Genomic DNA, 57,671 nt, shown 5'->3' with positions numbered 1-57,671 from the left:
CCCACCGGCATCCTGACGTGGCGTGAAGGCGTCATCGTCACCGCCGCGCCGGACATCTTTTTCATTTCGCCGGATGGCACGAAGAAAGTGCTCTACACCGGCTTCAGCACCGGCAATCAGCAGCTCCGCGTGAACGGCCTGCGCTGGGGCATGGACGGCTGGGTGTATTGCGCGGCGGGCGCGCATCACGGCGGCTACAACAAAGGCACGCAGATCGAGTGCAAGCTCACCGGCGAGAAGATCGACCTCGGCAGCCGCGATTTCCGCTTCAAGCCGGACACCGGCGAGTTTGATCCGCAGAGCGGCCCCTCGCAGTTCGGTCGCGCCCGCGACGACTGGGGCCACTGGTTCGGCGTGCAGAACAGTTCCCCGCTCTGGCACTACGTCTTGCAGGATCACTACCTGCGCCGCAATCCGCACGTCATCCCGCCGGACCCGATCCAGCAGCTTTTCCCGCGAAATCCGCCCGTGTATCCCGCCAGCAGCATGGAGAAGCGCTTTCACAGCTTCGATCAAGCCGGACGCTTCACCAGCGCCTGCGGCATTGAGGTCTATCGCGATGTAGTGCTCTTCAACGACGGCAAAACGCACGCCTTCACCTGCGAGCCGTTTCACAACGTCGTGCAGCATCACATCCTCGAAGATGATGGCGTCACCTTCAAAGCCGTGCGCGATCCCGCCGAGTCAAAGATGGACTTCCTCGCCAGCGAAGACCGCTGGTGCCGCCCGGTTATGGTGCGCACTGGGCCAGATGGCGCACTGTGGGTCGCAGATATGTATCGTTATATGATCGAGCACCCGCAGTGGTTGCCTCAGAACGGCAAAGAGGAGCTTCTGCCGCATTACCGCGAAGGGGACGACAAGGGGCGGATTTGGCGGGTCGTGAAAAGTAGCCATCTCGCTCCGCGAGATGAGCACACGGCGTCCAAAAGCGAGAAAACGTCCGGTAAAGGGAGTGTCCCGTTCATCTCGACGGAGCGAGATGACTACTTTGCTTCGCCGAATGGCTGGCTGAGGGACAAAGCGCAGATGATGGCGATGTGGAGCGGTGAGTTTGCACTGAAAGGCTTTTTTGAGCGCCCGAAGGGCATTGCTCTGGCGCAAGCTTCCTGGACTTTGGGGCTATTGAACAAAGATCATGAGGGGGAATGGCAGGATCTCATTCAAGACACAAACCCACGCGTTCGCGAGCAAGGTTTGAAGATGCTGGAGCAGTTTAAATGGAAGGGCGACGACTCGTCGCCACTCCAAAAGGCTCTGGCGAAGCTCGTGAACGACAAGGATGACAAAGTGCGCCTTCAACTAGCCTGCACGCTTGGTGAGCTGAAGTTTGAGTGGGCGGGAGATTTGCTGGCGGAGTTGTTGGACGCAGCTCCGGCAGGTTCACCGCTTCAAGGCGCTGCCATGAGTTCGGTGCTGCCGCACTTGGAGCGAGTTTGCGCATTGTTTCCTGAAGGTGGCGAACCAGAGAACAACAAAGCAATTGGAATGCTCTTCCGCTGCGCTTTGGCGACCAAGAACGAAAAAGCCATTTCTGCATTGCTCTCACAAGTAGAGGCCAAAATTCATTTCGAGGAACTCCTAGCCGTGTTGGACGAGAAAAACCTCTCGCTGACGGATTTCGCGAAGCAGGTCACGGACGCGAAGGCGAGGGCGGCGGTCGATCAAATGGCGGCGAAGCTGCAACAGGCCGCCGAATCGCTGAAAACGTCTCCGACGATGGAATCGCTGGCTTTGCTGGCGACGGATCGCGGGCATCGCGAGACGGTGAAAGGCATGCTGCCGGAGCTTTGGGCCAAAACGGGCGGCGCGGAGGTGCTGCGGCTCGTCGCGAAGCTGCAACCGAAGGGTGGCGAGCAGTTTTTGCTCGAAGGCTGGGACCAGCGCACGCCGGCGCTGCGGACGCAGATCCTCGAAACGCTGCTCTCGAATGACGATTGGGCTCTGGCGCTGCTGAAACGGCCGGAGGCGAAGGCTTGTGACGCGGCGACGCGGGCGCGGCTGATGAAGCATCCGAAGAAAAACATCGCCAACTTGGCGGAGAAGGTCTGCGCGGAGTCGGTGAGTGCGACGCGGGCGGCGGTGGTGGAGAAGTTTAAACCGGCGCTGGGGATGAAGGGCGATGCGGCACGCGGGAAGACGGTTTTCGCGAGTGTGTGCATCAGTTGTCACAAGCTGGATGGTGTGGGGCTGGAGCTGGGGCCAGACCTTCGCAGCGTGGCGCAGCATGATGCGGAGAAGCTGCTCAACTCGATTTTGGACCCGAGTGCGATCATTGAACCCGGTTTCATGGCCTACCACTGCACGCTGAAGAGCGGCGAGCAGCTTTATGGGGTGATCGCGACGGAGACGAGTGCGAGCCTGACGCTAAAGATGGCGGGGAATGTGACGAAGTCGGTGCTGCGGAGTGACATTGCGGCTTTGAAGAGCACGGGCACGTCGCTGATGCCGGAGGGGCTGGAGGCGGCACTGACTCCGCAGGCGTTGGCGGATTTGATCGCGTATTTGAAGGCAAAGAGGTGACGGCTGGTGTCTTGCTCGTCATCTTGCTCTCAATCTGCTGCCTGTGAGTAAGAGTAAGATGGAGAGCAAGAGCGAGATGGAGAGAGAGGCGTTGCAGGGTGGATGGGGCCGTTTATGGGCTTGGGCAACATGATCGAGATCGAAGACCTGACGATGCACTACGGCGAGCTGAGGGCGCTGGATGGCCTGACGCTGAAAATTCCGGCGGGGGAGCTATTTGCCTTTCTGGGGCCGAACGGGGCTGGGAAGACGACGGCGATCAAGCTGCTGGCGGGGCTGATGAAGCCGCTGAAGGGCCGTGTGGCGATCTGCGGGCATGATATGACGACGGAGCCGCTGAAGGCGAAGGCGCTGCTGGGCTATGTGCCTGATGTGGCGACGTTTTATGAGAAACTGACGCCGGTGGAGTTCATGCGCTTCATCGGTGAGTTGTTTGAGATGCCTCGTGATCGTGCGGCGGCGCAGACGGGGCTGCTTTTTGAAAAATTCGCTCTGCATGAGCATGCGGGGAACCGGATCGAGAATCTGAGCCACGGGACGCGACAGCGGCTGGGGATCGCGAGTGCGCTGCTGCATGATCCGAAGGTGTTTATCATCGATGAGCCGATGGTGGGCCTGGACCCGATCCATAGCCGCACGGTGAAGCAGGAGCTGAAGGAGCGCAGCAGGGCAGGGATGACGATCCTGATGAGCACACACCTGCTAAATATCGCGGAGGAGCTGGCGGACCGCATCGGGATCATTCACCGGGGCAAGCTGGTGGAGCTGGGGACGCTGGCGGAGCTGCGCTCACGGCATGAGCACAAGGGAGAGCGGCTGGAGGATATTTTCCTGGGGATGGTGGAGGGAACGCCGGGCGTGGGGCAATAAGCCTGCGTATCTCCCGCTATGGCTTGAAGAAGTGCTCAGTGTTAAGTGCTGAGTGCTCAGAATCCGCACCGGATACGCTGAAGTGTGGAGGAGAGAGGAGGTGTGGGAACCTGCTCGGGGCTCGGTTACTCGAAGCGGAGGATGAACTCGCCTTCTTTTTGGCGGTTCAGGCGATCGCGGGCCATGAGCTCTAGGTAGGCGTCGTCTTTTTCGATCCAGTCTTTGCGGCGGAGGAGCTTGTCACGCTCGGCGCGGAGAGCATCACGCTGGAGGGCGAGGCTCTCGATGTTTTGGCGCATGGCGGTCTGCTCGTTGAGAGGATTTTTGAAGAAAAGGAGGATGGCGGGGACGATGAGGCAGAGCAGGACAAATTTCGCCACCCGCAGTAAGACACGCGCCCAGTGCTCCAGACGGCTCTGGGGCAGATCGGCGCGTGTCTCACGGTAGGTCATATCGGGCGGGTATTAGGCTTTCACTTTCATGCGGCCGCCGTAGATGGCGGTGTCGCCCAGTTCCTGCTCGATGCGGAGGAGCTGGTTGTACTTCGCGATACGGTCGCTGCGGCTCATGGAGCCGGTCTTGATCTGGCCGCAGTTGGTAGCGACGGCGAGGTCGGCGATGGTGTAGTCTTCCGTTTCACCGGAGCGGTGGCTCATGACGGCGGTGTAGCCGTTGCGGTGGGCGAGATCGACGGCGTCGAGTGTCTCGGTGAGGGAACCGATCTGGTTGACCTTCACGAGGATGGAGTTCGCGGTCTTTTGGTCGATGCCTTTCTGGAGGAACTTCACGTTGGTGACGAAGAGATCGTCGCCGACGAGCTGGGTGGTGGCTCCGAGCTTGTCGGTGAGCACTTTCCAGCCTGCCCAGTCGTTTTCGGCGCAGCCGTCTTCGATGGAGATGATGGGGTATTTCTTTTTGAGGCCGGCGTAGTAGTCCACGAGCTCGGCGGAGGTGAGCTCACGCTTGTCGCTCTTTTTGAAGACGTATTTGCCCTTCTTTTTGTCGAAGAACTCGCTGGAGGCGACGTCGAGGGCGAAGGCGATGTCTTTGCCGAGCTTGTAACCGGCTTTGGTGACGGCCTGGGAGATGACTTCGAGGGCGTGGTCGGCGCTTTTCAGCGTAGGAGCAAAGCCACCTTCGTCACCGACGGCGGTGTTCAGGCCCATGTCGTGCAGGATTTTCTTCAGGGAGTGGAAGACCTCTGCGCCGTAGCGAAGGGCTTCGCTGAAGGTCGGAGCACCGACGGGCATGATCATAAACTCTTGGAAGTCGATCGGGGCATCGGAGTGAGCGCCGCCGTTGATGATGTTCATCATTGGCACGGGGAGCACTTTGGCGTTCGGGCCACCGACGTATTTGTAAAGGGGCTGGCCGGTCTGGGTGGCGGCGGCTTTGGCGATGGCGAGTGAGGCACCGAGGATGGCATTGGCTCCGAGCTTGGACTTGGTGGCGGTGCCGTCGATGGCGAGCATTGCATTGTCGAGGCCGACCTGGTCGGAGGCGTCGCAGCCGATGAGGGCATCTGCGATGGCTCCATTGACGGCGGCGACGGCTTTGCGCACGCCTTTGCCGCCGAAGCGCTTCTTGTCGCCGTCGCGGAGTTCGAGAGCTTCGTGTTCGCCAGTGGAGGCGCCGGAGGGCACAGCAGCGCGGCCGAGTGCGCCGCCTTCGAGGAGTACATCCACTTCGACAGTGGGATTGCCGCGGGAGTCGATGATTTCGCGCCCGATGACGGCGGCGATGATGAGGTCTTGCATGACGATGGGATTATTTAAGGTTTGCTAATAAACGGGGCTTTTTCAAGGAGGGATTCAGGAAATTCCACCTGGAGGGCGGCGCTTATACACGGCTGCAAGTGCGGCGCAAGGCATGGAAAGGCGGCAGTGGTAGCGGCGGGGAGCATTTGTCCGGGCTGCCTTGACGCCGTGGAGGTTCCTAGCGATGAAGAGGGCTGCCCATGAATCGTATTGCCCGCCTGATCTTTGACCCGACTGCTCTGATGCGGACGATGCTGCCTATGCTGACCGCACTGGGCCTGCTGGGCACCGGGTGCAATCTCGCGCCGAAGTATTTTGCGCCGGAGCCGGATCTGCCGGTCACTTTTAAAACACAGGGACCGTGGCGCACGGCCAAGCCGAGCGATGCGGCAACGCGCGGTGAGTGGTGGCGTGTCTTTGGCGATGCACGGCTGGGCAAGCTGCTGCGTGAGGCGGATGCGGCGAGCCCGACGCTGGAGCTGGCGCGGCAGCGTGTGCTGGAGGCGCGGGCGCTAGCACGGGCGGATCGTGCGGGGCTCTTTCCCACGATGGCTGTGAGGAGTGTAACGCAGCGGGACCGGAACTCGGGGCTGATGCAGTTTCAGTTCGCGGGCGGGAGATCGCGCACGAGCATGACGCAGTCGTTTGATTTCGACTATGAGGTGGATTTGTGGGGTAGGCTGAAGAATCAGAGTAGCGCAGGACTCGCGCGGGCTGATGCGGCCGATGCGGATGCGGAAAATGTCCGCCTGGGGCTGCTGACGGAGCTGGCGATGAACTACTATGCACTGCGGACTCAGGATGCGCAGATCGCGCTGCTGCGGCGCACGGTGGCGGTGAGGCAACGCACGGTGGACATCGCGAAAAAGCGCTTTGAGCAGGGTGATATCGCCCAAATCGATGTGGCGCAGGCGGAGACGGATCTGGCGGAGACGCAGGCGGAGTCCATCGGCCTAGAGCGGCGGCGTGCAGAGCTGGAGCACGCCATCGCGCTCCTAGTGGGGCGGACGCCGACGGAGTTCACGCTCGCGGCATCGCCGCTGGATGGCACGCCTCCATCCCTACCACGCAGTGTGCCGAGTGATCTGCTGGAGCGGCGGCCAGACATCGCTGCGGCAGAGAGGCAGATGGCGGCGCAAAATGCGGAGATCGGCGTGGCCCGTGCGGCTTATTTCCCGAGCGTGAGCCTGGGTCTGAGTGGTGGATCACAGACGAGCTTCTCGAACCGTGTGTTCGACTCCCGCAGTCGCATTTGGGGCCTAGGGCCCGCAGCGGTGAACTGGCCGCTGCTCACCGGCGGCGCGGTCAAAGCGAACCACCAGGCCGCGCAGGCACGCTACGAGCAGGCCGCAGCCACCTATCGCCAGAGCGTGCTGGCTGCCGTGCGTGATGTAGAGGACTCACTTAGCGCCATCGATGTGCTACGACGCCAGAGTGCTGCGCAGGCGGCCACCATCGCCGCAGCCTCGCGGGCGGAGGAATTGGCCCAAAAACGCTACGATGCGGGTCTAGTGGCCTACTATGAGGTGCTCGATGCGCAGCGCACCCGTCTCCGAGCGGAGCGCGAGGCCACCCGCGTGCGTGGTGAGCACTTCGTGGCCACTGTGATGCTGGTGAAGGCCCTGGGTGGTGGCTGGTGAGCCATTGTTGAAAATGCATATTGACCGAAGTGCATTCGTTTCCTAGCCTGCGAGCCTATGGGTATCATCTCTTGGATCATATTAGGCCTCATTGCAGGCGCACTCGGCAAGTTCATCATGCCAGGCAAAGACGGCGGCGGCTGCCTCGTCACTTGCATTCTCGGTATCGTCGGCGCTTTGCTCGGCGGTTATCTCGGCTCTCAATTCCTCGGTATCGGGGACGTGACGGGGGCATTCAACATCAAGAGCATCGGCCTCGCCACGGGCGGCTCCTTCCTGGTGCTGCTGATCTATCGCCTCGTGCTCAAGAAGAAGGCGTAAATCGCCTTTATCAGTTCTCTGGCGGCGTGGGTGCTCCCCGCGCCGCTTTTTTCTGCCTGCGTATGCCATTTTGATGATGGACAGCCGGGCACGTATTCGATTAAACCGCGCATCTGAATTTCCTCCAACTCATCACCCACACGAATCACCCACCTTCCCATGAAAAAAGTCCCCTACACCTCCCGCCGTCGCTTCTTGACGCAGACAGCCGCCGCTATCGGTTTCCCCAGCATCGTGCCCTCCAGCGTTTTTGGCCAAAATGCGCCGTCCAATAAGATCACCATGGCCGTGCTCGGCTGGGGCATGATGGGGCCAGGAAATACCCGCAGCTTCCTCAATGAGCAGGACTGCCAGATCGTCGCCGCATGCGACATCGACAAAGGCAATCTCCAAAAGGCACTCGATACCATCAACGGAGCCTACAAGAACAAGGACTGCAAAGGCTACCACGACTACCGCGAGGTCATGGCCCGCAAAGACATCGACACCGTCATGCTCGCCCTGCCAGACAACTGGCACGCCCTCACCTCGATCGAGGCCGCAAAGAACGGCAAAGACATCTACGGTGAAAAACCCCTCGCACGCACCATCGCCGAGCAGCAGGCCATCGTCCGCGCCGTGCAGAAACATGGCCGCATCTGGCAAACAGGCTCCTGGCAGCGCAGCAACGCAAACTTCCGCATCGGAGCCGAAATCGTGCGCAACGGCCTCATCGGCAAACTCCAGCGTGTCGAGGTCGGATTGCCCGCCGGGCACAATGATTTCGCCAAAACTGGTGACAAACGTAGCATCACGCCGCCACCAGCGGAATTGGATTATGAAATGTGGATCGGCCCTGCCACCATGCAGGACTACATCGAATGCCGCGTGCATAAAAACTGGCGCTGGGACTACAACATCGGCGGTGGTCAGCTCCTCGACTGGATCGGTCACCACTGCGACATCGCCCACTGGGGCATGGACATGGACCGCAGCGGCCCCAGTGAAATCAATCCCGTCCAGTTCGATATGCCACCCCGCACCGACATCTGGAACACCGCCACCAAATACCGCGCAGAGGCAAAATACGCCGGAGACATCACCATGGTCATCGCCGGTGGTCATGGCGACATCCAGATGGGCACCAAATGGATCGGCACCGATGGCTGGATCTACGTCAATCGCGGAGCCTACGATGCCTCCAAGCCCGAGCTCAAACGTATGGTCAAAAAGCGCAAAAACGACAAAGACCCCAACAGCGAAGTCATCGAGTCCCCCACCGAGCCCAAACTCGGCGACGACATCATCAAAACACGCCTCTACGCCACCCCCGGTCATCACAGGAACTTCCTCGACTGCGTCAAGAGCCGCCAGCCCACCGTCACCCCGGTCGAAACGGCCCACCGCAGCGCCACACCGGGCCACCTCGCCCTCATCTCCTTCCTCGTGAATCGCCCCATCAAGTGGGACCCTGTGAAGGAAGAAATCATCGGCGATCCAGAGGCCAGCAAGCTCCTCACCCGCGAATACCGCGGCCCCTGGAAGCTCGAAGCGTGAGCCCCAGCCCACACGCACAGCAGCCTCCACATATCATGGAAACCAGCACCACTCCAGCCAGCTCACCACCGCCGCCCGCCACACCGCGCGGCGTCAGTGGCTGCTGGAAGTGGGGCTGCATCTCCATCTTCATCCTCGCCACAGGAGCAGGCTTGCTGGTGTGGCGCATGATCGATCAGGGCTATGATTTTGCCAAACACGGCATCGACTGGCTCGCCACCAAGCTCTCCGACCAGCGCATCACAGAGACATTTCGCCAAGAAGTCACCAAAATCGTTTCCACCGATGGCGACGTGCTCGAACTCGCCACTCTGGAGACTTCCGAGACCGTCACCAAGTCCGACACGAAGACCCTCTTTGATAACCTCATCTACCTCGGCACCACCGAAAGCGAAATCCGCGTCCCCGTCGTCTATCGCTACCATTTGAAGCTCTCCGATCCGTGGAAGCTCCACGTCAAAGAAGGACGCTGCATTGTCATCGCTCCACCTGTGCGCCCCACCCTGCCACCAGCCATCCGCACCGAAGGCATGGAGAAAAAAACCGCCTCCGGCTGGCTGCGTTTCAACGCTGCTGAAAACCTCACAGAGCTGGAAAAAAGCCTCACACCCCGACTGGAGAAAAAAGCCGGCGCCAACAGCCAGATCCCAGGCGTGCGTGAATCCTGCCGCAGCAGCGTCGCGAAATTCGTCCAGCGCTGGATCTTGCGTGAACAAGACGGCAACGGCAGCATCCGTGACATCATCGTCATCTTCCCAGACGAAGCAGCCATGAAAGACCCCTTCGCTGCCAGCAATATCCCCGTCTATCCCCTGCAAAACAGCGGGGTCATCCCGTAATACGCTGCGCTCGCAGAACAGACTCATGTCCGACCTGCCCCCTGCTGCATACCCTGCAACCACACGCCGCATGCTGGAAAGCGCAGGCTATGAATGCACACGCTGGGCCGCAGCCTACCGCACGCTCATTGCACGGCATGCCAAAGGCCGCCTACCAGCATGGTTTGATCCGTGGATCACCCACGCACCACAGATGCATGAGGAGGCCATCACCACGCTCCAGTTTGACGCAGACTCCGCTGGCCGCTGGTGGCTACGCAGCGGTCCCGCAGCCTCCACGCATGCTCGCGCCATGCTCCATCTGCCCATCTTGCGCCCTTTTTGGCAGCAAGAGCTACGACAAGCCCACTTCGACTCCCTACGCGGCCTCGTCGCACCAGCATGGCTGCTCGATGACACGCCGCTCCCACACGGCAGCATCATTGCCGGTCTAGGGATCACCTCCTGGGCCGACTTCCGCCTCAAACACCATCCACAGCACTTTGCGCTGGTGGATGAAAAAAATGTCCCACGAGCCTGCGAAGCAGAAAAATTGCCCGCATTGGCCACTGAGAAAAAGTGGCTACTCACCGCCCACCCCCAGGCGCAAAACAGCCTCATCGCCCGCTACCAAACAGATGCATCAGGACGCATCACGCTCACAGATTACCAAGCCATGCCTTGACGTGCTGCCGTGCCGCGTGCGATGGTCCATACACCTTTGAAAAACCTCATGGCACGCGGCTCCAACGTCACCCTCTGCTCCTTCTGCGGCAAAAGCCACGCAGAGGTGCGCAAGCTCATCGCCGGACCTGGAGTCTATATTTGTGACAACTGCATCCACGTCTGCAAAAGCATCCTCGAACGCGAAGACACCAAGGAAACCCAACAAGGCACCGCCAGTGGCCTCCTCGTCCCACGGCCAGCAGACATCATGGCCCTGCTCGACCAGCACGTCATCGGTCAATCCCAGGCGAAAAAAGTGCTCAGCGTAGCCGTGCACAACCACTACAAGCGCATCCTGCACGTCCAGCAGCTCGCAGCCAAAAATGGCGGCTTAAAACCCGGCACCCCAGGCAGTAAAATCGCAGGCACACTCACCCCCGTCGATGTCGAGATCGAAAAGAGCAACGTCCTCCTCATCGGCCCCACAGGTTGCGGCAAAACCCTCCTCGCCAAAACCCTCGCCCGCATCCTCAACGTCCCCTTCAGCATCGCAGATGCCACCACCCTCACAGAGGCTCGCTACGTCGGCGAAGACGTCGAAAACATCATCCTCCGACTCCTCCAGTCCGCAGATTACGACGTCGCCCGTGCAGAGGTAGGCATCGTTTACATCGACGAAATCGACAAAATCGGCCGCAAGACCGAAAACGTCAGCATCACCCGCGACGTCTCCGGCGAAGGCGTCCAACAAGCCCTCCTCAAAATCATCGAAGGCACTGTCTGCAACGTCCCCCCTCAGGGCGGGCGCAAACACCCGCAGCAGGAATACATACAGGTAAACACCGAAAACATCCTCTTCATCTGTGGCGGTGCCTTTGTCGGACTAGAGCAGATGATGAAACGCCGCAGGGGGGCCAAAGTCATGGGCTTCAACGCCATCGACACCGCCAAAGCTGCCGCCGAATCCACCGAGCAAAAAAAACCGCTCGAAATCGAGCCCCAGGACCTCCTCGGCTACGGCATGATCCCCGAGTTCATCGGCCGCCTCCCCGTCGTCTGCCAGATCGAATCCCTCAACGAAGCCGAGCTCATCCGCGTGCTCACCGAGCCCAAAAACGCCCTCACCAAGCAATTTGCCAAACTCCTCGGCATGGACGGTGTCGAACTCTCCATCACCCGTGATGCCATGCACGCCATGGCCAAAGAAGCCGTCGCCCGCGGCACTGGTGCACGCGGCCTCCGCAGCATCTTTGAGCGCATCATGCTCGATGTCATGTACGACGTCCCAAGTCGCATGGACGTCCGCTCCGTCACCATCAACGAAGGAGTCGTGCGCGGCGAGCGCAGCCCCCTCCTGCGCAAACGACTACCCGAGCGCAAAGCAGCCTAATCCGTCGCACCTGCGCCTCACAGTGGATGTGTGGCCGGAGGTGCTGCTTCAGGCGGGATCGCTGATGATCTCTAGCTCGACCTGGAGGCTGCTGGTGGCATTGGCTGGGCCATCAAAGGTGCCAGTGAGAGGTGCTGCATCTGCATAGTCGCGACAGGTGGCGATTTTTGCGTGGCGCTCATCTGCGAGGGTGTTGTTCGTGGGATCGAGCCCGAACCAGCCGTGGGCAGGGATATGGACCTCACACCACGCATGGGAGGCCTGGGCACCACGGAGGCTGTCTGCGGGGCCATTATAGAGATAGCCGCTGACGTAGCGTGTGGGGATGCCTAGAGCACGACAGAGGCCGATCATGACATGGGCGAAGTCTTGGCAGACTCCACGCCGCTGCGTCATGACTTCACGCATGTGGGTGGAGGCATGGGTGGTGCCGGGCATGTAGAGCCACTGCGTGTGTACATGGCGCATGATAGCCTGTGCAGCCTCAAAGATGCCTTCGCTGCCGTGGCTCACGTCGATGGCTTCTTTCCACACAGCACGGTCGATATCGACATAGGTGCTGCTTTTGGTGAAGATGCGGATGGAGTCATCTCGCATCTCCTGGAGGGCTGAAAACGGAACTTGGAGTGGGAAGCCCGCCGCATACTGACTGGAGGTATTCAGCGTGATCTGTGCCTCGATGCTGAGTGAGGTGTGTGGCTCATTGATGTCGAACCAGTGGACATAATTGAACCACGGATCACGGAAATGCCGCATGCGAGTGGCCGGCTGGACATTGAGGAGGAAGAACTCTAACCGCGAGGCATCATCCGTGGCGGGGCGTAGTCGCACCTCGTTATGACTGTCACGCACAGGTGCGCGATATTGGTAGCGGGTGCGGTGGAAAATGCGGAGTCGCATTGGATAGTGAAAAACGAGTGACGAGCGGGATGGGCTATTTTGCGGGGAGGATGTACTTTTTATGAGGAACTCGGCATCTCTTTTTCAGTCAAATTATTGCTGCTGCTGCTGCATCTGGGCCTCGTTGTCGAGGATTTGATGCCACGCCCCGCCAGGGAGACCGGGCGTGAGCTGCTGCGGGGAGAGGATGTCAGCATAGAGGACAAAGGTTTCAAAGATGCTCTGACCAATTTCGTTGAGCTTTGACTGAAGAGCGTCGATGTACTCGTGCAGGCCGGTGTTCAGGACTTCTGGCATGGTGATGTAGGCGATGTCGGCGTGGAGACGGCCAGCGGCCCGCACGGGGCTCTTCATCTCATTGAGCCGACCTGTGCCACACAGCGCGGAAAGGGTGCTGTGGAGCTGATCGACGCACCAGGCGACGCTACGGGGAAAAGTCTCATCCAGGAGGAGGTACTCGATGATTTTGACGGGATCGAGTTTGTTGCTGCTCCAGGACTGAAAGGCATGCCAGGCGGAGCAGGAGCGCAGTAGTGCCGCCCAGCGAAGAGGGCGTGCCCGTGGGCTGGGTGGCATGTCGAGAGAGAGCGCGGAGCAGGTGTCGATGAGGCGGCTCGTCTTGTCAGCTCGCTCTAGGCAGAGCCCCAAGCGCAGAAAGTGCCAGCTTTCATCCCGTGGCGTGGTGCTGGCCGCGATCCCCTGGAATTGATAGGATGCGAGCAGCACTTTTTCATAAAAAGCAGCTCGCTGCTGCTGGTGCATGGATCGGGCATCTGGAGATTCAAGGAAGAGCCGCAGACCATTGATGCAAGCCCATAGCTCGTCGCTGATCTGGTCACGGATCGTGCGCGCATTCTCACGAGCAGCGCGGACGCAGTTGAGTAGCGAGTTGGGATTATCGAGGCTGAGGGCGAGGAATTCTGCGGCAGCCTCGCCATCGATTTGAGTGTGTTTGGCGAGGTAGAGTTCATCATCGCCCGTGGCCATTAACAGAGGCTGCCAGAACTGTGTCTCATCCGCAGCCTCTGCCCCAGCATCGAGTAGGAGATCCTGCGTCGAAAGAAGTAGGCGTGCGAGGTTTTCTGCCCGCTCCATGTAGCGGGCCATCCAGTAAATACTATCCGCGACACGACTTAGCATGAAATGGGGGCGTTGGTGGTTGTAGGAGATAGCCCATGATGAGTGCTCGAAGCAGGAACTCGAAAGGAGAGTCGAGTAAAGCTGGCGTCATGTGGCGAGTGGGGGTTCATTCGGGTTTTGGGCTACTTACATCATGCGCAGGCTCATTCATCATCCCACAGCACCCAGGTGTCTTTGCTGCCGCCGCCTTGGCTTGAATTGACCACCAGAGAGCCTTTTTTGAGTGCTACCCGCGTGAGTCCACCCGGCACGACGCGGATGCGGTCCCCATAGAGCACATAGGGTCGGAGGTCGATGTGACGTCCCTCAAAATGATCCCCCTGGAAGACAGGATGACGACTGAGCTGGAGAACAGGTTGAGCGACGTAGTTCCGTGGATTGGCCGCGATGCGCTTGGCGAACTCGCTCTGTTGCTCCTTGGTGGAGTGTGGCCCCATCAGCATGCCATAGCCCCCGGATTCGTTCACCGCTTTGACGACGAGGTTGTCGAGATTGGCCAGAATGTGATCGCACTCCTTTGGGTCAATACCCAGATAAGTAGGTACATTTGGGAGGATGGGATCCTGGTCGAGGTAGTATTTGATCATCTTTGGCACCAGCGCATACACGGCTTTGTCGTCCGCGACGCCAGTGCCGATGCTGTTCGCGAGGGCCACATGCCCCTGCTGATAAGCGCTGACGAGACCAGGCACTCCCAAGAGTGAATCCTTCCTGAAAACGAGTGGATCGAGAAAGTCGTCATCAATCCTGCGGTAAATGACATGTACTTGCTGGAGCCCATGAGTGGTGCGCATAAAGACGCGGCCATTTTTAAGGATCAAATCACGTCCTTCGACAATGGGGACGCCCATCTGCTTCGCCAAGTAACAGTGCTCAAAGTAGGCGCTGTTATACACCCCCGGTGTTAGCACGACGATGTTCGGATCAATCACGCCTGGAGGTGCCAGGTGGGCTAGGGTCTCGCGCAGCATCGATCCATAGGCATCCACGGGCCGCACAGGCAGACTTTGGAGCAAGCCTGGGAAAGTACGCTTCATAGCATTGCGATTCTCCAGCATGTAGCTGGCTCCAGAAGGGCAGCGGCCATTGTCCTCCAGCACGAAGTATTCACCCCGATCATCACGCACCAAATCCGTGCCACAAATGTGGATGTAGATGCCGTGTGGCACTTTCACGCCTTTAAACTCTGGCCGGAAGTGACTGGCAGAGAGTACCAGATCCAGCGGCACGACCTTATCGGTCAAAATGTGCTGCTCATGATAGACGTCATTGAGGAAGAGATTCAACGCCGTGATGCGCTGGATGAGCCCTGCCTCCACACGCTCCCACTCACGCCTGGGGATGATGCGGGGCATCAGATCAAAGGGGAAAATGCGCTCGGTGCCCTGTTGGTCGCCGTAAACGGTGAACGTTACGCCCTGGCTCAGGAAGACTGCATCCGCCGTTCGCTGCCGTGCAGCGTATTCTGCCGGAGTGAGGGTGCCGATGCTGTCTGTGATGCCGGAGTAATGTTCACGCACGCGGTTTGGCGTGGCGAACATTTCGTCAAAGTAGTGGTCTGGTAGATAGTCCTGAAAGAGGGACATGAGTCATATAACTAGCAGGCTGCGTGCCAGAAACGTGTTCCAAGCATGCAAAGGCACAACAAACAAGAGAGAACTGCGAAGAGTCGTGGCTCTCGCGGTGTCCGAATTGGCTTGGTTTTGATGTGGTAATTTCTAGCACCATCCTGGATGGCGCTATGGTCCGCTCGGATGCTTAGACTCCTTCTTTGCGCCTCACCATCCGCTACGCACGTTCCATATCTCGACGAGGTCTGGCGGTAGCTCGGTCAAGAAACGGCTCGGGCTCATCATCATATCACCATCGCCAGCGCGGTGATTGATGACGGGGTAGAGGAGGTAGAGCTCATCCTTTGCACGCGTGACGGTGACGTAGAAAAGCCTGCGCTCTTCCTCCAGCGCAGTCTCGCCACCATCGTCGATCGCTCGTTTGTGCGGGAACATGCCGTCCGCTAGCCAGATGGCGAAGACGGCACGCCACTCCAGACCTTTGGCCTGATGGCCCGTGGTCAGAGTCACGGCGTCTTTTGGTTCATCTTTATCCTCGGGCTTATTATCGGTATCCACGCCGCTGAGCAGGCTGAGTTGGCTCAGAAACTCCAGCGTGTCCTGGTAGCGATCACTGAAGTCACTGAGCTGCTCCAGATCCTGCTGGCGCTGCTCGAAGTTTTTGAACTTCACCTTCATGTAGTCTTCGTACACGCCTTCGACGATGCTGCGGATCATGAGTGAGGGAGGGAGCGGGTTTCCTTCAGCATCCAGCAGCTCATCGAGGGTGTAGGCGAACTGTTCCCACGCCTCTTTGGCTTTTTTCGGTATTTTGAGGGTTAAAAGCACTTCGGAGAAGTCGCCGGTCATCTTCTCGGCTTTTGCCGCATCGGTTTTTTGCCAGTCGTGCCAGAGTTTGCCCGCACTGGCATTGCCCACGCCGGGGATCAGTCGGACCATGCGCATGAAGCTCACTTCATCCTGCCGGTTCACGACGAATTTCATGAATGCCGCTACGTCTTTCACATGCGCTTGCTCGAAGAATCGCAGCCCGCTGGTGATCTTGAATGGAATGCCGCGCTGGGTCAGCTCCATCTGGATGTCCATGCTGTGAAAATGTGCACGGTAGAGGATCGCGATGTCATTGAGCTGGTAATCGCCTTCATCCTGGAGCTCCTGGATACGCTGGGCGACAAAGGATGCCTGCGCAGAGCCGTTATCGAGTGCGACCAGCGCTGGTAGCATGCCGAGTGATTCACGGGCAGGCTGGAGGTTCTTCGGGATTTGGCCGCGATTCATGGCGATCGTGGCATTGGCCAGATTGAGCACCTCTGGCACACTGCGGTAGTTCACCTCGATTTTGTGCGTGCGGCTTTTTGGCCAATGCTCATCAAAGTGGAGGATATTGGTCACATCTGCACCGCGCCAGGAGTAGATCGACTGTGCATCATCTCCGACGACCATCAGATTACCATCTTTACCGGTCAGCATCTCAATGAACCGGCACTGGAGGCTGTTCGTATCCTGATACTCATCGACGAGGATGAACTGAAACTGCCGCCGGTAGCGCTCGAGCAGGTCGGCGTTTTGCTCCAGCAGTGCCACGGTCTGCGTCAGCAGGTCATCGAAGTCCATGCAGTTGGTTTCGAGCTTCTTTTTCTGATAAAGGCTGCGCAGCTTGAGGATGCCATCTGTCGCGAGCTCGAAGTAGGGATAGCGGGTGTCTAGGATCTCCTGCAGATCGCAGAGGGTGTTATCTGCCAGGGAAAAGATGTCTCCGAGCACCTCTGCCTTTGGGAAACGGTAAGTCGTGGTGTCGATGCCGCTTTCCGTGATCACGGTCTCCATCAAATCTTTTTGATCTTCACGATCCATGATGGAGAAGCCCTTACGGTAGCCCAGTCGCTCTGCGTTGTAGCGGAGGAGTCGGTTTCCGATGCTGTGAAAGGTGCCGCCCCAGATGCGGCTGGCATCCAGCGATACGAGCGACTGCACACGCTCTAGCATCTCCCGTGCGGCCTTGTTGGTAAAGGTCAGAAGCAGGATCGACTCTGGCTGGATGCCATTATCCAGCAGCCAGGCTACGCGATAGGTCAGTGTGCGGGTCTTGCCACTGCCAGCTCCCGCGATCACGAGTGCCTGCCCCGGTGGGCTCACGACGGCCTCGTACTGCTGCGGATTGAGTTCCGCTTTGTAGTCGATGCGGTGAGTGGGTGTGGGGGCTGGTGCGTGATGCAGCGTGTATTCGCGGGGCATTCGGGCTCTTATGCGTTCGTCGATCAAAGTTCAAGCCTCTGCATGAATGGCGAGGGCTTCTACGCACGTAGGTTTCACGCATACTTAGCTACCCAACCTCCTGCCTCCCCCGTGAAAGCCTCCTTTTTCATCGCACTGCTCCTCACCACGCCAATGCCAGCGGCAGATCTGGATTTCTATCGAGACGTCTATCCCTTTCTCAAGACGAACTGCATCTCCTGCCACAACAAGACGACCACAAAGGCGGATCTCAATATGGAGACACCTGAGCTCATGATCCGTGGCGGGGAGTCTGGTGCCTCTATCGTGCCGGGAAAAAGCGCAGAGAGCCTAGTCGTCGCCGCGTCTCTGCACACGCAGGACATGGAGATGCCACCACCGAATAACAAATCTGGCGCGGTGAACCTCACCCCCGCAGAAATAGCCATTTTGCGGCAATGGATCGACCAGGGGGCGAAAAGCTCACGCCAGGAGCAGCGCAATGTCGTGCTGAAGTCCATCTCCGCCAGCGTGGACCCGATCTACAGTATCGCCATAAGTCCCGATGGCCGCTTTGCCGCCTGTGGTCGCTCAAATGACATCTTCATCTACGATCTAGCTACACGCACGCTCGCCATGCGTCTCGACGATGCCCATCGGGCACTCGTGCATTCGCTGGCCTTCAGCCCGGATGGTGCCAGGCTCGCCAGCGGCAGCTTTCGGGAGGTAAAGCTGTGGCGCATGCAGCCCGCAAAAGCTGCCAATCCGGCGATTCCATCTCCAGCCCCCAAAAGCGCTGATGCGGCTCTTTTGCAAAAAATCTCCGCAGCCGCGAAAATCACGATTTTGAGCCATGCACTCTCTGCGGATGCCAAAACAGCCCTCATCGGCTGCTCAGATGGCTCAGTGCGGCTTTTCGACATCGGTAGCATGAAGCTCCTCCGTGAACTCCGCGGCTCAATGGCCACACAGGAGCAAATCGCCACTCTCGAGCGCACGATCGCCGTGCAGACACTCGAACAGGCCTTCCAGAAAAGTGAGATCACACGCATTGAGGCGCAGGATAAGGCGCTCGATGTGCTCCTAGGTAAAGCAAAGGATGCCATCACGGCCATGCAGAAAGTCCTGCCCGAAAAACAAAAGCTGGTGAAGCCCAGCAGTGATGCGCTCTCCGCCGCGCAGAAGGTCGTGGACGATCTCAGTGCCAAACTCGCTGCGGCTAAGGACACGACTGTCGAAAAAGACCTCAAAGCCGCTCAGGATAAACTGATCACTGCCAAAATGAGCGAGACCTCTGCTCTCGCCGCCGTATCCGCCGCAGAGAGCAATGTGAAAGATGCCGAGGATGATCTGAAGCGCATCACGGCCTCCAAGGCACAGAACGCCAAAGCCATCCAGGCTGCCACAGCGGCTATCTCCAGTGCCAAGGCAGCGCAGGATAAGGCCAGTGCAGTGCTCACGGCGCTCAAACAACCTGCCACCGCGAAAACCATTCTAAAAGCCACTGCCGTGAGTTTTTCTGCGGAGGCAGGAAAAGCGGCTGCTCTATTTGAGGACGGCACCTTGCGTGTGTGGGGCACCGCAACGGGGAAAATCATCGCAGAGAGTAGGACCGCTACACCCACCACGACATTGGCCCCAAACACCGATGGCTCCTTCGCCGCAACACAGGCAGTCTCCATTCGCACGGCGGCCGCACCTCAGTGGTCGCTGGAGCGGACTCTCGATGAAAAAGGCCTGTTCGCAGATCGAGTGAATGCAGTTTGCTTCAGCCCAGATGGCAAAACTCTCGCCACAGGCAGTGGTGAGCTCTCACGCTCGGGCGACATCGCCTTTTTTGACCTCGTCACTGGCAAAGTCACTCGCACTTGGAAGGAGAAACACAGCGACAGTGTCCTCTGCATCGACTTCTCGCCTGATGGACGTCATCTAGCCTCTGGCGCAGCGGACAAGACCGTGAAAGTCACCGAAATTGCCTCGGGGAAACAAGTGCACCTCTTTGAAGGTCATACGCATCACATCACCAGCGTCTGTTACCGCTCCGATGGCCGGGTGCTCGCCAGCGCAGGTGCTGACGGCGTAGTAAGCACCTGGGATCTCATTATCGGCGAGCGAAAAAAGAAAATCGAAGGCTGGACCAAAGAAGTCACCTCACTCCGCTACATGGGAGCTACCAATCAGATCGTCACCAGCTCAGGAGACAATAAGATCCGCATCATCACCGATGATGGCGGTGATATTCGCAGCATCGCAGACCTGCCGGATTTCATGCAGGCGGCCACTAGCACGCCAGATGGCGCCACCCTCCTTGCTGGAGGTGAAGACAGCATTCTACGCCTCTGGGACAGCTCCAATGGCAAGGAGCTGATCACCTTCGGCAAATAGACCTCCATTCATTTGGGGCGTAAAATGACCGGTCATAGACTTTGTCCCGGCCTCAAAACGTCTGGGGTAAAAGGGTAGGCTAACAAGAGGATTCTGGCCTCACGGATGAAGAAGGGGGATGGATAGGGGACCTGTACTCTCGTCCCTGAATGGGCTTTTTCGAGAGTTGGGCTCCCACTGACAGATCCTCCAATAAGGTGAGGAAAGCAGTTAATAGGAGTTAATGGTCATAAATTATGAAAAAACTAGAAAATACTGATATATTTATGTAAAACTGTGAATATTTTATTCCATACAGCTAAAAATTTTGTAAATCATGAGATTGGCAATTGCCATAAATATTAAAAATGCCTCGTGGGGGCTAATCTGCCTTTTGACGATGGCGGTAGAGCCCTCCTTGTGTGCGACGACGATTCAGTGGGGCAGTGGGTACAATGATTATCTCTACGATTCTAACGGGACTGCATTGGACGGGAATTACATGATGCAGGCCGGGGTGTTCCTGACCAGCTTTACACCCACATCGTCAAATTTAAGTCTATGGGAGGCCAACTGGCGTGTTTTTGACGGAGTGTCCGAAGGACAAGGCTGGTCATCAGCAGACCAAGAGTTTCTCGGGACGGCATCATTATTAGCAGGCGGCTTTTCGGACTCCTCATCATCTACGCCAGGGTATTCTTTTGTCGCTGGGCAGCAGGTGTACTTTTGGATTTATAATTCAAAATCTCTGACCAACGGCACCGAGTGGGCACTACTCACGGATAACAGCACGGTAGGGAATTTGGGCAACGAATGGACGATGCCGCCACCCGCGACAGGTAATACCTACCAATGGCTACTCCTAGATGCCGATACACCGGTTTATGGTGGAGTGAACAACATCATAGGTGGGGGCACTCCAGCTAGCGTCGTGCCAGCAGCTTATAGCCTACAGACTTACTCAGTCGTGGCTGTGCCAGAGCCGAGCGCGGCGCTGCTTATTGGCGCTGCTGGAATGCTTTGGATCAGGCATCGGCATCAGCGCCCGAGGATCGTGTGAGAATGTAGCCCAAACGCTAAAGCGAACTTCGAAGGAATGAATTTGAATTACCCAACCACCAACCAACGCGACCAAAGAACGATGTGCGCCAAAAAGAAATGGCGTGCTCTGCTGGTCATGGTGTGGGTGATTGCCATGGCGCTGATGCCGGTGAACAGCTGGGCCAGCAATGGGAATGTCACAGATCCAGGCTCAATAGCCTGGGACCCCACGGCAAATAAAATCATCAGTCTAGCGCATGCATCGGGCGGAGATACGACCATGTCGATCGAGTATTATTGGTGGATATCAACCGCGTCGGGAGGGACTGCGGGATCTACTGGTGGTGAGTCCTATTCAAATCCTATACCGGGCTATACCTATGCACGCTGTGCAAGGCGTGGCCTCTGCCCCTACCGTGAATCGAATGCCATTACGATAACAAGTAATCCTGAATCAGGTGAATGCCCCTCCATCACCATCACAAATGCCACGTTGCCAATCGGTCAGTGGGGAGCATTCTACTCACATACTTTTGGAGCTACTGGAGGGACTGGAACGAATTCTTGGGATATTCATAGCGGCTCTCTTCCAAGTGGCTTGACTCTCTCAAGTGCGGGTGCCCTTACAGGCACCCCGAACACGACCTTTGGCCACTTTAACTTCATCATCCGTGCGACTGATGAAAAAGGCTGCAAAGCGATACATGCCGTTTCGGTCTATATCAGCAACAACCTAGCAAGCATCGGTGACAGGCTCTGGCATGACACAGATCAAGATGGCATTCAAGATGTAGGAGAGTTTGGGGTAGGGTCTGGTTCGACCATTAGTCTGCAAAATAGTAGTGGCACGACGCTCGCAACAACAACGACCGATAGCGGTGGGCAATTTAGTTTTAACAATCTATCGGCTGGCACTAATCGACTCGCATACACTCGCCCTGCTCAATGGCTTTGGTCTCCTGGAAACGTCGGTGGGGCAACGGAGCAAAATGACAGCGACGTCACCAGCAGCCCTACTGCAAATACAGGCTATACAGATTACGTGACTGTAGCATCTGGGCAGCAGTACCGAGACTTGGACATCGGCATTTATGATGCCTACGATTATGGAGATCTTGTTGCTGGAACCAATTATCATGTGATCGGAGCCACTGCGGCCCATCACAAGGTGGATAGCACGGCGATACGACTCGGGGCGACTGTTGACGTGGAGCCAGATGGTTTGCCAACAGCTGGAGCGACTGGGGATGATATGAGCAACACCAGCTCTCCTGATGATGAGGATGGGATAGCTGCATTTCCCGCATTTGTAGCAGATTCGCAGTCTGCCGTGAGTATATCCGTGCTCAATTCGTCAGGTGGTAGTGCTTACATCCATGCATTCTTTGATTGGAATAAAGATGGAGACTTTTTAGATGCGTCCGAGGTGATTCATTCTGCGGCAATCCCGCATGGGACCAATGGCAGTGTGCTGCTCAATGTGCGAGTGCCTAGAGATGCCGCAGGCGGCTCTACAGCAGCACGGTTTCGTTTATCAAACCTATCCGATCTAGGTCCAGATGGCTGGGGGAGTATCGGCGAAGTGGAGGACTACTATGTGGATGTCAGCAGCAATGAGAAATTTAAAGTGGGTAATCTGGTCTTTTATGATCGCGATAAAAATGGAGTCCGTGATGCCAACGAGCCGGGGATACCAAACATCGACATCGAGCTATGGTCTCCAGGGCCGGATGGGCGAGTGTTTACGAGTGATGACGTGGCCGTTACGGGTGGGCGTGCCTCTGCTTTAAGCTCTGGCGGTATGATGACCACTGGTAGCGCGGGGGGGATTAAAGGTGGCTATAGTACTTTGACCGCTACGACCGACTGGAATGGAAACTATGAGTTCGCCGATCTAAGCGCTGGCATTTACTACTTACGGGTCAATCCAGCTAGTAAACGGACTTTTAGCAGCCAATTCGGCAGTGGAACGATCACTTATAATGTGAATCTAGACTACCCCATCGTGAGCCCGGTCACGAATTTCGCGGATGATGGTTTGGACGATGATAATAATGGCTTTCAGTCTGCGACCGGATTTTCTGGAGCCTCGGATGCCGTGGCAGGAGGTGTAGGTGCAGATATTTTTACGGCTGCATTCACACTATCCGCAGGAGCCGAGCCTGGTGCTAAAATGAAAGGGAATGAGGAATTCAGCATCGACATTGGATTGATTCCATGCCCATCCATAATGATCGAGCCAGTGACTCTGCCTTCTGCGACAAATGGCGTTGCTTACACGCATTCTTTGGCCGCAAGTGGTGGCACTGCGCCTTATAGCTACACGATTGTGAGTGGCTCTCTGCCATCAACCATGTCGATGAATGGTGCGGGTGTGATCACCGGAACGAGTGGGACAAATGGCAGCTATAACTTCACTGTGCGTGCGACGGATGCGCAGGGCTGCCAAGGCACTGCGACGTTGCGGCTGGCGGTGTGTCCACCTTTTAATATTACCACGGCTTCACCCCTTCCTGCAGGCACACAAGATGTTGTCTATTCGAGCGTCACACTGGCCGCTAGTGGAGGAACTCCGCCGTATAGCAACTGGCGTATCTACAGTGGTAATTTTCCTCCAGGGCTTGGATTGACTTCGGGCGGTGTGATCAGTGGCACTCCCACTGCCTCTGGCACATACACTTTCCAAATCGCGGTAGATGATAGTGGTGTCACCGGAAACACTGTAACAGTGAATAACCCCTCCTTTGAATCGCAGAACTGGAATGGAGTTCCATTTGTTCCTCAGAGTGCAATTACAGGCTGGAATTACGGGAACCCGACACTCGCAGGAACGGGCACAAATTCACAGATCTACGGAATACATAACAATATCGCCCTCTACGGTAACACGAGCAATGGATTGCAGTTTGTGGCATCGCCTTTCGTGCCGAGTTGGCTGTCTCAAACGATCAGCGGGTTGAGCATTGGCGCACAATACAAAGTACGCTTCAAATACGCTCTGCGGGATGCATTCCCCGATCCGCCTCCACCGCAGCCACCGCCGCCCTTCATGGGTGATCCCGTCAGTATCGCTACTTACACCAGTCCGGGCCTTCAGCCTGTGTTTAGCTCGATCCGCTATACCACTCCGCCCCCACAGACACAAAATTTTGATACCTGGACGCAGCTCGAGTTTAGCTTTATCCCGCCCACTAGTGCGATGGTATTCTCCTTCGATATGGAAGGCGGTGCTATAGATATGATCGAGGTCATTCCCGTGCCGACACCGACTTGCACTGCGGTGAAAACCTTCTCGATCACGATTAACCCAGGTGCGGCGGGTAATGACCGTGGCGACTGGGTACACGCGACGAATCCTGCTGGCGCACAGACAACCACGACTTTCACCATCATCAGTAGTAATCTGAAACTCGGGGCTCTCGTGGACGCCGAAACATCTGTCACTGGCAACACCGTGGCTACGGTGGATGACACTACGGGGGCATCAGATGATGACGATGCCTTTGTCATCCAGCCAAGTCGCATAACGGAAGGTCAAGTAGAGTCATTGAGCGTCCAGTTGCTCAATAGTACCGGTGCGAATGCCTATCTCAATCTATGGATCGATTACAATCATGATGGGGCATTTAATGCGGCCATCTATCACCCTGCTACGGCTCCAAATGGAGAGCGAGTCACTGCCCCGATCACTATCGCTAGCAGTGCCACTGCGCAGACGGTAGGGATCACCTTTCCCGTGCCCACCACGACATTGCCGGGGGCGCATCGCGGCATGCGCATGACACTCACCAGCTCAGCGGTGGTAGATCCCACGGGCAATTTAGGGGCAGGGGAGATCGAGGACCACACCATCTCCATTTGTCCAAGTGACCTGATCCAACCAGAAACGCTCCCGGGAGGCTCAGTCGGTGCATTTTGGTCACAGACCTTTTCAGCACCAATGGGCACGGCACCTTTAAGCTGGTCCTATTCAGGCAGTGTGCCGGGGCTGAGCTTTAGCGGAAGCACTCTCTCTGGTACTCCTATCACAGCGGGGAGTTACACAATCACATTGAAGTTAAACGATGCGGCTGGTTGCGAGGATATGAATTCCTACACTCTCACCATTAATCCGGCGGCAGGCGGAATCGTTTGCCCAGATCCGAATGCGGAGACTTTGGGGGCAAGTGGTCGGCGATGGGGTTATTCCAGCTCTTCACCGCCCATAGAGCCAGGCCTCTCGGTGAAGAAGCCGTGGAGTGACTACGGTGTGCTTGCCGGCACCTCATTACGGCTTCAGGGGGCATCAACGGGCGGATACAGCGGCATTAGCTACACGGCATCCTGTATCGCATCAGCAAATAGATCGCATCCGAGCTGGGGCGGGTCAGGCAGACTTTTCCGCGATACGGGAGCAGGTGTGAGTAATGGTCCGGTCACTTTTGCAGACACGGAAACCTCTGCCAACTCATGCTGGCTGCCTGATACAGATGGGAATTACACCTTTACGCTTCAGGTAACGCCCAGCGTCACGGTAACACCAGATGGGATCTATTGGGAAAGCCTCTACAACAACATCACCTACCTCGCTGTAAAAGTGAATGGCTCAATCATCGCCAGTAATGTCGGGCCGGCGGCCTCAGCGGTGGTGCAGAGCGATGGGGGAACGATCGATCTATATTACTACTTTGTTCCATTTACTTCATCGCTAACAGCGAGTGCGTCGTATAGCATTCAAATCGTCGCAGGTGGTGGTATTGATCCACTCATCGGCGATATTGCGTTGTTAGGCTGTTGTCCGGCCGCTACGCCTCCTCCGCTCATCGAGTGGAAAATGGAAGATGGCTTTCCCGCACCCAATGGGAGCATTTCAGAGCCCAGTTACGTGAATCCGTGCATCTTTGCCAATAATGGACTCAATAGCGGCGATGACGGCACCATCCTCACGCATAGCAGTGTTAGCATCAACGGACCTAAACTTCCTGGTGTCAATGCACGTAGCACGGTGGGCTGGGATCATACAGATCAGCTCACACTACCATGGCCAGATGGCAGTTTTAATCATCGCGTCATAAACTGTGGTTTTGCCTTTGAAAACCTGACCTCACTAAGCTGGGGAAACTTCTGCATGGACATCCGACGTCCTTTAGCCACAGCGCCACGGAAATTCCGCGCCGTCTTGATGTGGCTGGAGGGTAGTTATCCAGCTTTAGGAGGTGTACAGCCACCTGCTTCTGCGGTGCGGACTGCTTGGACCAATACGTATTCTTTTGATGCTGTCGGCACATGGGCGACGATGAATATGCCATTCGTCAATGGCACTGCGTTACCCGCTGCTGCGGAGGTGTCTGGAGAGAAAATGGTGATCATCATCCATGCATGGGAGTCTGGGAGCGGCAGTGGACCCACCACCGCTCTTCAATATGACAACGTCATCCTTGGCGGGACGGCCACTTGTGCGCCTTCGTCGAATCTTTTGAGTCTGGGAGACAAAGTGTGGAATGATGCCAATCAAAATGGAGTTTTCGATAATGGCATTGAGAGTGGCATTTCGGGCCTCACCGTCGAGCTACTCAATGGTGCCGGTGTATCGTTTGTGCCAAGTGTGACGACGCAGACCACTGCGGATGGCAATTACAGCTTCGATAACCTGCCATCGGGCACGTATCGTGTTCGGGTCACTCCAAATGCGGCCTTTCCCGTGGCGACCACGGCAGTGAATCTCGATAACGGTATGCCCAATGATAGCAACGGCATTCAAAGCGCCGCTGGCCAGCCTGCGACGAGCCCAGTCATTACTCTCAGTCTCAATACTGAGCCTGGTAGTGGTGGTAGTGGCAATGCAGAAAACACGGTGGACTTCGGATTCCACTGTCAGGCGCAACCCTGCGCCGGAACCGCAACCCGTGTGAAAAATCCATGACGAATTCCGCCCAGATCCAATTCTCAGCCTCACGTTCCGTTGCCATTGGTAGCCGCGTGTGGATTTGGCTATTGTGGTTTTGCTGCTCGATAGGATTCCTGACTCAAGCCGCAGCGGTGAATAACGTCACCAACGCAGGTCAAATCTGGTGGAATAGTACCACGGCTACTATTGAGAGCATCGCTCCGGCTTCTGGGGGCGACAGCAGTGCCCTTATATACATTTGGCTTCGGTATGACACGAATTATAGCAATTGGGTGGGTGTAGATGGATCTGGCCCAACACTCACTCCATCTCCTGTTGTTGTTGGTGCAAAATACAGGCGTTGTGCCATTCGCGAATCATGCTTGAACAATGGGGTTGGTCCACTGGAGACGAATGATGTTATTCTAACGGCTCCCACTTGTCCTGCCTTCACTTACACCTTCTCAGGCTCTAGCACAGGGACTGTGAATCAATTTTACGGCTGGCATCCGATAACGGCATCTGGCGGATTTGGTGGTGTATGGATCCAGCGCATTTCTGGCACCTTGCCCTACAGCGATGGCACCTCATTTGGCTATGGTTACGATGGCAATGGTGATCTACAGGTCGGGGGCACTCCCACCACGGCAGGTACTTATACCCTTGTTGTCCGAGCACATGATGTCACAGGATACTGCACTGACGATGAGACCTTTACAATTATCGTTGATCCAGCCGGGGGGCGTGATCGCGGCGATAAGCAGGGTTTTCCTGCCGTGGATTCATGGGCCGGAACCACCCTCTACATCGGAAATATTGCAGCAGATGGAGATGCCACTGCGCAGCTCAATACGACAGCTAGCGCAGATGACACGGATGCTGATGGAGACGACGAAGACCTTCCGCTTCCTGCGAGTCTCACCGAACAGCAGTCGTACTCGCTGCAAGTTCCCGTCCACAATTCCACGGGTAATAACAACGCGAAACTCGGTGTCTGGATTGACTGGAATGGGGACAACGATTTTACCGACCCAGGAGAGATCATCACCAACAGCACCATCGCCTCAAATGGAACAAAAACGATAAGCATTACGCCACCTGCTGGCAGTGTCGGAACGCGTTACATGCGTGTTCGTGTGCTCGCTACGACATCAGCGACTGTGCAGAATTTTGGCTCTGCAGCCAGTGTGGGTGAAATCGAGGATCACGCCATCCAGATCCAATCTGGAGTCACCACTGATTGGGGCGATTACAGTGGTTTCGCCGGTGCAGGTAATACAATATCCACGGCATTATACCTCGGTAACTCCACTCCCACGGATGCAGAAAGTGGAACAACCGGTTTGTTGGCTAATCAGGATGATAACACTGGTGATGATGAAACCATTACTATCCCCGCTTTCACGGAAGGCGTGCCATCGACTATCTCGATCAATACTTATCGTGACAGCACACAGATTAGTGCTGCACGAGTCGGCGTATGGGTGCGCTGGTTTGGCGGATCGACGACTTTGGTTAGTGATAGTCTGGTGGTCGCTGCGAACAATGGGACAGTCAATGTGTCGCTCACCCCACCTGCTGGTGCCAGCGGAGGCTCCGCCTACATTCGTGTCCGTTTGATCGAAGGAACGACTCCTGTGAGCATAAGTGGAAATCTCAGCCCACTGCGCGGTGAAGTGGAGGATCACCGATTCTCTGTCGCGGCTCCCATTAACTATGATTTCGGCGATTTTTCTGCTTTTGCGAGTGTGCGTAATGCCGCGAGCGCGAATCTATATCTAGGCAACGCTCTCACCGACTCTGAAAATGGCACCACGACAAATAGTACAGCCACTGCGGATGACACTGCGGGCGATGATGAAGATTTGACGCTGCCATCCCTCACCGCTGGTAGTGCCACGAATTGGGCTGTCCTCATTACCCGTAACTCGCCAGTGGCTAGTGGGCGCCTCGGTGTATGGATCGACTGGAATGACAGCGGCGGCATCGACAACTCCAACGAGATCATCACTGCCAATACAGCCATCTCACTCACTGGCACCCAGAGCTATACAGTGCCAATCACGCCACCAGTTGGTTCAACCGGAACGCATGCCATGCGAGTGCGGCTTACGGAGGGAACTAGTGATGTGACTTTTAGCATCAATAGCGACGTTGCCGGGGAGGTCGAAGACCACTTAATCACCGTCAATCCTGCACCACTAGAACACGATTACGGTGATTTCAGTGGCTTCCCATCGGTGCGGAATGAAATGAGTACTAATCTCTTTTTGGGTTCCTCTGGCACAGATTCGGAAGCGGGCACTGCGTCGAACTCCACAGCCACTAGCGATGATAACACGGGTGATGATGAGGACCTCATACTCCCAACTCTCACTGCGGGGGCTGCGGTCTCCTGGCCTGTGCGCGTCACCCGCAACGCACCCGTCGCGGATGCGCGGTTGGGAGTGTGGATCGACTGGAATGACAACAATTCCCCTGATGTTGCCGCAGAGTTGATCACGGTGAATACTGCAATCTCCGCGACAGGCGCGAATGATTATCCAGTAGCGTTTACCGTGCCAGCGAACGCTACAGGCACGCACCGCATGCGTGTGCGACTCACGGCAGGGGCTGCGGATGTGAATTTCATTTCCAATAGCACGTCGCTAGGCGAGGTGGAGGATTATGTAGTTACCGTATCGTGCTCTGCGCCGGTGATCCTGCCTCCAAATTCATTCTATCCGAGCGGCTTCGTGGGGCAGGTCTATCCTTCACAGCAATTCCTCGTCTCTGGCGGAACACCGGTTACTTGGAGTCTGAATCCGGCTATCCCAGGCCTCAGTATCAATGGAAGCGGACTACTCAGCGGCACGCCGACGGCCGCAGGCACTTACAATGCCACAGTCTCCGCCACGGAAGCAGGTGGCTGTTCTGGCACCACGCCGGTAAATATCGTCATCGCTGCCTGTGCTGCGCCTACTCCATTGCTGCCAGGTGATTCTTGGACACTGACTGTGCCTAGCGGCATGCAGAGTGCCATGTGGTTCAAAGATGGTGCTCCGATCTCTGGGGCTACTTCTTTGAGCTACATCGTCAATGCACCAGGTAGCTACACTTGGAAGGCCATCAATGCCGATGGCTGTCTCGTTGATGGCTGCTGTGCGGATGTCTTCATCCAGTCCTGTCCTACGATTGAGCCAGCAACCATTCCGAGCGGTCAGGTGAGTCTCACCTATGTCCAAGGCGCTCCTTTTAGCGCAAATGGTGGCACGGCCCCATACGCTTTCTCGGTGCTCAGTGGCATACCTCCTGGTCTTGCCTTTGATGCGGCGACAAACAAACTCACAGGCATCCCTACTTTAGCAGGTAGCTACGATGTTGTCGTGCGCCTCACGGATGCTGGCGGGTGCACCGTCTCGAAGACATTTACACTGATTATTGCGCCATGTTCCGGGCTTGATATTCAGCCGGTCTCCATAGCAGATGCGGTTTTAGGGCAGAGCTATTCTCGCACATTCACGGCGATTGGGTCCGATTTGGTTAAGACGTGGCAAATACGCCCATCACCTCTTCCGGGCAGCGTGGCATGGTGGGCACTAGAGGCCAATGCGTTTGATCATGCTGGTTCGCCTTCGCAAAATGGCGCACTTACGGGCACTCCTACATGGGGCGCCGGCGTCATCGGAAATGCCCTCTATCTAAATGGTGATGATGGTGTGGACGTGGCGGATCATGCAGCGCTAAATCCTACCTCGATCACACTCGAAGCGTGGGTCTATCCCACAGAAATCGCTCCATCTTCGCGCCGCTGGATTATAGGCAAAACCAATAGCGCTGGTTCCCAGGGCTACGGCCTCCACCAGCTCAATGGGAGTACTAGTGTGCGCTTCTGGGTCAATCATTACTCCACTGCTGCGAGTGGGGTGCAGACCAGCATGCAGCTAAATGCATGGAATCATGTGGTGGGCACCTATAATCCAGGGGCTGGGCAATTGAGGATCTATCTCAATGGCATTCTGATGCAGTCGCGCACTTATCTCACGTCGATCACGCATAGCGGCACGGCACTTCATATCGGGCGCTCGCCGCTGGTTGGATCATACTTCAATGGTCGTATTGATGAACCCGTGCTGTATAGCCGCGCTTTGATTCCGCAGGAGATCGCTCGACGTCATGCTGCTGGCCTTGGTGTCAATGGCGCCTATCCTTCTGAATATGGCAGCACTGTGAGTCGCTGGCGTGCTGATGGAAGTGTCAGCGATAGTGTCGGCACCCATCACGGCAGTGCTACCGTGACTCTCACGCATGCACCGGGGATGGCAGGACAATCATTTGATTTCGATGGCGCAGATGCTGGTATCAATGTGGCTCATAGCACGGCGCATAACTCTGCCGCCTTCACTCTCGAGGCCTGGGTGTTGGCCGATGAGGCTGCTCCGTCTTCCTCACGCTGGATCGCTGGAAAATCAGCCAACGGCAGCAACGGCTACGGTCTCCTCCAGCCTGCGGGCACGCAGAATGTGCGATTCTTTGTCAACGATGCCAACGCTACCACAAGCTATACAGAGTCGGTGCTCGTGCCTGGACGCTGGAACCATGTCGTGGGCACTTTCGCAAAACCGAACATGCGTCTTTATGTCAATGCCTACAATTATGTCGCGAAGTCTTACAACGTCAATCTGGTCGGACAGACTACTGCATTCCAAATCGGAAGCAGAGGGGTGCCTGATAGTTTCTTCAATGGTCGATTAGATGATGTGGCTTACTTCAATGCGGCTCTCACCGCTGGTGAAGTCGCGACTCGATTCCGTGCCATGCAGCGTATCAATGCGGTCATTCCTGCTGGCATGACTTTCGATGCCATCAATGGCCAGCTTGCAGGCACACCAGTGCCGCCAGCGGCAGAAGGTGAATATGATTTCCTGTTGCGTGCCCAAGATAGCACGGGTTGTCACGGTTGGCGTGTTTACCCCGACTTTGATCTGGGGTGTTCGGCGATCACCATTAGTGCTGTACCTGCACTGAGTGCGGCCACTGTCGGTACTGCCGTCACGGATGTGCTTCTGACGGTCAGTGGTGGTGTCGCACCTTATACTTGGAGTGTCATGAGTGGTGATTTGCCACCTGGACTGCAAATTCAGCCTCTTACAGCGACAACTGCACGAATCACAGGCATCCCAGAGCAAAGTGGTAGCTACACTTTCAACATACAAGCCGCTGATGCGGGAGGTTGCTTAGGTCACACAGGACCTATTGGGCCAGTGAATGTGACTTGCCCTGCGATCACAGTCTCAGCGGGCTCCGCCCTCACTAGTGTCATGGGCACTGCCTACACGCAGACCACTTCATTTGAAGCGACAGGTCTCACAGGTAGTTTTCTGTGGAGTTCTGGCAGCCTGCCAACGGGCTTTAGCTTTAATCCATCGACACGTCGTATCAGCACCACGGCTGCCGCCGCAATGGGAGTCTATCCGCTCACCATCACTGCCGCAGATGCGTCCTATCCGGATTGCTCTGGGAATATCACGGTGGATTGGCGTGTGTGTCCGCTCATTACCATCATCGCGCCGGCGTTCCCTACTTTCTACATTGGGCAGAGTCAGACCTTCGCCCTAACAGCGAGTGATGGTATGGGCGGTAGCAGTTTCACGTGGGATACGCTCCTGCCAGGTGCTTTTCCTCCAGGAGTGACTTTGAGTAGCACGGGAATTCTCAGTGGCTCACCCACGGCTGCTGGTAGCTATAATGTTACACTGCGGGCAACCAATGCTGATGGCTGTGCAGGCACGCTACCTGTCACGATCGTTGTGAAAGGCATTAGCATCGGGAGCCGCGTCTTCCATGACCTGAATGATAATGGGGTCGATGATGATGGTGTGCCTGGGATAAGCGGAGTCTATGTCCGCGCCTTCCATCCTGGTGCAGACATGCAGCGCGGGGGCACGGGGGCAGATGCGGACATTCTGATCAAATCCACCATCACAGACAGCAATGGGAATTATGTTTTAGCCAATCTCCCTGTTGGGCCAGTATTCATCCGGGCCACTCCTCCTTTTGCGCCTGGCCCGCGTGTATCTGGCGGCGTGCCAAAGGAGGTCTATGATGGTGATGATGGAGAAAACTACGGATGGCAGGCCCTTCCCGGTAGAAACCTCTTCTCCCCGGTTCTTACGCTGGCTCCGGGTGTGCAGCCCACCAGTGAAGATGGAGATGCCGATACCGATCTCACTCTCGATTTCGGGCTCTGGCATGGAACTGGCGCTGGCGGCATTCTTTGGCATGATCAGAATGCAGATGGAGTGTTAGGCACCAGTGAACCTGGCCTTGTTGGAGTGGAAGTGCAGCTTTGGTGGGATCGATTGGGCAATGATGATGCCGAATACTTGCTCTCCACCACGGTGACGGATAATGCAGGGCGTTATAGCTTCCTCGGTCTGCGCTCTGGGCGCTATCAAATCGTCGTTACAGAGCCAAACTTCGGCAGCGGAGTGCTGGGAAGCACTGGCAGTGTCACGCCGCTGCGTGTGTTGGCCGATAATCAGTCCGATAACGATAGCAATGGCTACCAGCCTGCTGGCACCGGTCATGCAGCGCACAGCATATTGTTTCTTCTCGGTAATAACGAGGAGCCTATTGGAAATGGCACGGGTGGCAGCGGCGAGTTCGGTCGTGGAGGCGAGATGGATGATGCATTCGCCAATGGGGCAGGGGATCAGGATGTTGATCTCACGATTGATATGGGATTCTTGGCTCCAGGACCACTCAGTGTAGGAAATCTCGTTTTCAATGACACGGGGGGCTCGCCCTTCACCGCAGATGTAGGCGAAGGACTCGGAGGCATCGTGGTGGAGCTCTTCCGCTCTGGTGAGAATCCTGCTCTCGTGCCTCCACTTGCCTCCACCGTTACCGATGCAGTCGGCCGCTACCTCTTTCAGGACTTATATGCTGGCACTTTCTTTGTCCGCATTCACCCTGGGCACTTCAATCTAACCGACGGCGATTTACGGGGCTATCAAGCTCTCAATAACATCGTCGTTGGAGACGATGATGTGGGTGATGACACACTCATTGCAACTGCGCCTCATATCACAGGTATTCGCTCGCATGACTTTACTTTGGCGGTGGGTTCTGCGCCCACTGCGGCGGAGGGGGAAACGGGTGACGATAGCGCCAGCGATGATGGAAATGATACGAACGTGGATCTCACCATCGACCTCGGTGTCTATCACCCTGTCTCCGTGGGTAATCACGTCTTCATTGATGCCAACTTTAATGGCCACGCCGATGCCGGTGAAGGTGTCAATGGCATCCGAGTAGAGCTCTACCGCGATGATCAGACGCCGGGTGTGGACACACCAATCCACGCTATCGATACGGCCAATGGTGGACGATACCTCTTTGATAAGCTGCACCACGGAACTTACTACGTTCACATTCCGAAGTCTCAATTCTTCCCCACCAAGCCGCTTCATCGCATGCTCTCGATCTATGAGGGAGTCGTCGGTGATGACGATGTGGGCGAAGATGGTATCAATACGACAAATCCAGCCAACGATGGAGTGACCTCTTCCCTCGTGCCACTTTATCCTGGCCTCGCACCTACCAATAATAGCGGCGAGACAGGTGTTTATTTTCAGGATGATGATGATAGCGATGCTTCTGCCGATCTGACCATTGACTTTGGCTTTCAGTCTCCTGTCGGCATCGGAAACATGGTCTTCATTGATGCTGATACCGATGGGTATGCCGATCCAGGTGAAGGAGTGCAGAATGTGGTCGTAGAACTCTACACCGACACCCAAATACCAGGTGTGGACTTTCCGCTCTACACCACTCTGACAGATGCCGATGGGAAGTATTACTTCTCTTATCTATTCAATGGCGACTATCGAGTTCATATCCCAGCGGTCATGTTCGCCAATGGGCAGCCGCTACATGGTAAACTCTCTCTCGTTGGAGACTCCTCCGTCACCGTTGGTATCGACGACAATCAGGATGAGCATGACAATGGCATCGACGATCCCGCTCCGCACATCAACGGCATCTCCTCCGCGCTCGTGCATTTAGCTATCAGCACTGAGCCAACCACCAATAGCGGTGAGACTGGCATGTTCAAAGACATCGACAGCGCTGACGACAATAACTTCGATCTCACCATTGACTTCGGTTTCGCCGCGCCTGCCTCTGACCTCATGACGCTAGGGAATGTCGTCTATGAAGACCTAGATGGAGATGGCAAGCATGATAGTGGAGAAGGTGTGAACGGTGTCACCGTTCAGCTTTTTGCTACGGGCTCGAATCCGCTTCAGGATCAACCCCTGGATTCCACTAGCACCGCCACAGGTGGGAACTACCGCTTCTTCAATCTTCCTCAGGGCTCATATTTTGTCTTCATTCCTCCTGCGGCCTTTGATGTGACGAATGCTGGCCCCCTCGCAGGTATGCGCTCCCTACCTGGTCATGGCTTAGACATAGGCGCGGATGACAGTGGCTCTCCGGCAGCTGATGAAAACGGCATCGACGATGCTGCCCCTGCCTCCAATGGCATTCGCAGCGTGGACATTCAGCTCACGCCGGACTTGGAGCCCGTGAATACCTTGGGTGAGACAGGTTTCCTCGCCGGACAAGACGATGCAGACGACAACAATGGCAATCTCACGGTCGATTTCGGATTCTTCCGATCCGTTAGCGTCGGGAACATCGTTTTCCATGACTCAGATGGCAGTGGCAGCTTTGAAAGCGGCGAAGGAGTCGGCAATGTCACAGTTAAGCTCTTCCACTCAGGCGATAATCCTGCCACCGCGAATCCTGTCGCCACCGTCGTCACAAACTCCTCTGGGAAATACTTCATGGCAGATCTTTTCTCTGGGGATTACTTCCTTCATATCCCGAAAGAGGAATTTATTTCTGGCGGCCAGCTAATTGGCAAAGTCAGCCTTTATGGCACGCTTATAGGTGATGACAATGTCGGTGAAGACGGCCTCGACGATACTCATCCGTCGCTTCACGGCATTAGCTCGGCAGTTTTCAGCCTTATACCAGGATACTGCCCGCAGGGGACAGATGAAGAAGGAGAAGATGGTGCCTCCGATGATGCTATCGACGATCAAGTCGATCTCACGCGTGACTTCGGCTTCGCCAATGCCATCACGGTCGGAAACATGGTTTTCAAAGACCTCGATAACGACGCTCTTCTCGATCAGGGAGATGAAATCGGAGTCACAGGAGTCACCGTGCAGCTATGGACCTCTGGAAACAATAGCGTGCTGGTCGGTAGTGACGTCACCGACAGCTACGGGCGCTACGATTTCCAAGCCGCTCCGGGATCCTACATCATCAAAATTCCGTCATCGAACTTCAACACTGGTGCCGCCCTCGCTCAACACAGTCCATCCAAACCCACGCCGAACTACCTACCCACCAGCACCGCTGGAGATGATGATGTCGGTCAAGACGGCTACACAACTGGGGCGCCCGGCGTCGATGGTGTCATGACACCAGTCTTCACGCTGGCTCACGGTAGCATGCCCACCGCTGGGAACACCGAGTCCGGCTACTTCGCAGACGACGATAATGCAAACGATGCCAACGGTGACCTCACCATCGACCTTGGCTTCCGCCCTGATCCACTCGGTGTGGGCAACCTCGTCTTCCATGACACCAATGGCGATGGCATCTACAATGCCGGTGAATCCGGCATCCAAAACGTCACTCTCCGCCTGTATTTGATCGGCGACGATCCGCATGATCCCAACACCGTGCCAGTCTCCACCGCGATTTCCGATTCCACCGGTGCATGGCTGCTCACAGCCTTCATTGCTGGCGATTACTTCATTCACCTGCCGCCGTCAAATTTCGCTGCTGGAGCGCCGTTGCATGGACTCATTTCTTCCATCGGTCAGTCATTTGATGATCTGGAGGATGATGACGTAGAAGTCGAAAACGGTCTCGATGAGGACGATCCAGCTACCTTTGGTATCAACTCCACTCAGATCGAGCTGCTGCATGGCACGGAGCCTGTGGAAACTGGCTTCCAAGCGGGCACGGACAATAATTTTGAAACCGATATGGATCTTACCATCGACTTCGGTTTCCAGACTCCGCCACCACCGCCCTCTAGCATCGTCGCGACACGCATCTTGCCACCACTAGCCGTTACGACATTTGCTTCTACGTCGCTCGATCCGCTCGCTGATGAAGATCACGATGCACACACGAACCTGCTTGAATACGTCCTCGGCACAGATCCTCGCAGTGGGCTACTTCGTGCTAGCCTGCGTTTGCACGCGGACGAAAATGGCACCCTCAGCGCCCTTGTAACGCGTCAGGTTCATTTGCCCGTCGATGCACGTCTCTATCTCCAGCACCGTGCAGACCATGATTCTACATGGTCCACGCTCGCTCTCGTTCCCCAAATCACCCAGAATTCAGACGGCACCGTCACGGCCTCATATGGTTCGCTACCATCTGCTGAGGCTGGCTACATCCGCCTGCGTGCAGAACTTGATGCCGATCTTGATGGCCAGGCAGAGGCCACCACGCACTCTGAAGTCCATGCTTGGCTCCGCCGCTCCATCATGGGGCTCGAAACTCTCTCCATGCCCTTCACCGAGCCTGATGCTGCTCGTGGCCTCATTACCGGTCAGAGTGGCGCCAGCGTCCAAATCGGCCTCCAGCCCATTTTGAGGACAGAAGCTGAATATTACCTCGAAATCCTCTCCGGCCCGAAAAGTGGCTTGCGACTGGAGATCGACGAAAAAGCCACCACGGGCTCAAATCTGGTTTTGGATGCTCAAACCATCCCCACAGACCTCCTAGGAGCTCCATTCGCCCTCCGCAGGCACGTTAGCCTCGCTAGTGTCCTCCCCGAGCAGCACTTCATCGCAGATCAGGACCGTGTGCTCTTCCATGAGGTATCGTCGGACAGCTTCCGCAGCATTCCCCTGACGGCGGCGGGTTGGCTGGAACAGGCCAATGTACTGCCAGGGCAGGGGATGCTCGTCCAGGCTCGTGAGCATACTGCGCAGATCGTCCTCATTGGTCAGATCCCACTGGTCCCCCACCACAGTATCGCTGGGGATAGAGCACGCTTCATCGGCTACGCACCGGCCACATTCCACCCTGGGGATAAACTGCGTATCTATCGCCCTGCTACGCAGGACTACCAATGCCTCCTGCGCACCTCGGATGCTTGGTTGGATGAATCGACTCAAGTCCCTATCACACCAGAACTCCCTGTCTCTCAGGCTTGGTTCTACATCCCGGTGGAGTGATCGATCAGTCCCGTAATGCCACCGCAGGATCGACGCGGGCTGCAAACCAGGAAGGAATCACCGCTGCGAGTAGGCAGAGAAAGATCGCGGTGCCACAGATGATCGCTAAGTCGGCGAAATCCGTGTGCGCGGGTATTTCGTTGAGGAAATAAATGTCCTTCGCGAAGAGGTCGATGTGAAACACGCGGGATACCCAGTCTCGGAAATCATTCCGCACAGAGAGCACCGCAAATCCACCGATAATCCCAGTCACCACGCCAATGAGAGCCACAATGGCGGCCTGAGAGACAAAGATGGCAATAATTTGCCAAGCCCGCGTGCCTAGGGCCGTGAGGATGCCGATCTCGCGGCGCTTTTTCATCGTCACGGTGATGGTGGTATTCATCACACAGGTCGCCGCTACGATCATGATAAAGATGAGCAGAAAGTACATCATGATCCGCTGGTTCTCGACGGATTCGAGCATGTCACGGTGTTCTTGCTCCCATGTCGTCCATCCCCACTCTGGTGGCAGCAATCCCTCTGCGTAGAGGCGCTCCATGAACTCATCCGCATGCTCGGGGTCACGCAGCTCGAGATTGATGCCCGTAATGCCGCTGTCGAGATTGAAGAACTCTTGAGCGATGTTCAGTGGCACGTAGCCACGGTATCCGGCGGTGTCTGCACGGAGGATGCCGACGAGTTTCAGTTCCTTTGACAGGACAGTGATGTTGTCGAGCTTTTCGGCCCGCACGGAGTCATCTTCATTTTCTGGGATCGCACGGAAGTCGGTGATGAATTGCTGCACGCTTTTCCCCGCATGCACGACGAGTGTGTCGCCGAGCTTAGCCCCGATTTTTTTCGCCATGAAGTCGGGGAGAATGATGTTGTCGTCATTGAGGTCGAACTTTCCTCCATTTTCGCTGACGAGGTGCTTTTCGAGCTTTTTGGCGAGCGCATTGTCCGCACCGGGCGGGAGACCGAGGATGCTGATTCCTTGGAGGTTGCCCTCATTTTCGACCGCGACGCCATCCTGGCGATCCTCCGCGACGGGCGTGGCAGAGGCGATTTCTGGCAGTGCAGCTAACCGGTCACGGATAGGCCGCCAATCCACCGGTTGAGGGGCCTGAGGACCAGTTTCACCACCGTTGTTCAGTTGCATCACCACGACATGCGGCTCGAATCCCATGACCATACGACGATACTCGATTTGCCAGCCTTTAAAGACCGACATCACGGTGACGAGCACGCCCACGCCGAGCATGACACCGAGCATGGAAATCACGGTGATGACGGAGATGAAACTACGCGTCGGGCGCAGGTAGCGGATGGCGAGGAAAAGTGGCGCAGAGGTCACGGGCGAGTGGTGGCTGGTGCAGTGCCTGGCGCGGCAGGAGTGAGCGGCGTAAGTGGGGAAGTGGGTATAGCGGCGGGCTGCGCAAATGGGTCCTGCCAGGTGTGCAGTTCATGTCCTGCCCCGATGCCGCCAATATCGCCGAGCAGAGAGAGGCACTTCTCACGCCATTTGGCTAGATTCGGCGGTGCATTCGGCTTTTCCGCTGTCCCTGGGAAGATGAGGTAGCTGACCTTCAGATCATCAGCACCACGGATGTAGGGCGTGGATTTTGGATTGATAGTCTTGGCCAGGAGGAGGGAGGCCTCTCCCATTTTGTAGCTGGGGCCGTAGTCGCCGCAGATGGCAGGGTAGAGCTTGCCCTCATGAATGACGACGGCGTAATCACCCAGTCCTGGCGTATATGGATGCTGTCCCTCATGCCCGCGAAAGAGCAGCGAGAGGACGATAAAAGGGTCTTTTTCGGCGATGAGGAAACTGCGAGAGCGCATGTCTGCGATCTGACGTGGCAAGTCGGCTAAAAGGGCCTCCAGCTCCCGATTTCGTGCGGCTGGCAGGCCCTTGATGGCGTAATCGGCTTTCGCCTTGGTGAGGCGCTCTTCCCATTTCGCGAGCAGTGGATTTGGAGTGGGAGTGAGCTTTGGCCAGGCGTAGCTGGTGCTGGGCTGGTAAAAATCACTCAGGTAGATGTACTCATCCAAAACGGGCATGCGGTCTCCATCTGATCCATCGGCCACGACATCCATCTCGGACTGTATAAGCAGGGCTCGGCGCTGGGTGGAAGGATGAGTGAGCTCTAAGATGGTCTCACAGTCATAAAAGTTATGTCGATCGAGAGTCTTGTTTAGCCGTGTGAGATCGCTCTTCACACGGCTGGTTTTGTTTGCGTAGAGCTTATGGTAAAAGCCACTGACCTTTGCCGTGGTGAGCATTTGTGCGAGGCCGGGCAACATGCCAGGGAGAGCCGGATTGATGCGAGAGAGCTCGGGGAGTGTCTGGTTGGCACGCGGCACACGGATAGATAGCTGGAACTGTGCGGTATAGGCCTCAGGATCGAGTCTCTCTAGGCTAGCGAAACCACCCTCCTCGGTGATCAGGTCTGTTTTGATGGTGATGCCGTTAAAGAGCTTTGCCACATCCACTTCTTTGCGTGGGATGAATTTGTCCGGCAGGGGCTCTGCGCCTACCGCGACTTCTTTGACGACCTCCACCTGCTTGACGACTTCTTTGATGATCTCCTTCGGCACCTCTTTGATGATTTCCTTGGTGATGACACGCTCAGGCGTATCGCGAGCGGTGCGGATGATGTCCTGGATGCCACGTTTGATCTGACCCGCGAAGGGAGTGAAGGGCAGCAGTAGGAGGAAGAGTAAGCAGGTGAAGAACACCAGCTTTGCAAAGCTGCCTCCGCAGCCACCTTTCTGCTGGCGGAGCGCGGCGTGATTCGGTGTGGGTGGCGACGTGCGTGGATCGTTCATGGCGTCAGGAATTTGGAGAATGCGCAGATGGTTAATCCTCGACGAGCTTGCCCTCGATGAGCAACAGGCGGCGATCTCCGCGTTTCGCGAGCTCACGGTCATGCGTGACGACAATGAGGGTCTTTTTTGCTTCATCGACGACCTGCATCAGCATGTCGATGACACCAGAGCCTGTGCTGGCATCGAGATTCCCCGTGGGCTCATCAGCGTAGATGATACCGGGGTCATTGATCAAAGCTCGGGCGATAGCTACACGCTGCTGCTCACCGCCAGAAAGCTCTGTGGGCAGGTGATCGAGACGCTGGCTGAGTCCTACTCTCCCCAAAAGCTCGCGTGCCCTCTCCTCAGCCCGCTTTCCGCCGATCATCGCGGGTAGGAGCACATTTTCGAGCGCTGTCAGCTCCGGTAGGAGGAAATAGTGCTGGAAGACGAATCCCATGACCTCATTGCGCTGCCGCGCACGCTCGGCGGCGGCAGATTTGTACAATGAGCGGCCATGGACCAGGACGTCACCTGCTGTCGGCTGCTCCAGTCCGCCGAGCACATAGAGGAGTGTCGTCTTTCCAGCACCAGATTGGCCACAGAGGAAGACTTTTTGCCCGGCGCTTACTTCTAAATTTACCCCACGCAGAACTGGCAAATCATGCCCGGCCAGGTGGTAGGTGCGGTGGACATCCGTAGCGATCAGTGGCGCGGCATTTTGACTCATGAGGTAAGGGCGCACGCTCCGCAGATGGGCGGTCACGTCAAGGCGGGTGGTAGTGGCCTCAAAACACGACCGCACCTTCACGCAATGGATGGCGGGATAAAGAACAGACCAAATGGCCAATAATGAGACAATAATAAACCAGCTACATAATAGGTGCAGCCGAGCCCAGGATGAAATCAGGGCTACTCGCTTTGCCTGGGTGGACTGTTCGATTGATAGCCTTTTTCGGCTTGTAACGACTCATTTCTTGATAATTATTATACTAATGTTATAATTCTAAAGCCACTCATCTCATCATGCCTGCTTCGACAACCGTTCCATCACTCCCTGCTGCTCACCTTTGTGGGCATCTGGAGGCGTTGTTGCGCGAGATGCATCACAGTCGGGATTTACTCACGGCACAGTTTGATGGCCAGATCGAGCGTGTTTCGAGTCTGCTAGGCCGGATTCAGGCTGAATCGGAGTCCAAGATTGTCCCTCATTCGCCTGACGGACAGGTACCGCAGCCTCTGAGCACGGCCCCTCGATTGACGAGTGTGTTCTTGGCCCCTGAGTCTGAAAAAATCGACCCGGAGCTGGAGGATGCCACGCTCGCGGAGCTGAATTCTGCTCTTTCTGCGGCTTTTAGCGAAATCGCCAGCCGTGGTGGGATGCTTGTGAATAGTCACTAAGGCCAGGATTCGGGCAGCTAATCCTCTGTGGGCAAGGTGCCGCTCTGGAGCTGGCGGACGAGCTCTTTCACCTCGTGGGCACGGCGCATGTCGAGGAATTGCACTTCGATGCCAGCATTGGCAGCGGTGGAGAAGTCGAGGGTGCCGAGACCGAGCAGGCCTTTGATGCCGTGTTCATACACGTCGATGCTGCGGATGTCACAGATACGGGCTTCTTTACTACTACGACCCAGGATGCCCCAGAGTAGCTCTACGCGTTGGGGTGTGACGATGTAGTCGCGGGTGCTGCGTGCGACGAAGACACAAAAGAGCACAAAGAGTGCCGCACTGAGGGCGACTAGGGCAAAGACCTCATGAAAAACAAAGAGCAGCCCTGCCGCGATGGCGAGCAGGACAGTGAGACTCAGCGCCTTCATGTAGGCGAGCCATGAGGGGTGGGAGTGATGTAGGATCAGCTCGCCACTAGGGGTGTAAGTATTTCCGTCGTCCTCATCCTCCTCTGGCTCCTCATTTTCATCATCGGCTTCTTCCACGAGCTCGTCTGGTGGCCCCTCGAAGTCAGGGGTGATCTCCCGGTAGGCTGGGCGTGCGATGCGAGCCTCTGTGGCCGATGTACGCGGAGAGCGCATGCCGTTGATGAGCTCCCCCACGGTATGCGTGTGCCCAGTCTCGCTGTCGAAGCACATCTCTCCCCGAGCGAGAGAGCCGCTGGCGACGAGGAGGTGGATGTCCTCGCGAGAGAGTGGCTCGCTGAAGGTGGGATGGTGCTGGAGGAGGTAGCGTGCTTGCATGCGGCGGGCGCGGGCCTGCGGCGCTCATTCTGCATCGGGTGCAGGCGGGAGCAAATCCTCACGTTGCAGCAGATCGGCCACTCGGAGCAGGAGGAGCTCACCTTTCGGTGTATGGATGATTTCACCGAGATAGGGCGTGATGCGGTCCATCTCGGCCACAGCGCTGTGCACGAGGCTGGCGATGATACGTCCATCATGACGATGAGGTGGAAAGACATTCGTGATGCGAAAGAGCAGCGTGCCGCTGTCCCATTCGATCTCGAAATTCCCCAGATTCAGCTCGCGATTCACACGCATGACCAGCTCGCAGGTGGAAAGGCGGTGCGTATGGGGCACTTGCACGCTGGCGGTGGCGACGACGCTGAGGATATGCGTCTCACCGAAGACCTGCACATGCAGCGGCACCTTTGTGTGATGCGCCTCAAAGTCAGTCTCGATGACAGAGTGATCAGGCACCTCGCGGTAGTGCCAGCCCATTTCTTTGAAGGTGCTCAAGGTGGCGGCATACAGGGCGGACATCCGAGGAACGTAGAATTTAGGGGCTGAAAAAAGAAAAACCGTTGATGGTCGGGGCGGCGAGATTCGAACTCACGACCTCCTGCTCCCAAAGCAGGCGCTCTACCAGGCTAAGCTACGCCCCGAAATAAACGGTGTCCCACGGGCCGTTTCGGGCTGCGCGGGCGGCGATAGTCGTCGTAATTGCTCGTCGTGCAAGAAGAAAGGCGAGCGGAATTGATGTCCGGCATGGACAATCACCTTGCAGCTCGGCTTTCCTCGATAGCCTCCGCGCCCCCATGTCCCAGATCAAGCTCCGCCTCAATACCGCTACCGCCACCCGTGCCGTCCTGGCGAAAATCGGCAATCCCCAGCGTGAGGAGCCGCTCCAGACCTCGAAGGAGGTCTTTGAGATCGCCGAAAAAGACCAAGAAGTGCTCACAGCCCTGTTTTTGAAGCCCTTTAAAAACCTAGTGGCACACCGTTTCGCCCATCATGCCAGTTTGGACCAGCATGAGATGAATACCTGCGCCCGCGCCATCTTTGAGGATGAAGACAGCCTGCTGCCGCGGGGGATCGAGATCGCCCAGCGGCTCTACGCGAAGTCGAATCACCCCAACATCAAAGCAGGCGACCTCTGCATCGCTCTTTTAAAGGAAGCCCACATCGAGGGCGAACTCGTCAGCGGCATCTGCATCCTGAAAAGCGATAGCGTCACCCCCTTTCTCACCATCACCGCCCGCAATGGCGATCTGCGTCTCTCGACCGAAAATGGCATCAATCCCGACAAGATCGACAAAGGCTGCCTCATCCTGAATTTCCGCTCCGAGACGGGCTACTACGTGCTGACCTTTGATCGCGGCGGCGGCGACACACGCTTCTGGGTGCGGGAATTCCTCGGCGTAGAGGCCGTGCCCGACGCTGCTTTTTTGACCAATGCATATGCGAAGATGGCGGTATCATTCATCGAGGAGAAAAAGCCAGCCGCTGGCACCGATGACGAGCAGACACCTCCGTGGGAGACCGCCACCGCCGCGCAGGAGGCCCTGCAATACTTCGAGAGCCGCGAAAACTTCGATTTGCAGGAGTTCGAGCGTGAGGTGCTGAAAAATCCAGACACCATCGCACAATTCAATGAGCACCGAGCCCGCATGGAGGAGGAGCAAGGCCAGCCGCTTGAGACCAACTTCGAAATCTCCCAAAAAGACGTCTCCAAAGCGAAAAAACGCATCGCCGCAGTGCTGAAACTCGACACCGGCGTCGAAATCCACGTCAAGCCCGCTTCAGGTGAAGAGCAGCCCGTCATCGAGCGCGGCTACGATGAGAAAAAGCGCATGAAATTCGTCAAAGTCTTCTACAACCGCGATCTCACGGCGGAGTGATCTCAGCACGCTCGACACGCGTGACAGAGCGTGAGCCATCCACCAGTGATTCGATGCGGAACCACTGCGTGTGATCTGGCAGCAGATCCGGGAATAAATCAGCCCACTCCACCACGATGATGCCTGTCTCACTGAGGAAATCATCCCAGCCGATGCCCAGCACCTCCGCCGCACGGTCCATGCGGTAGAAGTCAAAATGAAACACCGGCAACCGCCCATCACGATACTCATGCACCAGCGTAAAAGTCGGACTACTCACCTCCGCCCCGGATGCCATGCCAGCGACGATACCGCGCGTAATCTGCGTCTTGCCCGCTCCTAGCTGGCCACAGAGAGCGATGACATCGCCATCCGCCAGCGTCGCAGCGAGGCGCTCGCCCCATTCCTGGGCAGCATCAGCCGTGGGCAGAATTTCAGAAGCGTGAGTCATCATGTGCTGGTGTGAGCTCAGGCGACCCCATCAGGCCATTTTTCGAGCAAAGAATAACCGATACCGCGATGCGTGACGATGGGATCGAGCCCGCCCTTCACCAGGCGCATACGTGAGCGCAGCGTTTTCACATGCGTGTCGATCGTGCGCTCCATGCTGGCATCAGGCTCCTCGCTACTGGCCTCCATCAGTTGCTCACGGCTGAAGACACGACCAGGATGCGCCGCGAGCGCCTTCAGCATGCGGAATTCGTAGCGAGTGAGCGTCAGCACCGTGCCGAAATACACCGCCTGGCAGCGAATATCATCGATCACCAGCGGCAGAGTGGCTCCTCCACCCGCACCTGGCGGCAGGGGCACGCTCGAGACACGGCGCAGGATTGCCCGCGCCCGCGCTGCCAGCTCACGCGGGCTAAAAGGCTTCACCACATAGTCATCCCCGCCGATTTCCAGCCCCACCACACGGTCCACCTCACCGGAGCGAGCCGTGAGGAAGACAATGGGCAGGCTCTGCGTGCGGCGGATCGTTTTACACACCTCGAACCCCGTCATGTCCGGCAGCCCCACATCCAGAATGACCATCTGAAACTCCTGCACAGCGATTTTCTCCAGCGCATCACGCCCCGTCGCCGCCGTGATCACACTGAAACCATCCGCCTCCAGCGCATACACGATGTTTTCCGCGATCGACGGCTCGTCTTCGACAATGAGGATTTTCGGGGTCATGAGATGGAGGATAGCTGGCGCGGACCAAATGCCAATTTAGCAGCTCGTCATGCTTCTTTTCTTTTGAATCTTTCCAATTGAAGGCAGGCAGCTTCGAGCGAGAGCCTGTGACGGTTGCATGACATTGAGCATCGCGGGTCTCCAATAGGTTTTTCAGCGCTTGCGTGCATGCCGCCGTGGTCATCGACTTCACTTTTCACTTCGCTGGTGCCTTACCCGCTTGCAACTCGGCGCATTGAGCCTCGATAGCCTTTTTAACCGTCATGGAGTAGCCAAAACTTTGGCTAGCCATGATTGTAGCATCTCAGTCCAATTCGAGGGCATCGAGTGTCCCAAGTTAGGGACGTCAACGTATTGAACTTTCGCGCCGCACTGCTTTACGAATTGTACATTCTGATCCGCAACTTGGTGACATAGAGCATCTTCACCTGCGCCGTTTAAAATGAGGTAGTGTTTCCCCGCGAGGTTTGGCTTTGGATGGACCTGATCCAGGCGACAGCCCGCTACCGTCCCTGGGCAAAAGACACAGGAGGCAAGAAACTGGTTTGTGTGCCGAACTGCCAACTCAATTCCCACTTGTCCACCACGAGAAAAACCAACATGAATCAAACGATCATTTTTCGGGGTTGCTCGATCTTTCACTCGATCTAAGGCCTGCATGACGTGTATGTAGTCAGCATCTAGATCATTCGTCCATCCGAAGCTGTATTTGGCCATTGGCTGTGTTCCGCTGATGAATAGGAGAGCGATCTGGAACTGGTCTGCTAATGCTTGAGCGGAAGGCTTTAGGTCAGCTCTGGGTATCATGCGTTCAGGAGTTCCGCCCTGTCCATGCATTAACAGTACAAAAGGCAGTTGAGTTCCTGTTTTGTAGTCTTTGGGCAAAATGAGTATGTCCGTGTGATGCCTGCTCTGCAGCCAAGCCTGCCTAGACTCGATGAGGAACTCCCTAATCTTGGGCCAGCGTGCATCAGCCACCACAGCATTGAAAATAGGTTCTTTCTCAACAAGTCCAGGTTCAACTCCCTCTGCCCAAGCGGCTCTTTGTAGCCAATGTATAGCGGTGTTAGGTGCATTGGACAAAGCGAAGTAAGTCGCCAATTCACCATAACCATAAGTTTCTGGTTTCCGCTCAATCGCCCAGTATAAATATTGCAGAGCAAGTTTTACATTACCTTGCTTTGCGATCGTTTCAGATTGCTTAGCACCTTCAAAAACGGTTTCTGATGTGCGCAAATCGACTCCATTCACGTCATATGGCATGACAATGGGTTCTTTGATGTGGACCGGTTCTTTGGGCCAGTTCAAGCCGTCTATTTCCACCTCAGCAAATAGAGCCAAGAACGGCAGGAACATCCCTATCATAGAGGGCAATAACTTGAATTCGAGTGATGAGCGATATGAAGCCATGGCTGGTAGGGCAATATGGAATTCGATTTTGCAAAAAAAGAGCCTATCCCACAACATTTTTATAGCTGGTGGTCACATGTTGTAGTTGGCCGAACAGTTTTATTCCTCCAACAGAAAAAGGATTCCTTGTGCAACTCTATCATTAACAGCGATGTTTGTCCTCGCGCAAATGTGGAGCCTAAAATGCATGTGCGGATAATCCAAAAGCAGAAACGGCCTTTCTTGGAGTGGTGCGGCATTGGAGTGATGTGCTTTCGCCAGACGGAGCTGGGTGTAGGGCTAGGACGGCTCAAGCACCGCTGAGAGCCCCGGAGGGGCTGTACAGCAGGAGATGGACGGCGAGTTCATGCGGTGATGAATGGCTGGGATCAGTCTCCGTTCATCACCGCCAGCGTATGGAATAAAAGAAGGCAATTTCATGCCTTCAGCGGCGTTTTGACCAGCCTCGATGAAATCCACCCTTCTCACCACACTCCTTCTTTTCACGCTCTCCGCAGCCGCGCAGACTCCGAAAGCTGCCCCTGCTCCGAAACCTGCCAAACCGGCCATTCCCGCCATCAAGTTGCCGCCGCAGCCACCGGATGTCGCCGCGCCGAAGCTCGGGCCCGATGGTAAGCCCAATACGGGCTTCATGGCCTCGCACGAGCGCTTTGTGAAGACCGCAAAGGAAGGCAAGGCGCAGCTCGTCTTCCTCGGGGACAGCATCACCGCAGGCTGGGGTGGTAAGAAAGAGATCTGGGAAAAAGCCTTCGGCAAATATGTGCCTGCGAACTTCGGTATCGGTGGGGACCGCACTCAGCATGTGCTCTGGCGCATCCAGAATGGCGAGCTCGAAAACATCAAACCCAAAGCCGTCGTCATCATGATCGGCACCAACAACGCAGGTGCTGATACGCCTGAAGGCATCGCCAAAGGCATCACCGCCATCGTCGAGACGGTCCGCAGCAAGCAGCCCCAGGCGAAAATCCTGCTTCTCGCCGTCTTTCCCCGTGGTGAAAAGGCCAGCCCCAACGCCAGCCGTGATAAGCTGAAGCAAGTCAACGCGACCATCGCCAAGCTCGATGATGGAAAAAGCATCCACTTCCTGGACATTGGTGCAAAATTTCTCCAGCCTGATGGCAGCCTCACCCGCGAGATCATGCCCGACTTCCTGCATCTCTCCGCCGCGGGCTATCAGATCTGGGCCGACGCCATCTCTGCGAAGCTCGGCGAGCTGATGAAGTGATTCGCCTGCTGAACATCAAACCACCATCACGGAGCGCGAGTGAGTCGGAAAGACCACTCGCGCTTTTTTTAGCTCAGGGGCAAAACCATCACGCGAAATCCAGTAGCACCTTCCCAGCACGCCCGCCCTCCTGCGCACGCGTGATCGCACGGGCGTGATCCCGCCATGGCACGATCTCATCGACGGCTGTCACCAGCTCATTTGCCAAAATCATCTCCGTCAGAGGCTCCAGCACATCATAGAGCTGTGCGCGGCTCACTTGATCGAACCAGCGTGAAACCCACAGGCCACGCAAACTCAGGTTTTTAAAAATAAGGAACTTGTTCGGCACCTTCAGGCTGCGGCGGCTCATCGCGCCATACGTCACGAGACTGCCTTCCGCAGAAAGCAGATCCATCAGCCGCGTCGCACTATCTCCGCCCACCGCATTCGCGGCGAGGCGCAGCGGTGCTTTATCCAGAATGCCTTTTGCCTGTTCTAGCCCTTCATCCGTATCCAAGATGACTTCATCCGCGCCTAGCGCCTTGAGCTCATCCACCAGCTCCGCCCGCCGCACAAAATTCAGCGTTCGCAGGCCAAAGCGCTTCGCGATCTGGATCAAGGCGCGGCCCACACCGCTATTGGCCGCATTTTGGGCCACCCAGGCACCTTTTTCGAGTGTGGTGAAATCTTGGAGCAGCAGCCATGCCGTCACCGGATTCACTCGCAGCATCGCCGCCTGCACGCGGTCGATCTGCGGCGGCAGCTTCGCAAATGCATGCTCCGGTGCCGTGAGATGCTGTGCCCAGCAGCCCGTGCCCAGAAGTGGGATCACCACATCCCCAGGGGCCAGTGAACTCACCTCTGGCCCCACGCACTCCACCTCACCGCAGCCCTCGATACCAGGGATACACGGTGGCACCGCCGCACGGCCATAAGTGCCTTCGATGAAGTTCAGATCCGCCGGATTCACCGATGCATAGCGCATCTTCACACGCACCTCATGCCCCTGCGGCGCAGGTGTCTCGCGTTCGGCTGCTTCGAGCACCAGCGCCGGATTCCCAGCATGGGTGAATTGCAAATAACCAGATGATTTTCTGTCCATAGCACACGCAGCATGCAGCGGAGCACGCCGAGCATCCAGCAGATTCCAAGCAAGATGCCACCACACGCCATTGCATCCTCCTCCGAAGCAGCTCAAGATCGCCCCATCATGGAATTGCGCCACTTACGCTACTTTCAGGCCGTCGCGGAAGAACTCAGCTTCTCCCGCGCTGCCCGGCGGCTACGCATCGCCCAGCCAGCTCTCAGCCGTGCGGTGCAGGAGATGGAGCGTGAGCTAGGCACCCAGCTCATCGAGCGTGAGCGCCGCGCTCCACGCCTCACACCCGCAGGTGCCGTGCTCCTGCATGAGACCGCCGTACTCATCGAGCGCTTTGAGGACGCCATACGCCGCGTGAAACGCACCGCGAAAGGTGAAGAAGGTGAGCTGCGCCTCGGCTACATCGGTCCTCCCACGCGTTTATTCCTCGCTCGCTTGCTCAAAGAATACCAGAGCCGCTTCCCACGCGTCACCGTCATTTTAGAAGAGCGTACACCCGAGCGAGTGTGGGAAATGGTCTTCAAGGGCAGGCTCTCCGTCGGCTTGACCCGCCCCGTGCTCGCCCATGAGGCTCTGGGGCTGCAAACGCTCCTGCTCCGCGAGGAAAAATTCTGCGCCGCCGTGCCGAAGGACCATCCCTGGACACAAATGGCCTCGATCCCGTGGAAAAAGCTCGCCAGCGAGCCCCTCATCATCCTCGCTCGTCGAGAAGGTGCTGGCTCCCACGATGCCATCCACGCCGCCTGTGATGCCGCTGGCTTCTCACCACGTCTCAAGCACACGCCCAGCCTCATCGGCACCATTTTGCAATACGTCGAGTCCGGTGCCGGCATCGGCATCGTGCCAGAAAGCACGCAGAGCAAAAACATCGCCCTCATTCCCCTCAAGCCACAGATCACCATCCCCCTCGTCATGGTCTGGGCTAAAGAAGGTGATGATCCCGCCGTCGCCGCCTTTCGCCAGCTCGTGAAGGAATGGCTGCGCAGTGGTCGTCTTTGGGAGTGATCCCATGAAACGCCTCTTCCTGCTCCTGCTAGCCCTCGCATCTCCGACTCACGCAGAATGGCGTGTGGCCACCGACTTCGAGGGCGGGAATGCCGAGGTCGTCACTCTCGATGAAGCACGCGGCATCCTCCGCATCATGCCTGCATTACGCACAGGCCGTGGCTGGCCATGTTGGTGGTATTTTCGACTCGATGGCCTCCAGCCCGGCCAACAGCTCACGCTCGAAGTGCAGGCTCAAACCCGCGAATTCCGGCCTGGCACGATTTTGAATGCCTCATGGTGCCAGCCCGATCTCGCCGCCATCAGTCATGATGGCCAGGTCTGGGCTCAATCTGCTCAATCTGAGCGCACGCCCGAAAAAGTGGCCATCTACCGACTCAAAGCCGCCGGAACAAGCCTCTGGGCCGCGTGGGGACCACCCTTTCTCCCGAGTCATGCTGAGAAACTGCTCGCCGAAATCGACACACGCCTCGGGGACGCTGCCGAGCGCTTCGAGCTGGCCAAAACACGCGAGGGGCGCAGCGTTCACGGCATCCGCATCGGCGCAGTCGATGCAGATCGACAAGTCTGGGTCAACGCACGCCAACATGCCTGGGAGGCTGGTGGTGCATGGGTGGGCCGCGGCTTCATCGACTGGATCTCTGGCAAAGATGCCGCCGCTCAGTCACTGCGCCAGCGCTGCTGCATTCACTACATACCCATCATGGATGTGGACAACGTCGCTCTGGGGGCTGGTGGCAAAGAAGCCATCCCCCAAGACCACAATCGCGACTGGTCCACCGCTCCGCACTATCCAGAAGTCGCCGCAGCACAGAAGCGCATCCTCGCCATCGAGGCCCAGCACGGGCTCGATGTCTTCCTGGACTTGCACAATCCCGGCGCAGGTGATCGTGTCCCGTTCTTCTTTGGTCCATTTGGATTTGAAAGCCTCAGCGCACTCCGCCGGGAGAATTATCAGCGCTGGATCGAGCTCGCCGCCGCGCACATCACCAGCCCTATGCGTGTCGATCCACGCTACCGCTTTGCCACCTACGTAAAGACCGAGGAAGAACGCGGACGCATGAGCAGCGGTTGGGCACGTGCACATACCAGCGAGTCCAGCATCTCCATCACCCTCGAAACTGCCTGGAACAATCCTCATGGCAACTCAGCAGGCTACATCACCGTCGGCACCCAGCTCGCACAGGCTCTAGCGGCCTATCTGGATGGAAAATGAGGCGATCCTACAGCCCCATGCCCGAATCCGCTACGGGAGCCGCAGATTCATGACAAGCAGGGAAGGGGACCTGGGTTTACGATTCCTTTGCCCATCGAAATGGCACCACTGAATGCGGTGGAGCACGTCACGGAGCACGCCAAGAGGCCTGCATGAGCTTTTCCAGTTCTGCGACGATTTCGGGCTTTTCAGCGGCGAGGTTGCTTTCCTCACCGATGTCTGTTTCTAGGTTGAAGAGCAGTTTTTCGAGCTTTTTGGCCTTCGGGGCTGCTTTGGCATTTTTCGCGTTTTTTTGCCCGATGCCCGTATGGAGGTGGATGAGCTTCCAGGGCCATTTCAAAACCGCTTTTTTGCCACCTTGCTCGTTAAAATCCCAAAAGAGGTGCGAATGGACACGCTGCTCACCCGCTCCGAGCAAGGTCGGCGCATAGGAAAGACCATCCGTCTCTGCTTTCAGCTCCGCACCACTGAGTTCTGCCACCGTCGGCAGCAGGTCCTGGAAGCCGGAGACGTGCTCACTGACGCTGCCCGCCTTCACCTTCCCAGGCCACCACGCGATCAGCGGCACGCGGATGCCGCCATCGGTCATGTCACGCTTGGTGCCTTTGAAGCTGCCGTTGCTATCAAAAAAGTCGCTGTCATGTCCGCCCTCATGATGCGGGCCATTGTCACTGGAGAAAAGCACCAACGTATTCTCTGCTAGGCCCAGCTCACGCAACCGCGCCGTGATGCGACCGACTTCATTATCGAGGAAGCGCACGAGGCTGGCAAAACCCTTCTCCGCAGCGGGCCAATCCTTTGCGGCGAACTCACCGTAGTCGGGGCACTCCATGCCGTGCCCTAGTGGTGAGGACTTGCCAGCCTCATTGTTCGTGTGCGGTACATTCAGTGCATAGTAGAGGAAAAAGGGCGTGCTCTTGGCCGCTGCACGCTCACCGAGGTAGCGCTGCACATCGTCAGAGAGGAGTTGTGGCACCCAGGCTTTCCGCCCATCCAGCGGTGCCACGCCCGTGCCAGAGAAATCGGTGCCCGCATAGTCCTGCACGTTCTTGAACGAGCCCTCGATCACCGTGTTCGGCAGATCGACGACCACCCCATTTCTCATCAGCCCCTTCGTATAAAAATTATGCGCATGGCTGGTGCCCACGTAGCCAAAGAATTCCATGAAACCCTTTCGCTCCGGGTCATTGAGTGGCAGCGGCTTGCCGAGTCCGAATTTCCCAATGCAAGCCGTGTGGTAGCCTGCTTTTTTGAGCAGAGAAGGCACCGTCACATCACCATCGGGGACGATCCACGGATCATTCCCCCGCACTCGGCAGTGACCGGTGTGCAGACCCGTCATCAGCACGCAGCGAGACGGCGCACACACCGTGCTACCCGCGTAATGCCGCGTAAAACGCATGCCCTCTACCGCCATGCGGTCCAGATGCGGCGTCGTCAGCATCTTCTGTCCATAACACCCCAGATCGCCATAGCCCAAATCATCCACGAGGATGAAAACGACATTCGGCTTCTGGGCTGCTGGGGCCAAGACAGAGAACAGGAGGGAAACGAGCAGGGAGAGAAAAGGCTTCATCACAGACTCATCCAAACGCCTCCTGTGCTGCGATCATTCGCGATTCTCACTGAGCCCTGCCCACCTGCTCGCCCATCTTTGCATACACCTCACGGCCTGCGGCACTGTGCTCGATCAGATCCGCGTCAAACCGTGCACGACCTGGCTCAAACAGCGTGATGAAGCAGGAGCCCCCGAAGCGGAAGTAGCCCTTCTCATCCCCTTTGGCGATCTGGCTCCCTGGAGTGAACGTCTGCACGATGGAGCCCACACACGTCGCACCCACCTCCAGCAGCAGCACATCGCCTAGCTCGGCCGTGCGCAGGAGGGTGATCTCACGCTGATTCTCCCACAGGATCGAAGGCCGTCTGCGCAAGGCGATAGGGCTCACTGAATACAGCGGGCCATTCACCACCCGTGCCGCTCCCGGCATCCCTGAGAACGGAAAATGAAAGCGGTGATAGTCTACCGGGCACAGCCGTGAAATCAACATGCCACCCCGTGCAAAACGCGCCGCCAGCGCGGCATCCCCCAGCAGCGCAGGCAGATCAAAGCGCACCCCTTTGATGAAAAAATCATCACAGGCCGCGATGTCTGGCAGCACTAGATGACGTCCATCCGCCGGAAAGGTGATCACATCCGCCCCCGCAGCGATGGGCCGTGCGGTGGGCTTCAGCTTGCGGTAAAAGAAGTCATTGAAGGTCGCGTAGCTCTCTGGCGCAGCCGCCAGCTCCGTGACGTCCGTGCCGTACTGGGAGATGAAGGGCATCACCTTGGCCCGGCTCGCTGGGGCATCCATGCGGCTGCCATACCAGCTTGAGAAAAGCTTCCGCTTCACCAGCGCATGCAGCGGCAGTGCTCCCAGAGGATGCTCATACACGAAGCGCAGAAAACCTTCGCCATACACCTGCTCGGTTTCGATGCGGCGGTGGGCGCGGTGATAAAAAGTAATGGGCTCAGCAGGCATGGGCGGCGCATTTTGCCGCACAGATGCCACTTTGCCACCTCGGCGGATGGCATTCTCTCATTTCTTCTCTTCCTTGAGCTTCCCTTTATCCTCCAGCGTGTGCTTGAATTTCTCTGCCTTCGGCGTCACCACGCCACGGACGTAGCCTTGGTTCGGATTCCGCTCCTGGAAGTTCTGATGATACTCCTCGGCGGGATAAAACTTCTTCAGGGCCACGATCTCGGTCGCGATGGGATCTTTGAATTTCCCCTTCGCAGCGGCCTTCGATGCCTCCGCCACTTTTTGCTGCTCAGGACTGGTGTAGAGAATGATGGAGCGATACTGCGTGCCGTAGTCATTGCCCTGATACGGCGTGCCAGCAGGCAGGAACTTGCCGTGCTTCTCCATCGGCTCCTTGGTCACACTGGTCGGATCATGCGCCTCCCAGAAGAGCTCGACGATTTCCTTGTAGCTCGTCACCGCCGGATCGAACTCGATCTCGATCACCTCCGCGTGCCCGGTCTCGCCCGTGCAGATGTCTTCATAGGTCGGATTGACCGTTTTGCCGCCCGAGTAGCCGCTGACGACTTTTTTCACGCCCTTGAGCATGAGATACTGCGCCTCGACGCACCAGAAGCAGCCGCCGCCGATGTAGGCTTTCTCGGTCTTGGCGGCTGGGGTGTCGGCGGCAGATATAGGTAGGCTCATGGCGGCAAAGGTGAGGAGAGTGAGGAGTTGAGCGAGGATTTTCATGACGTGGGCAAAAGATCGAACAAGATGCGTGTCCTAAGACGCCAAACTTTCGCCAGAATTCCCTCCAAATGGCAAAAAAAGCGCAACCTGTCCCCTTTGCCGCGCCGTGATCGGTGGCTAATCCACGTTTATCCCTGCCCGTGTCTCGTTTTTTTCATCAGTCTGCTCCTCTTCAGTGGCTCCGCTTTGGCAGCAGAGCCGCTGACGCTCGACTTTAACCGCTACATGGAGGGGAAATACATCTTCGAGCGCAACTGCATCGTCTGCCACGGCCCGCGTGGCGATGGCAAAGGCGAGATGGCACCCACGCTGAGTCCGCGCCCGCGCTCCTTTCGCGAAGGCATGTTCAAATTCCGCACCACGCCCTTCGGCAGCCTGCCCACGGATGATGATCTGCGCCACACCATCAAGCACGGCCTCACCGGCACCGCGATGGGCATGTTCAGCCAGCTTTCCGACGAGGATGTCACCAACGTCATCGAATACGTGAAGTCTTTCTCCCGCCGCTGGCGCAAAGCGGAGAACTACGCCGAGCCACTGACCTTTCCCGCTCCGCCCGCTTGGCTGGAGGATGCGAAGACAAAGGCCGCGCATGCCGAAAAAGGCAAAGCGCTCTTCACCGCGAACTGCTCCGCCTGCCACGGCCCCACCGCCGATGGCAAAGGCGTGGCCGTGCCCACTCTGAAGGACATCTGGGAGCTGCCTGCACGTCCCAGTGACCTACGCCAGCCGCATCTGCGCTGCGGCGATCGCCCGCAGGACATCTACCGCGTGCTCACCACCGGCCTGAACGGCACCCCGATGGTCAGCTTTGACACTGTGCTCACCCCCGAGCAGCGCTGGGATATCATCGCCTGGCTTTTCACCCAAAAACTCCCCGACATGCCCACGCTCGGCAATGCGCCACCGCGTGAAGTCGTGAACTCCGCCGCCAAACCGTCCACCAAGGACAAAGCGGCCCCCTGAGTCGATCAGGCGAGGGATTCGATCAATCGGCGCAAATTCTCGCGTGCACGATCTTCGAGTCGTTCGCGGAAAAAAGCCGTCTGGAAGAGCTTTCCGCGCTCCAGGAAGCCACGAAGGATTTCCGCCCTTTTTTCGCGATACAGCGCCTCCGGCACCCAGGCGTATTCTGCGCGGATTTGCCGCTCAAACTCATCAAAACGGCTCCTTTCCGCGCCGAGGATCGCCAAATCGATGTCCACCATCCACAGCTCATCCTCACATTCAGCACGGTGAGTCCGTGTGACGAGGATCATACGCCGCACTTCATTCGCCAGAGTCGCATCGAGGCACTCGCAGGCCATTTCCGCACTGCGTTCTTCATTATCCGCCGCACGCGGATCATAGACCGCGTCATGAAACCAAAGCGCCAACTCGACCGCATCGCGATTCGGCATTTGTACCTCTTCCTGCACACGATCCAGCCACCCCAAGCACTCGGCGAGATGCTGCAACGCATGATACGCCCTCTGCGGCTCCTGCCACGCCTCCATCAACCGCGCATGTACCGCCGCCGCATCACGCAAGCCTGGTAGGCGTTGGAAGTGCTCGAAGTCGGTTCTCATGACGCGGTCATGTTGAGGCAAATACGCACGGCATCAAGTCTCGTGAATACATTGAAAGACTCACGCAAAGGCGCAAAGCCGCAAAGGCCAGAAAACCTCAGGGAACTTTGCGTCTTTGCGCCTTTGCGTGAGCCATCCTGAGGCTTTTTATTTTCACAACGAGGGGCGCAATCAGCAACTCTACATCATTGATCCGCTCCCCTGCTCGGTTTAGAGGGCGCGGCATGAAAGCTCTCTCCGCGCTGATTTCGCTGTCGGCACTCGTCCAGGCCGCAGCGCAGCCGAATTCCTTCACCATGCCCACCGCACCCGTCGCTGAACAACGTCCGCACTCTTTCACGCATCATGGCATCACCATCGACGATCCGTGGCACTGGCTGCGTGATCCGAAGTATCCGAAGGTCACGGACAAAGCCGTGCTCGGCTACTTGAAGGCCGAAAATAGCTACTTTGAGGCGCACATGGCCGCGCAGAAGCCGCTGGTGGAAAAGCTCTTCGAGGAAATGAAGGGCCGCATCCAGGAAGACGATAGCAGCGTGCCACAAAAGGACGGCGATTGGATTTACTGGTCCACTTTCACCAAAGGCTCGCAGTATCGTCGTCACTACCGTAAACTGGCGACTGGGGGCGAAGAGATGCTCATTCTCGATCAAAACGACCTCGCGAAGGGCAAGGAGTACTTCCGTCTCGGCGACCTCGTCATCAGCCCAAACGGAAAGCTCATGGCGTATGCGTATGACGACGACGGCTCGGAGCGCTTCGCGGTGCATTTCCGCGATCTCACGACGGGCAAAGACCTGCCAGATGTGATCCCCGGCACGCTTTCCAGCCTCGTGTGGACCTCCGACAGTGCGGGACTCGTCTTTGGTTATGCGAACGACAACTGGCGCACGGACAACATCCACTACCACCGCCTCGGCGATGACGTGAAGAAGGCCAAACAGCTCTACAAAGAGCCGGACATCGGTTTTAGCTGCGATGTGGACCTCAGCGTGCAGGAGGACTGGATCATCCTCGGCACGGGCG

38 protein-coding genes and 1 tRNA gene (2 of these 39 only partly in view) are annotated in these 57,671 nt (G+C 56.9%); 19 read left to right on the top strand and 20 right to left on the bottom strand.

The window, feature by feature from the left end; genetic code table 11:
• On the top strand, nucleotides 1-2,523 hold the 3' portion of the coding sequence (locus IPK32_13350) for a c-type cytochrome (protein ID MBK8092934.1). 3,075 nt of this gene lie to the left of the window's left edge; 2,523 of the gene's 5,598 nt are visible here — the last part of the coding sequence; the start codon falls outside the window, past its left edge; it ends in the stop codon at nucleotides 2,521-2,523.
• Between the two features lie 129 nt (nucleotides 2,524-2,652).
• The gene (locus IPK32_13345) at nucleotides 2,653-3,393 is read left to right on the top strand and encodes an ABC transporter ATP-binding protein (GenBank protein MBK8092933.1); all 741 of its coding nucleotides are present in this window, start codon (nucleotides 2,653-2,655) and stop codon (nucleotides 3,391-3,393) included.
• Between the two features lie 125 nt (nucleotides 3,394-3,518).
• Here the strand turns inward: IPK32_13345 and IPK32_13340 are convergent, their stop codons facing one another.
• Together IPK32_13340 and eno are read right to left on the bottom strand one after the other, a co-directional pair.
• Nucleotides 3,519-3,845 carry a septum formation initiator family protein gene (locus tag IPK32_13340; protein MBK8092932.1) on the bottom strand — a complete coding sequence of 109 codons (327 nt, stop codon included), beginning with the start codon at nucleotides 3,843-3,845 and terminating at the stop codon, nucleotides 3,519-3,521.
• A 12-nt stretch (nucleotides 3,846-3,857) separates the two neighbouring features.
• Entirely contained in the window at nucleotides 3,858-5,150 is a 1,293-nt protein-coding gene (gene eno / locus IPK32_13335; protein ID MBK8092931.1) for a phosphopyruvate hydratase, read from the bottom strand.
• A gap of 200 nt (nucleotides 5,151-5,350) precedes the next feature.
• Between eno and IPK32_13330 the strand changes: the two genes are divergently transcribed.
• From IPK32_13330 to clpX, 6 genes are all read left to right on the top strand, one after another.
• A complete protein-coding gene (locus tag IPK32_13330; protein MBK8092930.1) occupies nucleotides 5,351-6,790 on the top strand; it encodes an efflux transporter outer membrane subunit in 1,440 nt (479 codons plus the stop codon).
• A gap of 57 nt (nucleotides 6,791-6,847) precedes the next feature.
• A complete protein-coding gene (locus IPK32_13325) occupies nucleotides 6,848-7,111 on the top strand; it encodes a GlsB/YeaQ/YmgE family stress response membrane protein (protein MBK8092929.1) in 264 nt (87 codons plus the stop codon).
• Between the two features lie 159 nt (nucleotides 7,112-7,270).
• Complete coding sequence (locus tag IPK32_13320; protein MBK8092928.1) at nucleotides 7,271-8,647, top strand: Gfo/Idh/MocA family oxidoreductase; 1,377 nt, start codon at nucleotides 7,271-7,273, stop codon at nucleotides 8,645-8,647.
• A gap of 35 nt (nucleotides 8,648-8,682) precedes the next feature.
• Nucleotides 8,683-9,486, top strand: a complete 804-nt coding sequence (locus IPK32_13315; protein MBK8092927.1) for a hypothetical protein — start codon at nucleotides 8,683-8,685, stop codon at nucleotides 9,484-9,486.
• Between the two features lie 25 nt (nucleotides 9,487-9,511).
• Nucleotides 9,512-10,150 carry a hypothetical protein gene (locus IPK32_13310; protein MBK8092926.1) on the top strand — a complete coding sequence of 213 codons (639 nt, stop codon included), beginning with the start codon at nucleotides 9,512-9,514 and terminating at the stop codon, nucleotides 10,148-10,150.
• A gap of 48 nt (nucleotides 10,151-10,198) precedes the next feature.
• On the top strand, nucleotides 10,199-11,521 hold the full coding sequence (gene clpX / locus IPK32_13305; GenBank protein ID MBK8092925.1) for an ATP-dependent Clp protease ATP-binding subunit ClpX: 1,323 nt from the start codon (nucleotides 10,199-10,201) through the stop codon (nucleotides 11,519-11,521).
• Between the two features lie 48 nt (nucleotides 11,522-11,569).
• Here the strand turns inward: clpX and IPK32_13300 are convergent, their stop codons facing one another.
• From IPK32_13300 to IPK32_13285, 4 genes are all read right to left on the bottom strand, one after another.
• Nucleotides 11,570-12,277 (bottom strand): transglutaminase family protein, encoded by a 708-nt coding sequence (locus IPK32_13300; GenBank protein MBK8092924.1) that lies wholly within the window; start codon nucleotides 12,275-12,277, stop codon nucleotides 11,570-11,572.
• Nucleotides 12,278-12,514: 237 nt separating this feature from the next.
• Nucleotides 12,515-13,561 carry an alpha-E domain-containing protein gene (locus tag IPK32_13295; protein MBK8092923.1) on the bottom strand — a complete coding sequence of 349 codons (1,047 nt, stop codon included), beginning with the start codon at nucleotides 13,559-13,561 and terminating at the stop codon, nucleotides 12,515-12,517.
• A gap of 143 nt (nucleotides 13,562-13,704) precedes the next feature.
• A complete protein-coding gene (locus IPK32_13290) occupies nucleotides 13,705-15,147 on the bottom strand; it encodes a circularly permuted type 2 ATP-grasp protein (GenBank protein ID MBK8092922.1) in 1,443 nt (480 codons plus the stop codon).
• Nucleotides 15,148-15,339: 192 nt separating this feature from the next.
• A complete protein-coding gene (locus IPK32_13285) occupies nucleotides 15,340-17,367 on the bottom strand; it encodes an ATP-dependent helicase (protein MBK8092921.1) in 2,028 nt (675 codons plus the stop codon).
• Nucleotides 17,368-17,478: 111 nt separating this feature from the next.
• Between IPK32_13285 and IPK32_13280 the strand changes: the two genes are divergently transcribed.
• The 4 genes from IPK32_13280 to IPK32_13265 all read left to right on the top strand — a co-directional run bounded on the left by IPK32_13280 (nucleotide 17,479) and on the right by IPK32_13265 (nucleotide 37,872).
• Nucleotides 17,479-19,731, top strand: coding sequence for a hypothetical protein (locus tag IPK32_13280; GenBank protein MBK8092920.1), 2,253 nt, complete (start codon nucleotides 17,479-17,481; stop codon nucleotides 19,729-19,731).
• A gap of 316 nt (nucleotides 19,732-20,047) precedes the next feature.
• Nucleotides 20,048-20,770 carry a hypothetical protein gene (locus IPK32_13275; GenBank protein MBK8092919.1) on the top strand — a complete coding sequence of 241 codons (723 nt, stop codon included), beginning with the start codon at nucleotides 20,048-20,050 and terminating at the stop codon, nucleotides 20,768-20,770.
• Nucleotides 20,771-20,806: 36 nt separating this feature from the next.
• Complete coding sequence (locus IPK32_13270) at nucleotides 20,807-26,653, top strand: putative Ig domain-containing protein (GenBank protein ID MBK8092918.1); 5,847 nt, start codon at nucleotides 20,807-20,809, stop codon at nucleotides 26,651-26,653.
• Between the two features lie 449 nt (nucleotides 26,654-27,102).
• Nucleotides 27,103-37,872: a putative Ig domain-containing protein gene (locus IPK32_13265; GenBank protein MBK8092917.1), complete on the top strand. Its 10,770-nt coding sequence runs from the start codon at nucleotides 27,103-27,105 to the stop codon at nucleotides 37,870-37,872.
• Nucleotides 37,873-37,876: 4 nt separating this feature from the next.
• On the opposite strand, the gene IPK32_13260 is transcribed toward IPK32_13265, so the two are convergent.
• From IPK32_13260 to IPK32_13250, 3 genes are read right to left on the bottom strand one after another with little or no spacing between them, the layout of a single operon-like run.
• The gene (locus IPK32_13260; GenBank protein MBK8092916.1) at nucleotides 37,877-39,208 is read right to left on the bottom strand and encodes an FtsX-like permease family protein; all 1,332 of its coding nucleotides are present in this window, start codon (nucleotides 39,206-39,208) and stop codon (nucleotides 37,877-37,879) included.
• Nucleotides 39,205-40,683: a glycoside hydrolase family 75 protein gene (locus IPK32_13255; GenBank protein MBK8092915.1), complete on the bottom strand. Its 1,479-nt coding sequence runs from the start codon at nucleotides 40,681-40,683 to the stop codon at nucleotides 39,205-39,207. The genes IPK32_13260 and IPK32_13255 overlap by 4 nt, the downstream gene beginning before the upstream one ends.
• Nucleotides 40,684-40,714: 31 nt before the next feature.
• Complete coding sequence (locus IPK32_13250; protein MBK8092914.1) at nucleotides 40,715-41,392, bottom strand: ABC transporter ATP-binding protein; 678 nt, start codon at nucleotides 41,390-41,392, stop codon at nucleotides 40,715-40,717.
• Nucleotides 41,393-41,688: 296 nt separating this feature from the next.
• On the opposite strand from IPK32_13250, the gene IPK32_13245 reads away from it, so the two are divergent.
• Nucleotides 41,689-42,063 (top strand): hypothetical protein, encoded by a 375-nt coding sequence (locus IPK32_13245; GenBank protein ID MBK8092913.1) that lies wholly within the window; start codon nucleotides 41,689-41,691, stop codon nucleotides 42,061-42,063.
• A gap of 17 nt (nucleotides 42,064-42,080) precedes the next feature.
• On the opposite strand, the gene IPK32_13240 is transcribed toward IPK32_13245, so the two are convergent.
• From IPK32_13240 to IPK32_13230, 3 genes are all read right to left on the bottom strand, one after another.
• Nucleotides 42,081-42,854 (bottom strand): PH domain-containing protein, encoded by a 774-nt coding sequence (locus tag IPK32_13240; protein MBK8092912.1) that lies wholly within the window; start codon nucleotides 42,852-42,854, stop codon nucleotides 42,081-42,083.
• 24 nt (nucleotides 42,855-42,878) lie between these two features.
• Nucleotides 42,879-43,373 carry a hypothetical protein gene (locus tag IPK32_13235; GenBank protein MBK8092911.1) on the bottom strand — a complete coding sequence of 165 codons (495 nt, stop codon included), beginning with the start codon at nucleotides 43,371-43,373 and terminating at the stop codon, nucleotides 42,879-42,881.
• A gap of 45 nt (nucleotides 43,374-43,418) precedes the next feature.
• Nucleotides 43,419-43,495, bottom strand: a tRNA-Pro gene (locus tag IPK32_13230).
• A gap of 153 nt (nucleotides 43,496-43,648) precedes the next feature.
• On the opposite strand from IPK32_13230, the gene IPK32_13225 reads away from it, so the two are divergent.
• Complete coding sequence (locus IPK32_13225) at nucleotides 43,649-44,731, top strand: nucleoid-associated protein (GenBank protein MBK8092910.1); 1,083 nt, start codon at nucleotides 43,649-43,651, stop codon at nucleotides 44,729-44,731.
• On the opposite strand, the gene tsaE is transcribed toward IPK32_13225, so the two are convergent.
• The 3 genes from tsaE to IPK32_13210 all read right to left on the bottom strand — a co-directional run bounded on the left by tsaE (nucleotide 44,718) and on the right by IPK32_13210 (nucleotide 47,296).
• A complete protein-coding gene (gene tsaE / locus IPK32_13220) occupies nucleotides 44,718-45,161 on the bottom strand; it encodes a tRNA (adenosine(37)-N6)-threonylcarbamoyltransferase complex ATPase subunit type 1 TsaE (protein ID MBK8092909.1) in 444 nt (147 codons plus the stop codon). The genes IPK32_13225 and tsaE overlap by 14 nt on opposite strands.
• Before the next feature lie 17 nt (nucleotides 45,162-45,178).
• Complete coding sequence (gene creB, locus IPK32_13215; protein ID MBK8092908.1) at nucleotides 45,179-45,886, bottom strand: two-component system response regulator CreB; 708 nt, start codon at nucleotides 45,884-45,886, stop codon at nucleotides 45,179-45,181.
• Between the two features lie 261 nt (nucleotides 45,887-46,147).
• Nucleotides 46,148-47,296: a hypothetical protein gene (locus IPK32_13210; protein ID MBK8092907.1), complete on the bottom strand. Its 1,149-nt coding sequence runs from the start codon at nucleotides 47,294-47,296 to the stop codon at nucleotides 46,148-46,150.
• Nucleotides 47,297-47,744: 448 nt separating this feature from the next.
• Here IPK32_13210 and IPK32_13205 point away from each other — a divergent pair, with 448 nt between their 5' ends.
• On the top strand, nucleotides 47,745-48,521 hold the full coding sequence (locus IPK32_13205; GenBank protein ID MBK8092906.1) for a GDSL family lipase: 777 nt from the start codon (nucleotides 47,745-47,747) through the stop codon (nucleotides 48,519-48,521).
• Between the two features lie 88 nt (nucleotides 48,522-48,609).
• Here IPK32_13205 and IPK32_13200 read toward each other — a convergent pair whose 3' ends face one another.
• Nucleotides 48,610-49,605 (bottom strand): 2-enoyl thioester reductase domain-containing protein, encoded by a 996-nt coding sequence (locus tag IPK32_13200; GenBank protein ID MBK8092905.1) that lies wholly within the window; start codon nucleotides 49,603-49,605, stop codon nucleotides 48,610-48,612.
• 108 nt (nucleotides 49,606-49,713) lie between these two features.
• On the opposite strand from IPK32_13200, the gene IPK32_13195 reads away from it, so the two are divergent.
• Together IPK32_13195 and IPK32_13190 are read left to right on the top strand one after the other, a co-directional pair.
• The gene (locus IPK32_13195; protein ID MBK8092904.1) at nucleotides 49,714-50,607 is read left to right on the top strand and encodes a LysR family transcriptional regulator; all 894 of its coding nucleotides are present in this window, start codon (nucleotides 49,714-49,716) and stop codon (nucleotides 50,605-50,607) included.
• Between the two features lie 4 nt (nucleotides 50,608-50,611).
• Nucleotides 50,612-51,823: a zinc carboxypeptidase gene (locus IPK32_13190; GenBank protein ID MBK8092903.1), complete on the top strand. Its 1,212-nt coding sequence runs from the start codon at nucleotides 50,612-50,614 to the stop codon at nucleotides 51,821-51,823.
• 127 nt (nucleotides 51,824-51,950) lie between these two features.
• Here the strand turns inward: IPK32_13190 and IPK32_13185 are convergent, their stop codons facing one another.
• The 3 genes from IPK32_13185 to msrA are packed head-to-tail and all read right to left on the bottom strand — an operon-like array spanning nucleotide 51,951 to nucleotide 55,077.
• Entirely contained in the window at nucleotides 51,951-53,399 is a 1,449-nt protein-coding gene (locus tag IPK32_13185; protein ID MBK8092902.1) for an arylsulfatase, read from the bottom strand.
• A 46-nt stretch (nucleotides 53,400-53,445) separates the two neighbouring features.
• The gene (locus IPK32_13180; protein ID MBK8092901.1) at nucleotides 53,446-54,345 is read right to left on the bottom strand and encodes a phosphatidylserine decarboxylase; all 900 of its coding nucleotides are present in this window, start codon (nucleotides 54,343-54,345) and stop codon (nucleotides 53,446-53,448) included.
• Between the two features lie 57 nt (nucleotides 54,346-54,402).
• A complete protein-coding gene (gene msrA / locus IPK32_13175) occupies nucleotides 54,403-55,077 on the bottom strand; it encodes a peptide-methionine (S)-S-oxide reductase MsrA (GenBank protein ID MBK8092900.1) in 675 nt (224 codons plus the stop codon).
• 96 nt (nucleotides 55,078-55,173) lie between these two features.
• On the opposite strand from msrA, the gene IPK32_13170 reads away from it, so the two are divergent.
• The gene (locus IPK32_13170; GenBank protein MBK8092899.1) at nucleotides 55,174-56,043 is read left to right on the top strand and encodes a cytochrome c; all 870 of its coding nucleotides are present in this window, start codon (nucleotides 55,174-55,176) and stop codon (nucleotides 56,041-56,043) included.
• Nucleotides 56,044-56,048: 5 nt separating this feature from the next.
• Here the strand turns inward: IPK32_13170 and IPK32_13165 are convergent, their stop codons facing one another.
• Nucleotides 56,049-56,645: a hypothetical protein gene (locus IPK32_13165; GenBank protein ID MBK8092898.1), complete on the bottom strand. Its 597-nt coding sequence runs from the start codon at nucleotides 56,643-56,645 to the stop codon at nucleotides 56,049-56,051.
• Between the two features lie 224 nt (nucleotides 56,646-56,869).
• Here IPK32_13165 and IPK32_13160 point away from each other — a divergent pair, with 224 nt between their 5' ends.
• Nucleotides 56,870-57,671 carry the 5' portion of a S9 family peptidase gene (locus IPK32_13160; GenBank protein ID MBK8092897.1) on the top strand. 1,325 nt of this gene lie beyond the right edge of the window, so 802 of the gene's 2,127 nt are visible here — the first part of the coding sequence; it begins with the start codon at nucleotides 56,870-56,872; its stop codon lies beyond the right edge, outside the window.

The sequence above is a fragment of the Verrucomicrobiaceae bacterium genome (assembly GCA_016713035.1).
Lineage (GTDB): Bacteria > Verrucomicrobiota > Verrucomicrobiia > Verrucomicrobiales > Verrucomicrobiaceae > Prosthecobacter.
This window is presented reverse-complemented; position numbering and strand designations above follow the sequence as displayed.

Bases quoted from the DNA above. Each gene is read 5' to 3' on its own strand.
- IPK32_13285 (MBK8092921.1), bottom strand. From the start codon at position 17,367: ATGCCCCGCGAATACACGCTGCATCACGCACCAGCCCCCACACCCACT.
- IPK32_13235 (MBK8092911.1), bottom strand. From the start codon at position 43,373: ATGTCCGCCCTGTATGCCGCCACCTTGAGCACCTTCAAAGAAATGGGC.
- IPK32_13255 (MBK8092915.1), bottom strand. From the start codon at position 40,683: ATGAACGATCCACGCACGTCGCCACCCACACCGAATCACGCCGCGCTC.
- IPK32_13300 (MBK8092924.1), bottom strand. From the start codon at position 12,277: ATGCGGCATTTCCGTGATCCGTGGTTCAATTATGTCCACTGGTTCGAC.
- tsaE (MBK8092909.1), bottom strand. From the start codon at position 45,161: ATGACTCACGCTTCTGAAATTCTGCCCACGGCTGATGCTGCCCAGGAA.
- IPK32_13320 (MBK8092928.1), top strand. From the start codon at position 7,271: ATGAAAAAAGTCCCCTACACCTCCCGCCGTCGCTTCTTGACGCAGACA.
- eno (MBK8092931.1), bottom strand. From the start codon at position 5,150: ATGCAAGACCTCATCATCGCCGCCGTCATCGGGCGCGAAATCATCGAC.
- IPK32_13245 (MBK8092913.1), top strand. From the start codon at position 41,689: ATGCCTGCTTCGACAACCGTTCCATCACTCCCTGCTGCTCACCTTTGT.
- IPK32_13185 (MBK8092902.1), bottom strand. From the start codon at position 53,399: ATGAAGCCTTTTCTCTCCCTGCTCGTTTCCCTCCTGTTCTCTGTCTTG.
- IPK32_13275 (MBK8092919.1), top strand. From the start codon at position 20,048: ATGAGATTGGCAATTGCCATAAATATTAAAAATGCCTCGTGGGGGCTA.
- IPK32_13315 (MBK8092927.1), top strand. From the start codon at position 8,683: ATGGAAACCAGCACCACTCCAGCCAGCTCACCACCGCCGCCCGCCACA.
- IPK32_13205 (MBK8092906.1), top strand. From the start codon at position 47,745: ATGAAATCCACCCTTCTCACCACACTCCTTCTTTTCACGCTCTCCGCA.
- IPK32_13240 (MBK8092912.1), bottom strand. From the start codon at position 42,854: ATGCAAGCACGCTACCTCCTCCAGCACCATCCCACCTTCAGCGAGCCA.
- IPK32_13270 (MBK8092918.1), top strand. From the start codon at position 20,807: ATGAATTTGAATTACCCAACCACCAACCAACGCGACCAAAGAACGATG.
- IPK32_13225 (MBK8092910.1), top strand. From the start codon at position 43,649: ATGTCCCAGATCAAGCTCCGCCTCAATACCGCTACCGCCACCCGTGCC.
- clpX (MBK8092925.1), top strand. From the start codon at position 10,199: ATGGCACGCGGCTCCAACGTCACCCTCTGCTCCTTCTGCGGCAAAAGC.
- IPK32_13210 (MBK8092907.1), bottom strand. From the start codon at position 47,296: ATGGCTTCATATCGCTCATCACTCGAATTCAAGTTATTGCCCTCTATG.
- IPK32_13165 (MBK8092898.1), bottom strand. From the start codon at position 56,645: ATGAGAACCGACTTCGAGCACTTCCAACGCCTACCAGGCTTGCGTGAT.
- IPK32_13295 (MBK8092923.1), bottom strand. From the start codon at position 13,561: ATGCTAAGTCGTGTCGCGGATAGTATTTACTGGATGGCCCGCTACATG.
- IPK32_13310 (MBK8092926.1), top strand. From the start codon at position 9,512: ATGTCCGACCTGCCCCCTGCTGCATACCCTGCAACCACACGCCGCATG.
- IPK32_13195 (MBK8092904.1), top strand. From the start codon at position 49,714: ATGGAATTGCGCCACTTACGCTACTTTCAGGCCGTCGCGGAAGAACTC.
- IPK32_13180 (MBK8092901.1), bottom strand. From the start codon at position 54,345: ATGCCTGCTGAGCCCATTACTTTTTATCACCGCGCCCACCGCCGCATC.
- IPK32_13290 (MBK8092922.1), bottom strand. From the start codon at position 15,147: ATGTCCCTCTTTCAGGACTATCTACCAGACCACTACTTTGACGAAATG.
- IPK32_13345 (MBK8092933.1), top strand. From the start codon at position 2,653: ATGATCGAGATCGAAGACCTGACGATGCACTACGGCGAGCTGAGGGCG.
- creB (MBK8092908.1), bottom strand. From the start codon at position 45,886: ATGACCCCGAAAATCCTCATTGTCGAAGACGAGCCGTCGATCGCGGAA.
- IPK32_13330 (MBK8092930.1), top strand. From the start codon at position 5,351: ATGAATCGTATTGCCCGCCTGATCTTTGACCCGACTGCTCTGATGCGG.
- IPK32_13340 (MBK8092932.1), bottom strand. From the start codon at position 3,845: ATGACCTACCGTGAGACACGCGCCGATCTGCCCCAGAGCCGTCTGGAG.
- IPK32_13200 (MBK8092905.1), bottom strand. From the start codon at position 49,605: ATGGACAGAAAATCATCTGGTTATTTGCAATTCACCCATGCTGGGAAT.
- IPK32_13325 (MBK8092929.1), top strand. From the start codon at position 6,848: ATGGGTATCATCTCTTGGATCATATTAGGCCTCATTGCAGGCGCACTC.
- IPK32_13250 (MBK8092914.1), bottom strand. From the start codon at position 41,392: ATGAGTCAAAATGCCGCGCCACTGATCGCTACGGATGTCCACCGCACC.
- msrA (MBK8092900.1), bottom strand. From the start codon at position 55,077: ATGAAAATCCTCGCTCAACTCCTCACTCTCCTCACCTTTGCCGCCATG.
- IPK32_13190 (MBK8092903.1), top strand. From the start codon at position 50,612: ATGAAACGCCTCTTCCTGCTCCTGCTAGCCCTCGCATCTCCGACTCAC.